50 protein-coding genes and 2 tRNA genes (1 of these 52 running past the window's edge) are annotated in these 57671 nt (G+C 44.7%); 39 read left to right on the top strand and 13 right to left on the bottom strand.

Annotated elements, in window-relative coordinates; genetic code table 11:
• The 4 genes from EO93_RS12130 to EO93_RS12115 form a co-directional block, all read left to right on the top strand.
• Window positions 1–1673, top strand: the 3' portion of a protein-coding gene (locus tag EO93_RS12130; RefSeq protein ID WP_048162878.1) for a type II secretion system F family protein. It extends 319 nt beyond the left edge of the window; 1673 of the gene's 1992 nt are visible here — the last part of the coding sequence; its start codon lies beyond the left edge, outside the window; the stop codon is at window positions 1671–1673.
• Window positions 1674–1690: 17 nt separating this feature from the next.
• Entirely contained in the window at window positions 1691–2731 is a 1041-nt protein-coding gene (locus EO93_RS16965; RefSeq protein ID WP_235283020.1) for a type IV pilin N-terminal domain-containing protein, read from the top strand.
• Window positions 2732–2841: 110 nt separating this feature from the next.
• Window positions 2842–3294, top strand: coding sequence for a type IV pilin N-terminal domain-containing protein (locus EO93_RS12120; RefSeq protein WP_048135359.1), 453 nt, complete (start codon window positions 2842–2844; stop codon window positions 3292–3294).
• A gap of 313 nt (window positions 3295–3607) precedes the next feature.
• Window positions 3608–4429: a hypothetical protein gene (locus tag EO93_RS12115; RefSeq protein ID WP_235284242.1), complete on the top strand. Its 822-nt coding sequence runs from the start codon at window positions 3608–3610 to the stop codon at window positions 4427–4429.
• Window positions 4430–5261: 832 nt separating this feature from the next.
• Here the strand turns inward: EO93_RS12115 and EO93_RS12105 are convergent.
• Window positions 5262–5714 (bottom strand): type IV pilin, encoded by a 453-nt coding sequence (locus EO93_RS12105; RefSeq protein ID WP_048162729.1) that lies wholly within the window; start codon window positions 5712–5714, stop codon window positions 5262–5264.
• A gap of 301 nt (window positions 5715–6015) precedes the next feature.
• Here EO93_RS12105 and EO93_RS12100 point away from each other — a divergent pair, with 301 nt between their 5' ends.
• From EO93_RS12100 to fdhD, 5 genes are all read left to right on the top strand, one after another.
• Window positions 6016–6498, top strand: coding sequence for a type IV pilin N-terminal domain-containing protein (locus EO93_RS12100; RefSeq protein WP_048162876.1), 483 nt, complete (start codon window positions 6016–6018; stop codon window positions 6496–6498).
• Between the two features lie 112 nt (window positions 6499–6610).
• Entirely contained in the window at window positions 6611–7594 is a 984-nt protein-coding gene (locus tag EO93_RS12095) for a type IV pilin N-terminal domain-containing protein (RefSeq protein WP_255350227.1), read from the top strand.
• A 38-nt stretch (window positions 7595–7632) separates the two neighbouring features.
• Window positions 7633–8577, top strand: a complete 945-nt coding sequence (locus tag EO93_RS12090) for a hypothetical protein (protein ID WP_048162727.1) — start codon at window positions 7633–7635, stop codon at window positions 8575–8577.
• A 9-nt stretch (window positions 8578–8586) separates the two neighbouring features.
• Complete coding sequence (locus EO93_RS12085) at window positions 8587–10032, top strand: hypothetical protein (protein WP_235284240.1); 1446 nt, start codon at window positions 8587–8589, stop codon at window positions 10030–10032.
• Between the two features lie 65 nt (window positions 10033–10097).
• Window positions 10098–10841 carry a formate dehydrogenase accessory sulfurtransferase FdhD gene (fdhD, locus tag EO93_RS12080; protein ID WP_048162726.1) on the top strand — a complete coding sequence of 248 codons (744 nt, stop codon included), beginning with the start codon at window positions 10098–10100 and terminating at the stop codon, window positions 10839–10841.
• Between the two features lie 134 nt (window positions 10842–10975).
• On the opposite strand, the gene hisB is transcribed toward fdhD, so the two are convergent.
• The 3 genes from hisB to hisG all read right to left on the bottom strand — a co-directional run bounded on the left by hisB (window position 10976) and on the right by hisG (window position 13401).
• Window positions 10976–11551: an imidazoleglycerol-phosphate dehydratase HisB gene (hisB, locus tag EO93_RS12075; RefSeq protein WP_048135366.1), complete on the bottom strand. Its 576-nt coding sequence runs from the start codon at window positions 11549–11551 to the stop codon at window positions 10976–10978.
• A gap of 153 nt (window positions 11552–11704) precedes the next feature.
• Window positions 11705–12442: a 1-(5-phosphoribosyl)-5-[(5-phosphoribosylamino)methylideneamino]imidazole-4-carboxamide isomerase gene (gene hisA, locus EO93_RS12070; protein WP_048162725.1), complete on the bottom strand. Its 738-nt coding sequence runs from the start codon at window positions 12440–12442 to the stop codon at window positions 11705–11707.
• An 89-nt stretch (window positions 12443–12531) separates the two neighbouring features.
• Window positions 12532–13401, bottom strand: coding sequence for an ATP phosphoribosyltransferase (gene hisG / locus EO93_RS12065; RefSeq protein WP_048135369.1), 870 nt, complete (start codon window positions 13399–13401; stop codon window positions 12532–12534).
• Window positions 13402–13905: 504 nt separating this feature from the next.
• On the opposite strand from hisG, the gene EO93_RS12060 reads away from it, so the two are divergent.
• Entirely contained in the window at window positions 13906–15102 is a 1197-nt protein-coding gene (locus tag EO93_RS12060) for a methionine adenosyltransferase (protein ID WP_048135371.1), read from the top strand.
• Between the two features lie 325 nt (window positions 15103–15427).
• Here EO93_RS12060 and EO93_RS12055 read toward each other — a convergent pair whose 3' ends face one another.
• Window positions 15428–15766: a protease inhibitor I42 family protein gene (locus EO93_RS12055; protein WP_048135373.1), complete on the bottom strand. Its 339-nt coding sequence runs from the start codon at window positions 15764–15766 to the stop codon at window positions 15428–15430.
• A gap of 222 nt (window positions 15767–15988) precedes the next feature.
• Between EO93_RS12055 and EO93_RS12050 the strand changes: the two genes are divergently transcribed.
• The 8 genes from EO93_RS12050 (at window position 15989) to EO93_RS12010 (ending at window position 22485) form a co-directional block, all read left to right on the top strand.
• Window positions 15989–16101, top strand: a tRNA-Tyr gene (locus tag EO93_RS12050).
• Window positions 16102–16212: 111 nt separating this feature from the next.
• Window positions 16213–16285, top strand: a tRNA-Asp gene (locus EO93_RS12045).
• Window positions 16286–16666: 381 nt separating this feature from the next.
• The gene (locus EO93_RS12040; protein WP_048162724.1) at window positions 16667–17344 is read left to right on the top strand and encodes a hypothetical protein; all 678 of its coding nucleotides are present in this window, start codon (window positions 16667–16669) and stop codon (window positions 17342–17344) included.
• A gap of 147 nt (window positions 17345–17491) precedes the next feature.
• Window positions 17492–18673, top strand: coding sequence for a Xaa-Pro peptidase family protein (locus tag EO93_RS12035; RefSeq protein WP_048162723.1), 1182 nt, complete (start codon window positions 17492–17494; stop codon window positions 18671–18673).
• A 261-nt stretch (window positions 18674–18934) separates the two neighbouring features.
• Entirely contained in the window at window positions 18935–19825 is an 891-nt protein-coding gene (gene map, locus EO93_RS12030; RefSeq protein WP_048134908.1) for a type II methionyl aminopeptidase, read from the top strand.
• A gap of 65 nt (window positions 19826–19890) precedes the next feature.
• Window positions 19891–20712, top strand: coding sequence for a hypothetical protein (locus EO93_RS12025; protein ID WP_048162722.1), 822 nt, complete (start codon window positions 19891–19893; stop codon window positions 20710–20712).
• An 84-nt stretch (window positions 20713–20796) separates the two neighbouring features.
• Window positions 20797–21084 carry a YunC family protein gene (locus EO93_RS12020; RefSeq protein WP_048134917.1) on the top strand — a complete coding sequence of 96 codons (288 nt, stop codon included), beginning with the start codon at window positions 20797–20799 and terminating at the stop codon, window positions 21082–21084.
• A gap of 336 nt (window positions 21085–21420) precedes the next feature.
• Window positions 21421–22485 carry a TRM11 family methyltransferase gene (locus EO93_RS12010; protein WP_048162720.1) on the top strand — a complete coding sequence of 355 codons (1065 nt, stop codon included), beginning with the start codon at window positions 21421–21423 and terminating at the stop codon, window positions 22483–22485.
• 115 nt (window positions 22486–22600) lie between these two features.
• On the opposite strand, the gene truA is transcribed toward EO93_RS12010, so the two are convergent.
• Window positions 22601–23410, bottom strand: a complete 810-nt coding sequence (gene truA / locus EO93_RS12005) for a tRNA pseudouridine(38-40) synthase TruA (protein ID WP_048140040.1) — start codon at window positions 23408–23410, stop codon at window positions 22601–22603.
• Window positions 23411–23421: 11 nt separating this feature from the next.
• Window positions 23422–24372, bottom strand: coding sequence for a transcriptional regulator (locus EO93_RS12000; RefSeq protein ID WP_048162719.1), 951 nt, complete (start codon window positions 24370–24372; stop codon window positions 23422–23424).
• Window positions 24373–24572: 200 nt separating this feature from the next.
• Here EO93_RS12000 and EO93_RS11995 point away from each other — a divergent pair, with 200 nt between their 5' ends.
• The 6 genes from EO93_RS11995 to EO93_RS11970 all read left to right on the top strand — a co-directional run bounded on the left by EO93_RS11995 (window position 24573) and on the right by EO93_RS11970 (window position 31804).
• The gene (locus tag EO93_RS11995) at window positions 24573–25643 is read left to right on the top strand and encodes a formate--phosphoribosylaminoimidazolecarboxamide ligase (protein ID WP_048162718.1); all 1071 of its coding nucleotides are present in this window, start codon (window positions 24573–24575) and stop codon (window positions 25641–25643) included.
• 531 nt (window positions 25644–26174) lie between these two features.
• Window positions 26175–27467 carry an ATP-binding protein gene (locus EO93_RS11990; protein ID WP_048162717.1) on the top strand — a complete coding sequence of 431 codons (1293 nt, stop codon included), beginning with the start codon at window positions 26175–26177 and terminating at the stop codon, window positions 27465–27467.
• A 566-nt stretch (window positions 27468–28033) separates the two neighbouring features.
• The gene (locus EO93_RS11985; protein ID WP_048134901.1) at window positions 28034–28522 is read left to right on the top strand and encodes a 3-isopropylmalate dehydratase small subunit; all 489 of its coding nucleotides are present in this window, start codon (window positions 28034–28036) and stop codon (window positions 28520–28522) included.
• 95 nt (window positions 28523–28617) lie between these two features.
• The gene (locus EO93_RS11980) at window positions 28618–29745 is read left to right on the top strand and encodes an isocitrate/isopropylmalate dehydrogenase family protein (protein WP_048134900.1); all 1128 of its coding nucleotides are present in this window, start codon (window positions 28618–28620) and stop codon (window positions 29743–29745) included.
• Between the two features lie 294 nt (window positions 29746–30039).
• A complete protein-coding gene (locus tag EO93_RS11975; RefSeq protein WP_048162716.1) occupies window positions 30040–30342 on the top strand; it encodes a hypothetical protein in 303 nt (100 codons plus the stop codon).
• A gap of 421 nt (window positions 30343–30763) precedes the next feature.
• Window positions 30764–31804, top strand: coding sequence for a methyltransferase domain-containing protein (locus tag EO93_RS11970; protein ID WP_048162874.1), 1041 nt, complete (start codon window positions 30764–30766; stop codon window positions 31802–31804).
• 484 nt (window positions 31805–32288) lie between these two features.
• On the opposite strand, the gene alaS is transcribed toward EO93_RS11970, so the two are convergent.
• Window positions 32289–35066, bottom strand: coding sequence for an alanine--tRNA ligase (alaS, locus tag EO93_RS11965; RefSeq protein ID WP_048134898.1), 2778 nt, complete (start codon window positions 35064–35066; stop codon window positions 32289–32291).
• A gap of 616 nt (window positions 35067–35682) precedes the next feature.
• Window positions 35683–35943 (bottom strand): YhbY family RNA-binding protein, encoded by a 261-nt coding sequence (locus EO93_RS11960; RefSeq protein WP_048134897.1) that lies wholly within the window; start codon window positions 35941–35943, stop codon window positions 35683–35685.
• A gap of 389 nt (window positions 35944–36332) precedes the next feature.
• Between EO93_RS11960 and EO93_RS11955 the strand changes: the two genes are divergently transcribed.
• The 4 genes from EO93_RS11955 (at window position 36333) to EO93_RS11945 (ending at window position 39958) form a co-directional block, all read left to right on the top strand.
• Window positions 36333–37130 (top strand): winged helix-turn-helix domain-containing protein, encoded by a 798-nt coding sequence (locus EO93_RS11955; protein ID WP_048162715.1) that lies wholly within the window; start codon window positions 36333–36335, stop codon window positions 37128–37130.
• 271 nt (window positions 37131–37401) lie between these two features.
• Complete coding sequence (gene feoB, locus EO93_RS11950) at window positions 37402–39537, top strand: ferrous iron transport protein B (RefSeq protein ID WP_052735454.1); 2136 nt, start codon at window positions 37402–37404, stop codon at window positions 39535–39537.
• Window positions 39534–39698 carry a hypothetical protein gene (locus tag EO93_RS18000; protein WP_200895042.1) on the top strand — a complete coding sequence of 55 codons (165 nt, stop codon included), beginning with the start codon at window positions 39534–39536 and terminating at the stop codon, window positions 39696–39698. Before feoB ends, EO93_RS18000 begins: the two co-directional genes overlap by 4 nt.
• Window positions 39695–39958, top strand: coding sequence for a FeoA family protein (locus tag EO93_RS11945; protein ID WP_048162714.1), 264 nt, complete (start codon window positions 39695–39697; stop codon window positions 39956–39958). Before EO93_RS18000 ends, EO93_RS11945 begins: the two co-directional genes overlap by 4 nt.
• Before the next feature lie 138 nt (window positions 39959–40096).
• On the opposite strand, the gene EO93_RS11940 is transcribed toward EO93_RS11945, so the two are convergent.
• Window positions 40097–40636 carry a molybdenum cofactor biosynthesis protein B gene (locus EO93_RS11940; protein WP_048162870.1) on the bottom strand — a complete coding sequence of 180 codons (540 nt, stop codon included), beginning with the start codon at window positions 40634–40636 and terminating at the stop codon, window positions 40097–40099.
• A 245-nt stretch (window positions 40637–40881) separates the two neighbouring features.
• Here EO93_RS11940 and EO93_RS11935 point away from each other — a divergent pair, with 245 nt between their 5' ends.
• From EO93_RS11935 to EO93_RS11910, 6 genes are all read left to right on the top strand, one after another.
• Window positions 40882–42039: a DUF1786 domain-containing protein gene (locus tag EO93_RS11935; protein ID WP_048134894.1), complete on the top strand. Its 1158-nt coding sequence runs from the start codon at window positions 40882–40884 to the stop codon at window positions 42037–42039.
• Window positions 42040–42320: 281 nt separating this feature from the next.
• Window positions 42321–42842 carry a 50S ribosomal protein L16 gene (locus EO93_RS11930; protein WP_048134893.1) on the top strand — a complete coding sequence of 174 codons (522 nt, stop codon included), beginning with the start codon at window positions 42321–42323 and terminating at the stop codon, window positions 42840–42842.
• Window positions 42843–42879: 37 nt separating this feature from the next.
• On the top strand, window positions 42880–43488 hold the full coding sequence (locus tag EO93_RS11925) for a translation initiation factor IF-2 subunit beta (RefSeq protein WP_048134892.1): 609 nt from the start codon (window positions 42880–42882) through the stop codon (window positions 43486–43488).
• Between the two features lie 326 nt (window positions 43489–43814).
• Window positions 43815–45029 (top strand): radical SAM protein, encoded by a 1215-nt coding sequence (locus EO93_RS11920; RefSeq protein WP_048162713.1) that lies wholly within the window; start codon window positions 43815–43817, stop codon window positions 45027–45029.
• Window positions 45030–45287: 258 nt separating this feature from the next.
• Complete coding sequence (locus EO93_RS11915; protein ID WP_200898114.1) at window positions 45288–46601, top strand: tryptophan--tRNA ligase; 1314 nt, start codon at window positions 45288–45290, stop codon at window positions 46599–46601.
• Window positions 46602–46679: 78 nt separating this feature from the next.
• The gene (locus EO93_RS11910) at window positions 46680–48158 is read left to right on the top strand and encodes a phenylalanine--tRNA ligase subunit alpha (RefSeq protein WP_048162711.1); all 1479 of its coding nucleotides are present in this window, start codon (window positions 46680–46682) and stop codon (window positions 48156–48158) included.
• Window positions 48159–48406: 248 nt separating this feature from the next.
• On the opposite strand, the gene EO93_RS11905 is transcribed toward EO93_RS11910, so the two are convergent.
• On the bottom strand, window positions 48407–49243 hold the full coding sequence (locus tag EO93_RS11905; RefSeq protein ID WP_235284239.1) for an SAM-dependent methyltransferase: 837 nt from the start codon (window positions 49241–49243) through the stop codon (window positions 48407–48409).
• Window positions 49244–49403: 160 nt separating this feature from the next.
• Between EO93_RS11905 and EO93_RS17800 the strand changes: the two genes are divergently transcribed.
• The 3 genes from EO93_RS17800 to EO93_RS11890 all read left to right on the top strand — a co-directional run bounded on the left by EO93_RS17800 (window position 49404) and on the right by EO93_RS11890 (window position 51390).
• A complete protein-coding gene (locus EO93_RS17800; protein ID WP_162197445.1) occupies window positions 49404–49574 on the top strand; it encodes a hypothetical protein in 171 nt (56 codons plus the stop codon).
• A 61-nt stretch (window positions 49575–49635) separates the two neighbouring features.
• Entirely contained in the window at window positions 49636–50982 is a 1347-nt protein-coding gene (locus EO93_RS11895; RefSeq protein WP_048162868.1) for an MFS transporter, read from the top strand.
• Between the two features lie 189 nt (window positions 50983–51171).
• Window positions 51172–51390, top strand: a complete 219-nt coding sequence (locus EO93_RS11890) for a PLDc N-terminal domain-containing protein (protein ID WP_048134886.1) — start codon at window positions 51172–51174, stop codon at window positions 51388–51390.
• A gap of 131 nt (window positions 51391–51521) precedes the next feature.
• On the opposite strand, the gene EO93_RS11885 is transcribed toward EO93_RS11890, so the two are convergent.
• Entirely contained in the window at window positions 51522–52058 is a 537-nt protein-coding gene (locus EO93_RS11885) for a cytochrome c (RefSeq protein ID WP_235284238.1), read from the bottom strand.
• Between the two features lie 329 nt (window positions 52059–52387).
• Window positions 52388–54748 carry a heavy metal translocating P-type ATPase gene (locus EO93_RS11880; RefSeq protein WP_235284237.1) on the bottom strand — a complete coding sequence of 787 codons (2361 nt, stop codon included), beginning with the start codon at window positions 54746–54748 and terminating at the stop codon, window positions 52388–52390.
• A gap of 545 nt (window positions 54749–55293) precedes the next feature.
• On the opposite strand from EO93_RS11880, the gene EO93_RS18210 reads away from it, so the two are divergent.
• Both EO93_RS18210 and tnpB read left to right on the top strand, forming a co-directional pair.
• Window positions 55294–55728 (top strand): hypothetical protein, encoded by a 435-nt coding sequence (locus tag EO93_RS18210; protein WP_048162708.1) that lies wholly within the window; start codon window positions 55294–55296, stop codon window positions 55726–55728.
• 722 nt (window positions 55729–56450) lie between these two features.
• Window positions 56451–57566, top strand: a complete 1116-nt coding sequence (tnpB, locus tag EO93_RS11870; protein WP_048134183.1) for an IS200/IS605 family element RNA-guided endonuclease TnpB — start codon at window positions 56451–56453, stop codon at window positions 57564–57566.
• The last annotated feature ends 105 nt before the right edge of the window (window positions 57567–57671 follow it).

The raw sequence follows: 57671 nt of genomic DNA, 5'->3' as shown, positions 1-57671 counted from the left end.
TTATAAGTTTTCTTACAGTCTTTGGTGTGGCATACATATATCCTTATTTTCAGGCAGATATCCGGAACGCCTGTATAGATAAGTCCATGCTGCCGGCGGTAACTTACATGTACGCCCTGACAAGGGGCGGAATGTCAATCTATGATGTTTTCAGGTCTCTGAGTAAGTATACCCATATATTTGGCACAAGCGCGGAAGAAATCTCCTACATTGTGCGGGATATGGACTACCTGGGAAAGGATTTTATAAGTGCCCTTAAGGAAGCAAAGGAACGCACCCCCTCGGACCGTTTCAAGGATTTTATTGACGGCTTGATCCTTGTTTCAAGCAGCGGGATCATAACCGAATACATAAGAAATAAGTCCGAGCAGTACCAGGATATGGCGGAACTGGCAAACCGTAACCTGTTAAAGAGGCTGGATGTCCTTGCAGAAGTCTATGTGACCGTGCTTGTCGCAGGCCCATTATTCATAATGACAACCCTTGTAGTGCTGCAGTTTTTCCGGCCGGCTTCAGCTCAGATCCTTTACATGCTTATTTACGTGATAATACCTCTTTCAAGTCTGCTTTTTGTGGTGCTCCTTGATACCGTGGGAGAACTCTCCATGAGCCCGGAAAAGTCCGGTACATCCGGTTTTTCCATGAACCTTTCCGATATTCCAGAGATAGACTCCGGACTCAGCGTCGAAGAAGAGAAAGAAAGGAATAAAAAATTCCAGTTATACAGACAACTTTACAATATCAGAGACCTGGTGTTCAACCCTTACAGGACTATCCGGGAGGAACCCAGATACACATTTTTCTTTGGGGTTCCTTTTGGACTTTACTATCTTGCCCATCTGCCGGAGACGATTAAGGATAAACTAAGTTTTAACTTCCACTTTAATCCGAATTTTTCCCATATCAGCGACACCAGCATCCAGATAATTACCGGAATTGATGATTACATTATTATCTTTATTGTCATTGCCCTGATCCCCTTTATCATCTTTTATGAGATAAGGGCCTGGAGGATGCGTAAGATTGATGAGAGAATGCCTGATTTACTGAGGAACCTTTCAAGCATGAACGAATCTGGAATCTTGCTTTCAAATTCCTTAAAAATAATGGCAGAATCCAAGATGGGTATCCTTAGCAAGGAACTTAAAAAATTGAAGGAAGACCTCGCCTGGGGAACTTCTACTTCAAGAGCCCTCATGAAGCTGGAAAACAGCATCCGGACCGCTACATCAACCAGGGTTCTCCATACTCTTATAAAAGCAAACGAATCTACAAGCGACCTTAAAAGTGTGCTCTCCATTACCGCAGAACAGGTAAAGGGTGATGAGAGGCTGAAAAAAGAGCGCTCTTCGGAAATGGTGGTCTACGTCGTCACCATCTACGTAGCCTTTTTCGTCTTCCTTTTCATCGTTTACGTCCTGGCTGTGTACTTCTTCCCGGAAAGTGCATCATTCAAGAGTTCGTCTCAGGGAATAGGGGGATACGGAGGGATAGGAAACGGCTACTTCAACATCGAAGAGTACACGATGCTCATGTACCACTCAGCTCTTGTCCAGGCTTTTGCTTCCGGACTTATTGCCGGAAAAATGGGGCAGGGTTCAGTATACATGGGCCTGAAGTACAGTGTAAGTATGATGATAATTACCTACGCGGTCTTTACATTCATGGTATAAAGGGAAAGGGGATTTCGGTGCTTAACCGAACTGAAAAAAAGATGACATCTGACGAGCAGGCGGTTTCGGAAGTAATGGGGGTGGTCCTTCTCGTAGGCATAGTAGTAATCATGCTTAGCGTATTGGGTGTTTCTGTTTTTGCACAGGATGGACCTGATGATGTCCCCCATACGAATGTCCAGGAAATTATGGACATTTCCACTGACACGATCTACCTGAAACACAATGGAGGAGAACCCATAAGCACTGAGGATGCCGAGATAATAGTAAATATTAACGGCAGGAAGTATGTGTACACATCCTCACAAATTTACGAAAACCTGGGAAACAGCAGTGTCTGGAAAATTGGGGATACTATTGAAATCAATACGATGAGCACATGGAAGGTTAACCTACAAAATAACGACAAAGTGGAATTAGTTCTGATCGACACCCCATCAAATGAGTTGATCCAGAAAAGCAGACTTACGACAAGGTTTCAAAATGAGCCAAAATTCACAATTACACTCACCCCGATGGGAGAAATAACGGATACATCCTCATCAGCAAAAGATGAATCAAAGAAAGGATATGGAGAGAATTGGCAGGTAAATTCTAAAGATAGTAGTGCAGATGAATATAAAAAAGCCAACGAAAACAAAAACTGCACAACTTATTATCTCCCGAAAGATGTGATAGACACCAGTATATATCAAGAATTAGATTTCGGGATCAAGCCAATGGCCTACGGGGTCAGACCGGGGGATACTTTCTGTAACGTGACCCTTGAGATCGTTTACTATACGCATGATAACTCCCCATCCGATAATATTAAACTCAAATTCTATGACACCGACGAGCATGGGCATGGGGAATGGGTATACTACAAAGAAAGTCTTCCGACACACACTTCTGACTTTGAATCCGAATATATAAACCTGACATATTGCATCAATACCCCTGCCGACCTCGCTAATTTTAAGGTACGAATTGAAGCCTCAACAACAGCAGCTGCAAGCTCAGAGAAAGAGTTAAACATCGATTACATGGGGTTATGGGTAGAAGAAGATAACATATAAAGTGAGTAAAATTCAGGATAGAATTTTGAGACCGGATTTAATCAGGACTTTGAAAAAAGAGACTTATTACTATTTAAAAAAATGAAAAAACAGTGGATGGTGAGATCGGCTTGTCAGACGTAAAAAAACTCATTGAAAACTCCAGTGCTGTTTCGGATGTCCTGGGGGAGGTGCTGATGACGACAATAGCAGTTATCCTTCTCAGTTCAATTGCCGTGTCCATTTTTTCATACAACGGACCGGCTGACGTCCCCCACACACAGGTGAAAGAATGGATGGATGCACAGACCGATACAATCTACCTGGAACACAACGGAGGAGAGTTTATCGATACTGAATCTCTTGAAATAGCGGTAAACATCAATGGAAGTCGGCACACTTACTCCTCGTCCCAGATATATACGAATCTGGGAAACCGGAGCATATGGGAGCTGGGAGACGAAATAGAGATTAACACATTGGGAGAATGGGGAATCGACATCAAAGAAGGAGATGAAATAAATGTGTACCTTATCGATACTCCTTCAAGAGAAGTTATCCAGAACTTGCAGCTATCTCCCTGAGAAAAACTCAAAAAATGGGATGATGAGAGCCTTTCAAAGCATGATTCAATCGAGGCTTATTAAACCGACCCATCCAACTGTATAAATAACACCATATCCCGGGCAATTTTCAAGATGAAGCTGGTGATTACAGAAACTGGAAATTCCGGAAATGACCTTAATGTAGACTACACGGCGTTGTATGTAAATTAAAAAATAAACGGGAGAAGGGGAAAAAATGAAAACGAGAAGTTTTGAAGCATTTAAAAAGTCCGAATAGGGGATAGCAGCCGCTGTTGCCGCAGCCCTGCTGCTCGGGATTATAGTTGCCAGTATGACGACAATTCAGCTCCACTACGTTCCCATCTGGAAAGAGGATGCAGAATACGCTCACATGTCCGACGTCTGGCAGGATATGACCAGGTTCAAGTCTAACGTTGACATTCTGGCAGCAGGGCTCGAGATGAACCCTAATGCCAGGATCGTGCTGAACAACCCTGTCCAGCTGGGAGGGGCTGATGTGCCGTTTCTAGGAGGCATGAAAACAGGCGGGACCCTTGCCGTAAACAACGACGTTTCAGGCATGTTGATAGTCGTGGCTGATGATCAGGTGGGATACAACAGCAATAATACTCTAGCTTATACCGGCACGGTCTCATACCGGCCTACTAACATCCATTACGTGGACGAAACTTACTGCTATGAAAATGGAGCCCTGATCGTCGCCAGAGACAACAGGTCCATGATGAAACTTTCCCCGGGAATTGTGCTAGAAAATGGAACCGGCATCTCCTCCGTGAACCTTTCAGTACGGGCTGTGACCCTCGAAGGAAAACGCGGTGTAATGGCCAGCAACACCATAGAGGACATAAGGCTGACTTCCGAAGACTTCGGGCCCGTCTATCCCCTTAATAATGCAAACGAAACTGTAAAAGCTAACGTCACATCCGTGAACCTTACAATCTACACAGAAAACACGGAAGCCTGGGAAAAGTATTTTGAAGATTTAGCCAGAGAGAGTACCCTCCAGAAAGGCACGGACTACGACCTCAGCACCGACCCCCACATGGTCACCTTTTCCCTCCCCCCGAAAAATAATAGAACTATCAATTTTAAAGCCTATAATGCCATGATAAAAATCGAATCCGGGATTTAATAAGTTGTGAACATACGTAAAAATTGTCAGGTAAAAAATGAAAATTATTATTTTTATTTTTAGAATGTTTTTTGTAAACGTTATATATTGAAGATCCAATTTTATATATCATTCGCTAGAAGTTACTGAGAGAAGAAGAATTTGTGGATAAATATATAATTTAAGTAAACGTGCAAAAAATTAATGAATAGTTTAGACGAGGAACTACTTAGGAGTATAAAAAAAACACTCACTTATTAACAAAATATATGCGCGATTTTAATTTTATTTTGATATAATTATTTTAACCCCGCCATTTGTTCTCTGCAAAAGAAGTTTAGAATACTGTTGCACCAGAAAAAGTGCCCATGGTGCTCAGGAAAATGATTTTGAAACGGCAGCTACGCAGGATTAAACTTATTATTATCACAATCGAAGATCTGAGATCCCACGAAGAACCAAAAATAATCTTCATACATTCTGCGGCAGTCTGTAATTCTGAAAACAAAGATTTTCGGCCATCACAATATGATGTTTCACAATAGTTTCCCGCCGCATCAAGTCATAAGTTAGTTGTCTTTTTTCCTGCATAACTATTAGACATGCACATAGTATCCATTTCAACCTCAGTGACCTCACTGTAAAATTTCCATTCAGCTTTTGAGCCGCCAGGAAATAATTAGACATACAAAAACGATACCTAGAGAGTTGTTTTGTGAGAATACCTGCGGCAAGTAAAATAGATTGACAAAACTTAAAAGCCTGATGGGGCACAAAAGGAAGCTTAATCCAGAAAAGTAACAAAAAGAAAAGAGAAAGGATAGCACCTGAAGAAGGTGCTTTCCATTTGAGTTTAGAACCTTATAGTCTTGTCGCAGATCAGCTGTTTGGTCTGGACGTCAATGACCTTTACTTTTACAGGAACTCCTGACGTGACTGATATCGACGAGGCACTAGGACCCTCTATTTTTAAAGTACTTACAGCCCCAACTTCAATAGTATTAAGACTAGAAGCATTCACTTCTTTAGAAGTCCCATCGATTTCAACGAGCACTTTTGTAGTGGTATTTAATGCAAAATTTATTGGATCCCCACCAAGGTGTTCGAATTTCAAGGTGCCAGTAGTACCACTGAGGTTAAATGCCTTAATATCTATGTTCGCCTGCGGTGCTGATTTTGCAGGTCCCTGCCCAAAGACAGATGAACCGATTGCGGCGGCGAGGATGACGGTGATTGCAACCATCAGCACGACACCGATTACCGGGGACACTGCCCTGTCGTTCCTAAATATTTTTTTGAGATCCATATGTTACTCCCTCCTGAATTAAAGACATCCAGACAGGACAACCTGTCTGAATTTTAACACTTTAACACACATATTTACAATTACTACTTTTTATAACTGCACTCAAAGATATTCTTCATTCGTATATAAATTTTTGCTGGGACTATCTGATATTATTTAGTAATTATGTTACTTATTTTTTATAATAGTTACCCGGAGAACTCAAAGGAAGAAAAGAATTATTTTAAGACAGTCAGGTTAATATTCAATCACCAACATTATAGGAAGTTAGGCAAGAAATTTATAGAAGGTGATTTTTATCGTGGAGGGTAAAAAATACAGGGCACTTGGGCAGGACTGCCAGGCAGTTTCAGAGGTAATAGGGCAGGTGCTCATGGTAGCTGTAGTTGTACTGGCTTTTTCTTCAATCGCTCTTACAGTGTTTTCAGATGGAGGAGCAATGAATCCACCTCATACGCCAAAAACTGACCTGCAGGAAAGCATTGACATTGACACTAATACTGTGCAAATTTTCCACATCGGTGGAGAGGCAATTGACCTCAAATACATCAAGATAATACTCAACGTTGACGGGCAACAGGCTGAGTTCAATATGTCTGACTCTAATGTTACAGTCTTTGACCCCAAAGGCAACAAGCTGAACTCTGACGACGTCTTTGTGCTCGGAGATTACATCGTAATCGACCCCAGCAGTAAAATAAATATCACAGGTGTAAATGCCACCATCGACCTCTACTTCGTACACACGGAATCCAGACAGGTGATTAAGAAAGCAATACTCTGAAGAGAGTTAGGAGATTGTTAAAAATTTCTTGCTATTTTTAAGAGGTCATTTAATAGACAAATTAATATCCAATAAATAACAATGCATGAGACAGTGTAGAATTTTGTAGAGGGTGACTTTTATCGCGGAGGGGAATAAAAAGTGTAGGGGACTTACCCGGGACTGCCGGGCAGTCTCAGAGGTAATGGGGGCGGTGTTAATGATAGCTATTGTTGTGCTGGCTTTTTCTGCAGTCGCTCTTACAGTGTTTTCAGATGAGGGATCAATGGACCCCCCACATACTCCACATACCAACCTACAGGAAAATATCGACAGGTCAAAAGACAAAGTGCAGATCTTCCACAGCGGGGGAGAGCCAATTGATCTTGAAGACATCAAGATAATACTCAACGTTGACGGGGAACAGGCAGAATTCGACATGTCTGAATTCCAAGTCCTTGACCCAGATGGCAACCTGTCCTCTGACGATGTATTTGAGCTCAAGGATTGCATTGTAATCGACACCAGCAGTAAGGTTAATATTGAAGAAGCAGATGCCATCGATCTCTACTTCGTGCACACCGCGTCCAGTCAGGTGATTCAGAAGACAATTCTCTGGAGAGACTACGGAGAGCTGCCCGATTGGATAACCCCTTATCCTTATGGAAGTGTGTATGATAGTTTAAAGAAAGACCATTGGTGGGATCCAGAAGTAGTTCATCAAATCGGCGACGGGTACTACACAGAGAATGACTTTCCAAAAAATATAACTATCTACGAAAGTTTTACTTTTGGCAGTTTGGAAGAGCTGGGCCTTTCGGAAGACACATCATTTTCCAAAGTTATCCTGAAAATCGTTTATAGAATACACGACCAGAGTGCGAAACTGGTACTGGAAATCAATAATGTCCCGGAGATCGTGTATGAGCTCCCCAAAAAGGGAAATGAATCCGTCACCAGTGAGTTTGTAGAAAAAGAATTCGACATAACTCAATTTATCAAAAATTCCACGGATCTGGAAAATATCGAAGTAAAGATATCGACCACACCGAATGCAGCTGAGCCAGCTGATAAAGAGGGCTGGATTGATTTCATAGGTATCCATCTGGAGTATTAACTCATGAAGTAGGGAATCCAGAGAAGGGGTTTAAGCATATGAAAGAGAACATTTCAAAAAATTCACAGGAAAGCAAGCCCTTTTTTTTCCGTTCGGAATCTGCATCTTCAACGGTTGTAGGGGCAGTTTTGCTACTGGCAATCATAGTTAGCGTATTCTCGGTAGTCAGGATTGGATACATCCCGGAATGGAAGAACGATGCAGAGTATTCCCATATGAACGATGTCTGGGAGGACATGGCAGATCTAAAATCAAAAATTGACTTAATGACCATAGTCCTGGCATCAGACCCAGATTCCTCGAACACTATTACTATGAACGTACCTTTCCATATGGGAGGGGGAGATGTCCCGCTTATCGGGACTATAAAGTCCAGCGGGACTCTTTCGGTAGTAAACAAGGAAGAATGTAAAATGAAGGTAACCGCAGTATCCGAATCGGGGAATTGGAGCAATACAACCCAATACGGTACTGTAAGCTACTCTTCACAAAACAGGTATTATGTGGATCAGGACTTTACTTACGAAGGAGGAGCTTTGATCCTTTCCCAGGGGGAAAGGTCTTCGATGATGCTTTACCCTTCGATTCGCTTCTCCAGAGCGCCGGCAAATGGATATGATGTGTCGATACACTTTGTGGAGATCGCTAAAAGTATAAATTCACCAGCCGATGTCATATCCTCGAATACAGGATGCTTTCTGCGCCTCACTGGCAAAGAGTTTAAACCCCTCTATGACAGCGATAAGGACAGTTTAGGCAACATCAGCTCCTTCACTTTGACGATTAATACTGACCACCCTGATGCCTGGTACCTGTATCTCAATGAAACAATAACAGATGCAAGGATAACTGGTTATACTACACTTACCCAAAACGAAAACAATGTGAATTTAACTTTCATCTCTGGGCCAGGTGGAAAGGGTTTGAACAGGCTCTATGTGAGTAAGACAAAAGTAAAGGTAGAACCGGGAATAGGAATCTAAGCTGATATAGTGAACCAGGAAACAAGGGGAAAGGAAGAAATGTCTCGGAAAAACCTATTGAAATCCGAATCCGCAGCCGCAATTGCGATTGCGGCTGTACTGCTTTTGGGACTTGCATTCACTATAATCTCCGTGGTCAAACTAAATTATGCTCCGGAATGGAAAACTAATGCGGAAAGAGACTATAGTTATGATGCATGGAGCAATATGGAGGACGTGAAAACCAGGGCAGACATATTCACCCGGTTCATGAGTTCGGATATCAATTATCCATATGGTCTTTCCGCAACTGTTCCTTTCAGCATGGGAGGGGGAGATGTCCCGGTATTCGAACCCTCCAAATCTAATAGTAAGCTTGCAGTAAATACTGAAGAATGTACGATGAGTATAACTTTCGGCAATCATACCCTTGACCCAGTTCACTGTGGGGGTGTCACCTATTATTCAGAAAACAAGCAATACCCCGATCAGGTTTTCAGGTACGAGAACGGGGCCCTTATCCTTGCACAGGGTGAGAATTCCCAGATGAAACACGATCCTTTATTCAATATAACTGAAGATATGGGTAATTATACAGTTACTTTTAATGCCATCAACCTTACAGGGGGACCCGAATCTGTCTCTTCCAGCACCCTCACTGCCCTAAGTCTTACAGGATGCTTGATAGACCCTGTTCTGAATACTGACGTGTACATGAAAGCGAACGAGACTATAAACACTTTTAACCTAAGCATTTCCACCCACTATGTAGATGCTTGGGCCACTTACTTCAACAATACGGCAAAAGATGCAGGACTCGAATACGATACTGATTACAAGATCACTTATCCAGATTCCAGCTGCGTGTGCCTCTCTGTCCTTCCCACCGGCAATAAAACCTACAATATTTACGTCAATCAAACCGTACTCTGTGCGGAACTTGGAAGAAGAGGAGGAGCCTTGCCTGGTGGAGCCTTGCCTAGCGGAAGCGGAAATGTGATGGAACTGGGTACCTGGTATACGTTTGAATTATCAGATAATGAGACAGAGATTCTTCCGCTGAAGGATTATAAACCGGGATTCGTTTTCCCCACAGAAGTGGGGAACGTATATCTTAAAGACTATGATGATAAAAGTTATGAACCTAATGAAGTTAAATACCCTATGGAGACTCCTTTCGAAGACACCTTCAGGTTTAGTTCATTTACGAGATTCAGCACCAAACCCAAATCGGCAACTATTAGGATGATTTATAAACTCGACTATACTTCCCCATCAGTAACTATGAATGTAGCAGGAAACAAACCTGAACATGGTGTCCTCATTGGTGATAATAATGGTAAAGAGTATTATTTGTATAACGAAACAACTTCAATAAATATAACTGATCCTTCGGACCTTACATATTATTTAAATATAAATCCTCACAATGGAAAAAATTTCCATATCGATTACCTCGCAGTGCGCTTAGACTGACGGAAAAGAAAAAGGCATATGGAGACTATATCCGCTTATACAGAAAAAGCGGAATCCAGATCCATATGCCTGAGAGATACACCACTCCTTACCCTGCCAGAAGAATCCATTCCGACGGCAGGACCGAAGACACTAAAGTATTGCTTGCAAGGGAAGTCACTGTTAAACTTTTTCTGAATGGGAAACCTTTTACGACCCTTTTTTCCTCTCCTTTTGAGCTAAAAGAGCTCGCAGTCGGGCACCTGATAACAGAGGGAGCTATCAGTTACGAAGAGATTGCAGGGGTTGAGGTGGAAGGTAATGAGGTCCATATCCTGACTCAAAAGGAAAGCCGAACCCCGCGAGATGAGGCATCCAGGGCACATATTTTCGTAGATTCGGATGCTGTTTTTGATCCCGAAGCCCTTTTTACAGGCACAGATCATCTAGAATCTGAGACATACAAGCTAACCAGAGGAACCCATCTTGCAGCCCTTATAGACAGAAAAGGAAAGCTTGCAGCGCAGATTGTCGATATCGGGAGGCACAACGCCGTGGACAAGGTAGTAGGAACCGCATTCCTCAAGGGGCTTGACCTGTCACAGCTCTATATGCTCTCCACCGGCAGGCAGCCTGCCTACATGATTACAAAAGCCGCACGTGCAGGAATTCCCCTTGTCGCCACCAAAGCCATGCCCTTTGACTCCGGAGTCGAGGCTGCAAAAACAGCGAACATGTGCCTCGTGGGACAGCTAAGGCCAGAATCAATGCTGGTATTTGCAAATGAGTGGCGGGTCAAAACGAACAAATCAAAAAGTGAAACGAGTTAAAAGTTAAGAAAATTGCCGCCAAACTAAGCTATAAGATAGTCCTCTTGAGCGTAGCGAAAAGGACAGCGTACTCCCGAGGCGCAATTCGGGTGGCGCAACTCGGGTGGCGCAACTCGGGTGGCGCAACTCGGGTGTTAGAGAGTTCCTTTCGTGCTTTTTACCTCGTTGCCTTCGATTTTTACAGCCCGTTTCATGGCATAGGCAAAAGCCTTGAAGAGAGCCTCGATCTTGTGATGGTCGTTATCTCCGTAGACACTGGCGTGTATGGTAATTTTCGCATTTGAGGCGAGGGTCTCGAAGAAGTGCCGCACCAGCTGGGTACTGAACTGCCCTACCTGCGGGGCAACAAAATCGGCTTTCAGGACAAGATAGCTGCGCCCGCCGACATCCAGGGCAACTTCGGCAAGAGCTTCATCCATTGGGATTCTGGCTTCCCCGAAACGGGCGATTCCTGCCATATCCCCGAGAGCTTCGGCAAGAGCCTTTCCAAGGACTATTCCCGTATCCTCAATGAGGTGATGCTCATCCACATAAAGGTCGCCTTCGGCACGCACTTTAAGGTCAAACTCGGCATGCCTTGCAAAAGAAGTAAGCATATGATCAAAAAATCCAATCCCTGTACTGACATCTGCAATGCCATTACCATCAAGGTTAAGCTCAAGCTGGATATCGGTTTCCTTTGTCTTACGGGAGATTCTGCCGGTTCTCATACACCCTCACATTCTTTTTAAAATAATTAAATACTTTGTATGTAGCTGCTTACCTGTTCCTTGCTTGTCCCTGATATTCTGTTTGCTCCGGAAAAAATAAGGAAAATGGGCTGATGAATAAGGCCTCTTAAGAAGTCAAAACAAGCAGCCTGATCAGTCACCGAGGACAGCCTTAATCGCATCTTCAAGAGTGAACCTGCCCATGTAAAGGGCACTGCCTACCACAACCCCTGCGGCTCCTGTCTTCTTCAGGACCTGAAGGTCTTCCAGAGAGCTTACCCCTCCGGATGCAATTACAGGGATGCTGACCGATTCTACAAGTTCCCTTGTCGGAACAGGGTTTACTCCCTGCATCAGGCCTTCGGAATCGATATTAGTAAAAAGAAGACTTCCAGCCCCAAGCTCTTCAAACTTCCTGCCCATTTCGACAGGAGTTTGCGCGCACTCCTCAGTCCAGCCTTTGATCGAGATTTTCCCGTTCTTTGCATCCAGCGCAACGTTTACACATGAATTTCCAAAGGCACTGGAAAGCTGTTTTACAAGTTCAGGATTCTGGAGGGCGGCGGTTCCGAGAATTACCCTTGAAACCCCAAGCTCAAGAAGGGAAGCTGCATCTTCAAAGCTCCTGATGCCTCCTCCAACCTGGATACTCACGCCTTTCTCCCGGCATATCCGGACTATCTTTTCGATAATGGGAGCGTTTTTTCGGTCCCCTTCTATTGCGCCGTCAAGGTCTACCAGATGAAGGGTCTTTGCCCCTTTTCCGACCCAGTCAAGGGCAACTGCGAGAGGGTCCTCAAGGGATACGAGCTCACTGCCAGGCACACCCTGCACCAGCTGAACGCACTTTCCTCCTCTCATATCCACTGCAGGAATCACTTCAAAAGCCATAGAAAACCACATCTCCGGCATATCTGCAAGAAAACCATCTTCTTTTTCGGTTATTTTTATGTCTGTAATTATTCCAGGTAATTTTCCTTTCAGGGCATGATCCTTTCGATGGGGACGACAAGTATATCCCTTGCACCGACCTTCCTGAGCTTGTTTACCAGGGTAAAGATCAGGTCTGCGTCCACAACTGAATGAACAGCAAGGAACGATTCTGCAGAAGATTTGCTGGACTCAACCTTCATGACTGTTGGACCCGACATTCCCGGAAGAACCTCTTTTACTGCTTGAAGGGAAGCTTCGGGAACGTTCATCATCAAATATCGCTTATTCTTTGCATTGAGCACACTTTCGAGTGCAGTTTTTATATCCAGAATTTTGTCCTTTTCCCTGAGGCTTTTTTTGTTAGCGATCAGATGAACAGTTGAAGAAAAGACTGTGTCGATAGCTTTCAGGTGGTTTATCAGGAGAGTTGTCCCTGAGCTTGAAATGTCTACAATGGCGTCCGCAATTCCCACATGAGGAGTCATTTCGCAGGCCCCGCTGACCTTTATAACTTCAACGTTAACTCCAAGGTTTTTGAAGTACTGGCGCGTGATCTCCGGAAACTCGGTTGCCACTTTTTTGCCTTCAAGATCCTGGGCTTTCTGGAAAGTGGAGTCCTCAGGGACCGCCAGAACAAGGCTTGCTCTCCCGAATTTAAGGTCCAGAAGAGCCTCAACATCTGCCCCTCTTTCCGTAATCAGGTCCATTCCGGTAATACCTACATCTGCAGCTCCGTCCTGTACATACTCAGGTATATCAGCAGCCCTGGCAAAGAGAATATGAATATCAGGGTCCGTAGTTTTTGCAAAGAGTATTCGGCTTTCGGCTCCTCCGCTAATGGGAAGCCCTGCATCTTTAAAAAGAGACATTGTGGGTTCGTGAAGGCGCCCTTTATTGGGTATTGCAATGCGAATCATCTGCTCTGTCCTCTAATAAGTGATCTAAGTGATCTAAATGATCTAAGTAATCTGCCGGGAAGCTTACCCCGGGTATGCTCATTCCGTATAAAACATTTATTCAGAATACTCTTGTATAATATAGACTTCACGGTGAGGCTCAATGTAAATCTTTTTTCCAGAAACCCTGTGATAAGGATAATTCGGTTCACATTGAGAGAAATTTTTACACAAAGGAAATAAACTAATTTTGTGATGTTAAAGCTGAAAGACAGCCTATATAAAGCGAATATTACTACTGGTAATGAATACATGGGAACTATTATATAGCCGTAGTAATTTAATAGAAACAGACTATCGAGTCATATAAATAATATTATAAATGTTGTAATTACATTAGTATTTAATTTGAAAATTACCATTAAGGAAGTAGATTGCTCAAGCCAACAGACTAAAGATTAATAAAGCGATAATATTGACATTTAGTAATAAAAGTATCCATCATTTTGAAAAAAGAGGATCCAAATGGCCCGAAATATAAAAGTAGAAGAGCTTTTGCAAACCCCGATCGAAAAGCAGCGGATAGAGCTTGTAGAACGCAAAGGAATAGGGCACCCTGACAGCATATCGGACGGACTTGCCGAAGCCGTAAGCCGAGCGCTATGCAGGGAATACATAACCAAATGTGGAACTGTACTCCACCACAACACTGATGAAACCCAGATTGTAGCCGGAAGATCCAGCCCGAGATTCGGAGGCGGAGAGGTACTGCAGCCCATATATATGCTCCTTGTGGGCAGAGCCACTAAAGAGTTCGAAGGCACCGAGCTTGCCACCGAGTCCGTAGCCCTCCAGGCTGCTCGCAAGTACCTGAAAAATACCCTGGTGAACATGGATCTTGAGAGAGACGTGATCATGGACTGCAAACTCGGGACAGGGTCTTCAGACCTCAGAGATGTCTTCAAGAGAGACAGGGTACCGGTTGCAAATGATACCTCTTTCGGAGTTGGGCATGCCCCATTTTCTGAACTTGAAAATATTGTCTACAATACAGAGAGGCAGCTCCTTACCGATCTGAAGTCCCGCATGCCTGCAATAGGAGAAGACATGAAGGTTATGGGGCTCAGGGATGGGGAAGATATAACCCTTACTATATGCAGCGGCATGATAGGGAGGTATATTGACGATCTGGACAGCTACATAAGCATGACTGAAGAAATGAAGACCTATGTGGAAGAGCTTGCAACACACTATACTGAGCGGGACGTGAAGGTCCAGATTAACACAGGCGATAACCTGAAAACGAGCTGTATCTTCCTTACAGTCACCGGAACCTCAGCTGAAATGGGAGATGATGGTTCTGTAGGGCGCGGAAACCGCTGCAATGGGTTGATCACACCTAACAGGCCTATGAGTATGGAGGCAACCAGTGGAAAGAACCCGATTAACCATATCGGAAAAATCTACAACCTCCTCTCGACACAGATGGCCCGGGATATAGTAAAGCAGGTTCCTGACGTACATGACGTCAATATAAGGCTGCTCTCCCAGATCGGAAAGCCCATTGACCAGCCGCTTGTGGCAAGCGCTCAGATCATTCCAAAAGAAGGCACCTCCTTTGCAACGGTCAAATCGGAAGCTGAAGTTGTAATTGACGACTGGCTTTCCAATGTGACAAAAATCACAGAAATGGTTATCAAGGGAGAACTGAACACCTTCTAATAAAACCAGAAATATCTGAGGCAAGAAAATATCGAGGGGGACCTTCGGGTTCTTTTCACATCTTTTTTACTGTACCTGTCTTAACAGTCAATCCATCAACAGTCAATCCATCAACAGTTCACGATCTTAAAATGGGATTTTTAAACAGGACTTGCCGTGCAGATAGGATTTTTCAGGAGTATTTCAACCTTTCAGGTATTTTGCCGAACTCAAGTATTTTAAGAATCCTCAACTGGTAAGACTATATTTTCAGCCATCCGAGGCAGTTTTTTAATATTCTCAGGGAGCCTCCGAAAAATAAAAATATTTTAATTCAAGGAAATTTTTATATAACCTTAACAATTAGTTTGAACTTCTCCTCGCCCCCAAAGCGGAAAATAGTATAACTGCCTTCAATTTCCCAGGTGCCTGGTTTTACAGCCTCGTATTCCCATTCATGAACCCCTGGAACAGTCTTTGTATCCGGGACATCCGGAGTGAACTGTTCCCGGAGCAGTCTGAGCCCCTCCTCGGCTTCCATCTTCCATACAGTTTCGGCAACAGGGTTATCCTTACTGTACAGGTGCTCTCCGGGTTGATCCCTGAGTTTTACCACAAAAGTGTCTCCAAGGTTGATGCTGACCGTATCAAAACTATTGGCGTTCGTAAAGATTTGGGTGACCATATTCCCTACCCCTTCCATATTGTGAAATCGGTTCATTTTCTTACTGTAATTATGCTTTATGTTCGCTGTAATATACAAAAGTATTTTTGATAAATATGAAAAATGATATAAATGTCAGCAATTATCACCTGCACCAGCGAAAAACATAAATACCATCACCATATATGGAGATGGTGCACTGAGGCAGTGTAGCACAATGCAACACTGGATCAGTATCATCGTCCCGCCTTAACTCAGTGGTAGAGTGCGCGGCTGTAGTTCGGTTCGTGCGGGAAATACCCGTACATCTCTGCGCAGGCACCGCGATGTCCCCGGTTCGAGTCTGGGAGGCGGGACCTGGAACTTAATCCAGAACAGACTCAAGTCAACGGGAACATTTATATATAAGAGAGACATTTAAGGTTTGCTCGCAGCGCGGGCAAAACAGCAACTAAAACGACCGAAGTGTCCGGATAGTGTAGAGGCCTATCATGGAGCCCTGTCGAGGCTCCGACTCGGGTTCGAATCCCGGTCCGGGCGCTTCTTTATTTTTTTAATTAGATTGTTTTTACATAATTTGTTTTAATATACTTTTTCCAAACCTGCTTTTCATAATGTGTAATTTTGATCAGTCGATCCAGCTTTTATTTTAATCAATTCTGAAATTCCTGACCTTGGGGACCTTACTTCTACCTGTTTTACTTCTACATGTCATTCTCCTGCTATGACCCTCCTGATTTCTCTGAACCCTTTTAACTTCTACCTTTTATCTCCGGATCTGGCCCTCACGATTTCTTAGAATCCTTTTAACTTCCACATTCACGGTCAGAACCATGATCTGAAGCACTGGAAACTTTTCCCGAAAAAAACATGTAAAGAAAGAAGAATAAAGGAATAAAGCTGACGCAGGAGGTTACAAAAATGGGAATTGGGCCCCATACTCCGGATTGTTCCGAAGAAAGCGCCGGCAGAGATAGCGATCTCTGCAAGAAGATGAAGAGTACCAGAGAAAAAATGGAAGAGGAGACTCTCATTTTTATCGAAGCCACCAAAAGTTTCGCCCTGGAATGGATTCAAAGGGAAATAGAAGCAAACGTGCCTCCTCTGAAAAGCGAAGATTACTCAGGGAAAGCAGAAACTGGCAAAAAAAAGGTTAATGAACTGTCACGCCTTGAGGACTTGCCCTTCCGCATACAGGATATTGTCGAAGAGCACATCAACCGCGATGAGTACTGGGTTCACAGGAACCAGCTACTTCAGACAGACATATCCCGCGACTACCTTGAGTTTAAAAAAGATAGAATAAAGAGGGACCTGACATCAAACATTCGAATGATTCTGGGCTGCGCAGCAGAGATTTTCGCCGACGTGAAAGATAAAAATCCCGAAGATAAAGTGTGGGTAAGAGAGCGGGGAAAACGAAAATACATATGCATTCTCAGGTTTTCGGACGAGATGACAGCTTCCCTTAACCGCTATTTCACGATGCTTGAGGAGCTTTTAGTTCTTGGAAACGAGATGAATAAGGAGTTAAAAAAGGAAGTAGATCGCGGGGAAGGGAAAAACAAACTTGAAAAAAGCCCTGAAAAAGATACCTAAAAAACAAGCTAAACGACATTAAAACAGGGCTGTATTCGGATTAGATCAGGATTAGATTTGTTACCAGGCCAGATTTGCATTCACACCAGATACACAGGCCTGCTTGGACGATAACAACTTTATCTACAAACGCAAGAATTACCTTGCATGACAGAGCCAGACTTCAGCATAAAAAAAGCCCTTGAGGAAGCAGGAACAGATGCTTACCTGATGACAGGGGGTATTCATAATGCCGATATTTACTATGCAACCCGCTTCCTGGCATCGGACGATTTCATTTATCTGCAAACAGGAGCCGGGAAAGAAGTTCTTTTCATTTCAGAAATGGAGCGCGGAAGGGCTGAAATCGAGTCAAGGGTTTCGATTATAAAAACCACTCAGGACTTTGGCTACCGTGAGAAAATCAAGGAGAAAAAGGATGCATCTATTGCCTATGCAGCCTGCATATCCGAACTGCTTCTTGAAGAAAAAGTAAAAAAAGTTGCAGTTTCCTACGATTTTCCGGTTTTTTATTCAAACTATCTTACAGAAGCAGGATTTACCGTAGTGCCTATAAAAAGCCCTTTCAGGAAAATGAGGAGCTTGAAGAGACCGGAAGAGATTGAAGCCATAAGGTACGCCCAGATGGCAGGGGAAATGGCTATGAAGGCAGCAATTGCCCTGATAGCAGGAGCAGAAGAAAGGGACGGCATTCTCTACCTTGAAGGGCAGGTACTTACCGGGGCTAAAGTGAATTCAGTCATTAACCATACTCTGCTGGATTTTGGGTGCGAAGCCGAAGAGACAATTGTCTCCTGCGGAGAGAATACTGCAAACCCTCACGGAACTACGGATGGGCCTCTCAGGGCAAATGCTCCGATCATCCTGGACATTTTCCCAAGGAGTAAAAAGAAGCGCTATTTTGCAGATATGACGCGTACCGTGATCAGGGGTGAGGCTTCGGAAAAACTAAAGGCAATGTATGAAACTGTACTTGCAGCCCAACAAAAAGCTCTGGAAATGGTTAAACCCGGAGTCAAGGCAGCTGAAATACACAGTGCCGTCTGTGACCTTTTTGAAGCGCGAGGCTATCATACTTACAGAAGCGGGGCAAAAGCCGGATTCACTCACTCTACAGGCCACGGAGTCGGGCTTGACATCCATGAACTTCCCGGCGTAGGAGAAAACGGTGTGCTTCTGGAAGCAGGTAATGTGATAACAATCGAGCCCGGACTGTACTATCCCGGAATTGGGGGAATCCGGCTTGAGGATATGGTGCTGGTAACCGAAACAGGATGTGAAAACCTTACAGGATTAGAAAAGAAATTTGTATTAAAATCATTTATATAAATTAAGCAACCAGATTGTAATCAGAATTTGCCTTATATAGCCCGGAAATACAGGAAATAAGCAGTATTACAGAAAATAAGTAGTATTACAGGAAATAAGCAGTAATACAGCAGAAATCGACCAAAATAAGGGGTTATAACTCAGGTTTGCACAGATAGGATTTCATAGCCAGGACTAATGGCAGAATATTGCTATAATAAGGCTTACAGCCAGTATATAGCCTGGATACGTTTATGAGAAATTAGTCAGTTTGAGGTCAACATGACAGATAATGTATACAACAAAGAAGATATCCTTGAAAAGTACAGAGAAGCAGGCAGGATTCTGAAGATTGTCAGGACCGAAGCCGTAGATATGGTGAGAGTCGGAAACAGCCTGCTTGAAGTTGCTGAATTTGTGGAAAAGAAAACCATAGAGCTTGGAGGCAGGCCTGCCTTCCCCTGCAATATCTCAAGAAACCAGGAAGCTGCCCATGCAACTCCCAAAGCAGGAGATAAGGATGTCTTCGGAAAAGATATAGTGAAGCTGGACCTCGGAGTCCATGTTGACGGGTACATAGCAGACTCGGCAGTAACTGTGGACCTTTCAGGCAATTCAGATCTCGTAAAAGCTTCAGAAGAAGCCCTTGCAGCAGCTATTGACCTCATGAAGCCAGGGGTCGGCACAGGGGAAGTAGGGGCTGCAATAGAGGAGAGTATCCGCAGCTACGGCTTAAATCCTATTATGAACCTCACAGGCCATGGGCTTTCTCAGTATGAGGCCCATGACAACCCCTCAGTGCCCAACAAACACGTAGAAGGTGGAGTTGTCCTGAAGGAAGGTGATGTACTTGCAATCGAACCTTTTGCAACTAACGGAACAGGCTTTGTACACGACGGCAGCTGGGCAGAGATATACAGCCTTATAAGGAAAAAGCCTGTACGCCTGCCAGCAATCAGAAACGTCCTGAAACAGGTAGAAGAATACAGGGAACTCCCCTTTGCAAAGCGCTGGCTCAATTCAGACAAACTTGAATTTTCATTGATCCAGCTTGAAAAAGCCGGAATTATCCACTCTTATCCCGTACTTATTGAAAGTGCCGGAGGGCTTGTGTCCCAGGCAGAACATACGGTAATAATAACCCAGGACGGGTGTGAAGTCACAACAAAATAAGTCCTGGAAAAGAAAAAACAGAATAACGAATAAGATGAAGAACGAATAAAAAAGAGTTGACAGCCTTGAAACTGCATCACCTCCTTTTAGCCAGTCTTTTACTGGCAACTTTCCTCATCCCTGCCCTTCTTGCAGAACCCTGCTCTGCTGCTTTTATTCCAGGAAACAATATCACACTGGAAAGGGACGGGATTACGTGGAATTACGACGAGAAAACTACAGATAACGAAGCTATTTTTTTAAGGAATCTCATAGACAGAGAAAAGGGCAACAATGACAATTTTGTTAATGCCTGGGAAATCCTGAAAATGGAGGTTCTTTTAAGGGACAAAATGGAGAAAGCCATAAAAGAAGAACCTGATGTAAGGCTCAACTCGACTTCGGATACTGTTGAGTTAAGAGACGTTGAGTTCTGGATCTCAAAAGAAGCCCTCGGAAGGACTGATAAAACCTCGTCAATTACAAACCGCGCCAGTGTAACCTATAGTTTCAAAGAAGAAGCAGGCCCCGGAACAGACATATGGCTTATGGGCACTCCGAACTCAAAGGTTACGATTACTCTCCCGCAGGGCCTTGATGCAGAATTAACGGAAGGTCTTGAGAACAAAAGCCTTGAATTTGAAAATAACCGTACATTACTGAGAGGGAACTTCGGCCCTGAAAAAAACATTACACTATGGCTTTCGGAAAATGAAAGCCTTAAAGCCGAAATGCTGGCTATGGAAATGAATAGGGATAAGAGTACGGAGAATAAGAGTGTAGAGAACGAAAACGGAGCAGGGGAAAACAAGACCCTGACTGCTGGAGAAAAAGCTGAAGTCAGTCAACCCTCCGGGTTTTTCAAAAATATCCTCAAAAAAATAAATCGGAGCCTGAACGGAGCCTGAACGGAGCCTGAACGGAGCCTGACCGACGCCAGAACCGGACCCGAGCCCAAAAGTTAATCTGGCTTGAAGCTTATTCAGAAAAACATGCTCATTGAACAGATTCCACTTGAAAACGGGTGCGCACTTGGCCTCCGATTTGAGATGCAGAAGTATCCTCTGCTGGTTATAAGGGCAGAGAAGGGTTTTCTGATGTGCGGCTATCTTAATGTCAGTGCCGCTGAGACCCTTGGGGATACGGCAGCAAAAGTGAAAGGTGTGCAGAGTTTTGAAGATATGCTCAAAGCCACTGTTGTCGAGGTAACAAAGTTTGCCGGAGAGCTTGGAATTGAGATAGGAATGACTGGCAGGGAAGCCCTTGAAAAAATGTTTTGAAAGATATTTTGAAAGATATTTTGAAGGATATTTTGAAGGATATTTTGAAGGATAGAACCTGCTTCACAGGCAGACCTCTTGAATGTAATCTCTTACACGCGGATCTATCATATATTGATCTCTTACAGGCTGCCCCCTGTTCAGGAAACTTTTTTCTTAAAACACGAATGAAAAAACAAACTTAAATAAAAACACAGGCTTAACACAATTTTAAATATATGATATTTTATATTTTGTCCCCTAATCTGCAAGAAATTATTTTGAATTTCGTTAGACTATTTCACTCTGCCTGAAGATCATTTTGAACTATATTAATCAACTTATTTCTGATCATCAATGTTATACGCTTTTGAACTCTCTGGAGAGCACGAAGAACTGCCAGCTGCCGAAATCCTTGCCTGCCTCAAAATTGAGAGGCTTGATTTCCGGCCCCATGCAAGAGTAGACCAGTGTCTTGTAGTGGATATCGCAGGCAGAGAAAAGGATGTTGAAAGAGCCCTTAAAGGTCCTGTAACTGAAAGACTGGCAATGACCCACCATATACTGAAAGTTGTAGGAATTACCGAAAACAACCCTGATGCGGTCATGAAGCTTGCTGAAGCCTTTGAACCTGGAGAATATATCAGGGAAGGAGAAAGTTTTGTTGTCAGGGCAAAAAGGATCAAACACCACGTTGACTTTCCGTGCGAGTCCCTTGAGCAGAAAATTGGAGGATTCATCTACAGGAAAGGGTTCAGGGCAAACCTGAAGAGCCCTGATGTAGAATTCCGGCTCATCCTGAGTGAAAAAGCTGTACTTGGGACTCTACTGTCCTCGGTTGACAGGAGCGCATATGAAGCCAGGACCCCCCAGAACAAGCCTTTTTTCCACCCTGGCGTACTTATGCCAAGAGTTGCCCGCGCCCTTACAAACCTTTCCGGGATAAAGCCGGGTGAGCTCCTCCTTGACCCTTTCTGCGGCACTGCAGGCATACTTGTAGAAGCCGGGCTTGTGGGTGCAAGGGTCATAGGAATAGATGCCCAGGAAAAACTTGTCCTCGGGGCTCACATGAACCTGGAAGCCTATGAACTGGATTACATCCTGATGGAAGGAGATGCCTGCAGGATCCCGCTAAAGGACTCTACAATCGATACCGTCGTCACTGACCCGCCCTACGGAAGGTCGGCAGCAATCCTTGCCGGATCCTTAGAAGAGCTATATTCCGGCGCCCTTGAAGAAATCCACCGCGTCTTAAAACCCGGAGGCATCGCGATTGTTGTCTCGGACAAGGCCTCATTAGAATACGGAGAGAAGGCAGGACTTAAGGTTCTTGAGATTTATGTACAGAGAGTACACAGGAGTCTCACACGGATAATAACTATTTTCCAGAAGGATGTGAACTACTCCTCCCTGTCGGCTTGAGAGCCGCCGAGGAAGGAGTCCTCACGCCTTATTGAGATAGAATAAAGTAAGGTAAAAGTTGTTTGAAAATAGAAGGGAAGATAGAAAGGTGACTTTTCACCTTTAAATATATTTGTCACTCATGGGAAATCAGTTCTTCCAGCACCTCAGCCATTACCCTGTACCTGAGAATGCGTTTGCGGTTCTGCTCACCTGCCCGCTTGATTGAGTAATTATCTTCAATCCATTCTATATTTCCCCCATAGTTTACTCCCATAAGGGTTAATCCATAGGGAGGGGCCGGTTCAATTCCTTCTTCATAAATCTCGGGATTTAGCATCTGGAGCAACCAGTCATTATCACGCACCCCTTTTCCGATCATTGAGAGGGCGGTCACTATTTTTCGGACCATGTTCCAGAGAAAACTATTGCCAACTACTTCAATCGTTGTAAGTTCCCCATCTACACGGGCATTGATTCTCTCCAGAGTACGAACAGTACTTTTTTCTCCGTCTGATCGGGAAAAATTTTCAAAATCATGGGTTCCGAGCAGCAGTTTTGAAGCTTCCCTGATCTTTGAAATATCGAACTCTTCACCGCTCATCACGTAGCGGTAGTGCCTGGAAACCGCACTCCTCCTGGCGTCAAAGTCGCAGGGGACTTCCGCATGAGCCCATGCCCATATGGTTGGAGGAAGTTCGGAGTTGACGACTCTGGGAATTGCCAGGTTCGGTTTATCCGTATCAAAAGCGATGACCTGTCCAAAGGCATGAACTCCTGCATCAGTCCTGCCCGCACAAGTATAATTAGCAGATTTGGGGCTTTCTATAATCCTGAGGTTCCGAAGAGCCTTGAAGAGTTCTTTCTCCACGGTCTCGACATTCGGCTGGATCTGGGATCCATGAAACTCGGTGCCTATGTATGCAAGCTTTAAAGCGACTCTCATACGATCCCTGATTACTTGGTTTTTTTCTTATAATAGACTTCTCTTAAAATCACCAAAAATATTACAAAGATGCACCCGAAAAGGAACCAGACCCCCGGGTGAAGAGAAAGGGAATCATAAAGCCCATGGATTCCTCCGAAGTGTGTGAGCCCTTCGGAAGGGACGGCAGGCAGTTCCGGAGTTGAGTCCAGAGTCTCCGGGACAGAGACTTCCGCAACCGCTTCTTCCTGGAGAACTTCCGCCCCCGAAGACAGATTTTCTGCGCTCCCGCCATCCATTACCTGCTGTCCAGCAAAAGGCTCAGGGCTTGCGTTCATTGCCGCCTCTTCTGACACTGCCTGGTCAAAAGTAGACTCATAACCCTCTGCTTTAGGGCTCAAGCTTTCGTTTTCAACGTCCCCCATAATCATTGCTTCTGGATAAGCCACATTTGCAGGCCCCGTGATCCCCCTCCGCAAAGGAGCAGTGGCATCGATGATATTTTTTGCTCGCAGGTAGACTGAGAGATACTCTATTCCTGCAGCTGCAAAGAAAGCTGCCCCTATTACTCCCATGTATTTCTGCAGCAAACTTATAATGGAAAGTTTGTCCATAGAATTTCTTGAAGGGACGAGGACAATCAGCTTTTCCACTGATTCATAGATCTTGACCTGCCTACCCTTCTGGCTCCATTTTATCTGTTTGACTTTAATCAGATCGGATTCAGCCAGAGAATCGAGGTTATATTTGACCGTAGTAAGGGGGAGGTTCAACTCTTCTGCAATATTGGTTGCAGACATGCTTTTCTTTCCGAGAAGTTCAAGGATCTTCACGGATGTTTCGTTGGAGAGGATCTGGGTAAGTTTTCTTGAGTCACCGTTTACAGGGAGAACAAGCACCCTGTTATCCTGCTCCCCGGATCCAGGCCCCTGGGGAGGCTCGCCGGTTTCAGATAAACCTTCTCTGTCTTCAAGCCCGTTCATGCGTATTTCCTGAGTTAATAAACCTTATTATCAGTATTTTTAAATTATACTCTATACTGTACTTTGCACCGATCTTGATATAAAGTTTTATTTTCCGCGGGTTATTATAGATCCACTACTATATTTATATATAGAATCCTTCCCTTAACCTTAAATATAACATTGTATATTCTAATCTAAATTTTCCGCTGGTAGCAATTATGATCACAAAACAGCAGATTCTTGAATTTCTGAAAAATTACGATTTAAAAGACATTACTATTGCAACCGTCTGTTCTCACTCAAGCCTTCAAATTTTTGATGGAGCTAGAAAAGAAGGTTTCAGAACTCTTGGGATCTGCGTTGGCAAACCGCCCAAATTCTATGAGGCATTTCCCAAAGCAAAACCCGACGAGTACCTTATTGTCGACAGTTATGCAGATATCATGAATAAGGCCGAGGAGCTCAGAAAAAGAAACACCATCATTATCCCGCACGGTTCATTTGTTGCTTACCTGGGCACGGAGAATTTTGCAGAGATGGCTGTGCCTACCTTCGGGAACAGGGCTGTACTGGAGTGGGAGTCGGACCGGAATAAAGAACGGGAATGGCTCCTTGGAGCAGGCATCCACATGCCCGGAAAAATAGATGATCCTCACGATATCGACGGGCCTGTGATGGTTAAGTACGACGGAGCAAGAGGAGGAAAAGGCTTCTTCGTTGCAAAAACCTACGAGGAATTCGAGGAACTCGTTGACCACACGCAGAAACACACTATCCAGGAGTTCATTACAGGAACTCGCTATTACCTGCATTACTTCTACTCCCCGATCAGAAACGAAGGATATACCTTAAGCGAAGGAAGCCTTGAACTTCTTAGCATGGACCGCAGGGTAGAATCCAATGCCGATGAGATCTTCAGGCTTGGCTCTCCCAGAGAACTTATAGAAGCAGGTATCCGCCCGACATATGTGGTTACAGGAAACGTACCCCTCGTCGCAAGGGAGTCCCTCTTGCCTCTGATCTTCTCTCTTGGAGAAAGAGTGGTTGAAGAATCCCTTGGCCTTTTCGGCGGGATGATAGGGGCTTTCTGCCTTGAAACGGTGTTTACGGACGAGCTTGAAATTAAGGTATTTGAGATTTCAGCCAGGATTGTTGCAGGAACAAACCTTTACGTTTCAGGTTCCCCTTACGCAGACCTGATCCAGGAAGACCTCTCGACCGGACGTAGAATAGCTCAGGAAATCAAAAAGGCAGCCCAGACAAACCAGCTGGATAAGATAATAACCTGAAGCTACTGAAGTATTCTGAAGTTACTGAAGTATTTTGAAGTTACTGAGATCTTCAGAAACTTTCAAATAATTCAATTTTTCATTAGATATTCAGGGTTGGAATGGTCTTTCAATCCCTGATTACCCCTTTTTCTCAAATAGAAGATTTTTTGGTTCATCACTATTTCAAGTGGGTAATTTATATTCACTTCCTGAATCCGGAGATACAACACAGATAATATTTGAAAAAATTTATAGTGGGAAATCACATTCAAGATAAATGTTTATCTTTCTAGTGTCGCATCAGCAGTAAACTGTCGTATAAAATCAATTACAGCTGTTTGGAATCATTCAATCCTTGAGGATTGACGCAACACTAGTGTGGTCGCTTCCCAACTGAACAATTATTTTCCATCCATACAAAACAGCGAAGAGCCTTAAAAAGGATCCTCAAAACGAGATCCAAGCCTGAAAAACTTAAAGATAGAGACTTTTATTTTACCCAATCTAAACAAATTATTTTAAGTAGTTATCAGTCCGATACTATCAAGGATGCCTGAAGGGGAAAATAAAGAGTTCAGACCTGCTTTTGGAGGAAAATTCAGCGGGACATTGCGTATTCTTGGTAACGAAGAAAATGATGGAGAAGGGCTCCTGTTTCTTGGAAACTATATGGCACTTGACCATTCGAGGGGAGCTGCCGTTTATCTGGATGCCCTTAAACCTCATGCTGTTTTGATCTGTGGGAAAAGAGGGTACGGGAAATCCTATACGATGGGGTGCATGCTGGAAGAACTTGCCCTTCTCCCTCCCGCCATCAAGGGAAAACTTGCGTCCCTTATTATCGATACCATGGGAATTTTCTGGACAATGAGTTATCCGAATACTTCCGAGGCAGGAAGACTAAAAAACTGGGACATTGTACCCACAGGACTCGAAACCGAGGTTTTCGTGCCGGCAGGAAAGGTAGAAGCCTATAAGAGGCGAAACATAGAGGTAAAGCCTTTTTCGATTTCAATCCGGGAGCTCTCCGGAAGCCAGTGGTGCAGGGTCCTCAAGATTGAAGAGGTTTCTCCTCTTGGAATTATGCTCGTAAGGACTATTGAATCCCTCCGGGAAAAAGGCGAACCATATTCTTTTGAAGACGTTATCAGTGAGATCTTCCTGGATACGCGTTCGGATTCAGCATCTAAAGGGGCTGCTGAAAACTATTTCAGGGCTGTGAAGTCCTGGGGTCTGTTTTCAAAGGAAGGGACGCCTCTATCAGAACTAATATCAGGGGGCAGGACAACAGTCCTTGATGTAAGCGCCCTTGAAAACGAAAACGTTTGTGCTGCGGCAGTATCGATTCTTGCAGGCAGGCTTTATGCTGAGAGGCTTGAGGCAAGAAGGGCCTATGAAAAAAAGCAGATGGGAGAAAAATCGGAAGGAGAAGAGTTCCCCATGGTCTGGTTTTTCATAGATGAAGCTCATATTTTCGTCCCCGCGGGGAGGGAAAGCCTTGCTTCGGAGGTGCTTATTAACCGCTGCCTCAGGCAGGGCAGGCAGCCCGGCCTCTCCCTGGTACTGGCAACCCAGAGACCCGCAAGCCTTCACCCTGATGTTGTCTCACAGAGCGACCTTCTTATCTGCCACCGCCTCACCTCAAGTGATGATATTCTTGCCCTTGAAACTTCCCGGCCCCTTTATATGCAGGAAAGCCTCAGGGCATACCTGAAGAAAATGGGGAGTGAAAGGGGAGCTGCATTGATAGTAGATGACCACTCGGAATCTGTCCATATGGTGCGCATCCGCCCGAGGAGGAGCTGGCACGGAGGAGGAGAGCCAAGTGCTCTTGAGCCCTGAAGAGAGGAAAAAGAAGAAACAACAGCTCAAAACCCAGAGCAATTTGCTTAAGGCAGAGTATTTGTTTACTAAAGTTTTCCGGGCAAAACTAACCGTAAAACGGTAGAAATTGTTAACCATATTTATAACCTGTCAGAAAATAATTTAAATATTACCTGTGATACTTCAACCCTGTCAATAACCCCCACTAAAGTGGGAGGCTTGTTTCGGCAAGCCTTGATTGACCAGCCTAAGTCTTAATTGACTCCGTTGGATATGTCATGATACATTTGGATGCTTCCTCAGTCCACTTCCATATCGTGTAACATCAAAAGTCCTGAGAGGTAGGGGCGGTGTGTTACACACAACAAGCATGTCCAACATTGGCGAGAGGAGACGGTTTTCCAAAACCGTGTAACCTGCAAAGGGAATTCGTTTCCAAAGCAGAGTAGAGAGATCCAACAAAGTGGAAGGAATACCTGGAAGTGGAAGGAATACCTCCCGCCACTGAAGTAACGGGCATCCTACCTTAGAGATCGTGAACATTTAATCAACAGCGTTTAATTACAGCAAATTACGGTGATTTCATGAAAGGAAGAGCCTGGAAATTCGGAAATGACGTGGATACGGATGCAGTAATTCCCGGAAGGTACCTGATTTTCAATACCCCGGGAGAGCTTGCTAAGTATACATTTGAAGGCGTACGCCCTGATTTTGCAAAAAATGTTCATGAAAATGACATCGTGGTCGCAGGAAGCAATTTCGGCTGCGGATCCTCGCGTGAACACGCCCCTCTTGCCCTTAAAGGGTCAAAGGTATCCTGTGTGATCGCAAAGTCTTTTGCAAGGATCTTTTTCAGGAATGCTATCAATATCGGAGTCCCTGTCCTTGAATGCCCGGACACGGACAAGATCGACGACGGAGATGAACTTGAAGTAGACCTTGCAACAGGGGTCATTCAAAACAAAACAAAAGGAGAGACCTACCAGGCAACCCCCCTCCCGGATTTCGTCCGCGAGATCGTAGATGGGGGAGGGCTTATAGAGTATGCCCGGAAACTGGTCTCTGAGCGCTGAAAAACAGGAAACCTGTCCAAAGACAGACCTGATCCACGTTTGACATCTCGTAGTAAAAAGGCAGTTTTGCCTGTAAATTTGAAAGGAGTACAAACATGACGCAGTATAAGATTCCGGTCCTCCCCGGAGATGGGATAGGCCCAGAAATCATCGCTGAAGGCAGAAAAGTAATTGATGCCGCAGGCGAGAGATTCGGTTTTGATGTAGAATGGATTGAATACCCGCATGGAGCAGATCACTACCTGGAAACGGGAGAGCTGATTTCGGAAGAGACCTTAAAGGAATTATCCGGCTACCCTGCCCTTTACCTTGGTTCCATCGGAGACCCGAGGATTGCCCCCGGGGTTCTTGAAAAGGGAATCTTATTAACTGCGCGCTTTTACTTTGACCAGTATGTCAACCTGCGCCCGATAAAACTCCTCGAAGGAGTCTGGACCCCAATCAAGGATAAGACCTCAAAAGACATCGACTTTGTCGTGGTCAGGGAAAACACCGAGGACTTTTACGTAGGAATCGGCGGCAGGGCAAAAAAAGGAGAGAGTAAAGACCTCCTTGAAGTCAAAAGGACACTCTACTCTGCAAAATTCGGCCTTGATATCGAGACCGACAGCGAGGAAATTGGGTACCAGATCGGCCTTATCTCCAAAGAAGGTACAAAAAGAGTTATCGAGTACGCCTTTGACCTTGCAGAAAAACAGAAAAAACACGTCTCATCTGTTGATAAGGCAAACGTTCTTTCCGACATCTACGGCCTATGGAGAGAAGAGTTCAGCGCGGTTGCTGAAAAGCACCCAGGCGTTACCACGGACTTCAACTTCGTTGACGCCATTACAATGTGGTTTGTGAAAAACCCGGAATGGTTCGATGTGGTAGTAACCCCGAACATGTTCGGAGATATCATCACCGACCTCGGCGCCATGATCCAGGGCGGCCTCGGCCTTGCCCCGGGCGGAAACATCAACCCGAACGGCACAAGCATGTTTGAGCCAATCCACGGTTCAGCCCCAAAATACAAAGGCCTGAACAAAGTCAACCCGATTGCCACAATCTGGGCAGGCGCAATGCTCATAGAACAGCTTGGAGAAAAGGAAGCTGCAGACAACATAGTCAGTGCAATCCAGAGAAATATCCTGGACAGCAAAGTCAAAACCTACGACATGGGCGGCAAGAGCACCACCTCAGATGTCGGGGACGACATTGCAAGGATAATAAAGGGAGAATAATTCAAATCTCCCTTCATTACATTTTCTTTTCTAATTAACGTAGAATTCATTTTCTTTTCTAATTAACGTAGAATTGCCGGAATTTTCCGACTCTTTTTGAGAATCAGAACCATTTTTGGTCAAATATTATATCTTGGCCTGAGGAGAAAATTATCAATTTGTTAAAAAACCCGTAGAGAGGCATTTCCCACTGAAAAAAGGATTGAAACAATAGACAAAAGAGATATATAAAACAGGATATATAATAGTCTATGAATTTTAGATAGATTGGCATTTCTTGCCATGGGGGGAAACATGGATAAAAAAGATGATCGGACAATGATTGGAGTCTGTCCAAACTGCGGAAAGCCGTTCAGGATAGAGTCAACAGGCGGCGGAGAAGAGTGGCGCTACTGTGCAGAGGTGTGTGTAGATCCTGTAGCAGTACCGGCAGGAGCAAGGTTGCAGCCAGATAAAGCTACATTACGCTTCATAGACGGCAATATGAACGAGTATATGCGAGATGAATATATCAAAGTTCATGGCATTGATCCTTTGCCAATATGGAAAGCGATCGAGAAATGGCGTGAAGAACAGATAGAGAAGTGGAAAATGTAAGTTTAACATTTACTGATTAGAAACTATTTTTATCTTTTTTTAATTTTCTAACCCCATATTTATGGCCCAGGATCAGTTGGAAACAGAAAGGGATCAGTTGGAAACAGAAAGGGATCAGTTGAAAACAGAAAGGGATCAGTTGAAAACAGAAAGTCAACTACCCGCTAAATCTAAAATTTAACGGGTTTTCTGCTAAGGTATTATGAATGCTAAATAGGTCATCAATTTTCAGGAAAGCACTGTGATCCGGTCCTTCTGCCGATAGAGCCAGGAAAAAATACAGAGATAATTGAAATCTCCAGGTGTATCTAATTCGAGAGCAATCTCCACTAAAACAAGGTTCGGAACTCGGGAAGTAATACAACCTTCCTTTTCAGTTGCCTTTAAATCCCATAAAACTCCTACTACTCCTCTGATCGACGTGGCACGGAGAAAACAATTTGAAAAACCCCTGCACGGGGATAAGGAAAGCGTGCGCTTTGCAACCCCTGAGCCTATTGCCCGCTACAGGGCGCAGCGCCTGAGATGTAAGACTCTTGCTGATATCAGCTGCGGGATAGGAGGGCAAACCGTCTTTTTTGCGCAGCAGTGTGAGTTTGTATATGCAGTGGAAATCGACCCCGCGAAAATCGAGTATGCAAAACAGAACTGCGAGATGTACGGGCTTAACAATGTGAAATTCATCTGCGGGGATGCCCTTGACCCGAAAGTTATAGAGCAGATCCCGGCAGTAGATGTCGTTTTTTCGGACCCGTTCCGCCCGGCAGAAGAGGATGAGAGGCATGTCTCAAGCCTTGAGCCCGGAATCCCGAATGTGATTTCGGCTTATGGGGAAAAGACAAAAAATTTCGCCTTCGAAGCTCCACCCCAGATGCCGCCGGAAAGGATTCCTTTTGACTGCGAAAAAGAGTATATTTCCCTGGAAGGGCAGCTCAACCGCCTGACTCTCTACTTCGGCGGATTAAAACAGTATGATCGGCTTGCTGTGGCTCTTCCTGCAGGCGAAGGGCTGGTCTCAAAGAATATGCCGCTTCCGCAGATAAGGGAAACGGAAAAGATGAAACTCTGCGCCTATGAACCAGAACCCTCTGTTGTTGCAGCAGGGCTGCTGCCTGAACTTGTGGAATCCATGATGCAGATGGCAGGACCCATTGTAGGGGCTTTCGAGCTATTCAGGGTTGACAAAAAGAGGCTTTTGATGACCTCTGATGCCCTGATAAAGCAGTCCATGATCAAACATCACTACCTGGTCCTGAAGGTCACCCCCTTTGAGCCCAGGGAAATCAATAAGTTCCTGAAAGACAGGAACGTTGGAAGTGTCGTGCTTCGGGCAGGCGTAAAACCCGAAGACTACTGGGAAGTCAGAAACGAAGTCGAAAAAGGCCTTGAAGGGAAGAAAACCATACACCTCTTTGTAAAAGACGGGATTGCAATTCTCTGTGAAGTGCTTTTTAAGGTATGAATTAACCACCGAAAACACGAAAGGACACGGAAAGACCTTATCTATACTCTTTTACTCCATACTTTCCGTGCCTTCCGTTGTCATAAAAGCTGGACTGAAGGAAGGGGAATGTTCACGTTAGAATCTCTAATTTAATCGTCCACTGGTAAGCGGGTGATATTTTGAGACCCGATTAACCATTGCGACTGAAGCAGTTCACTTTAATTTGCTCAAAGCCCACCGCCTCCAGCAGCGCCAGGGCGCAAGAACGGAAAGACTGGGAGCCATTATGGTTGCTCCGTAATAGTCTCAACCTATTAACTACGGATCACCTGTAATTGGAAAAATTCTAAAAAAAGACATCAGGATAAAAAGATCTGAAAGAGAGAAATCCAGAAACTAAAAAAGTAAAAAGAACCGGGCTTTAAAAACCCGGTATCGGCATTGATTTTTCGGCTCAATCGGGTTTGATTGAGCCATTCAACCTGAGAGGTCCATTCGGTTTTCAGGCTTGCTTGCAGGCATCTTTCACAAGCTCAAGCCCTCTGGCAAGAGCGTCCTGTATCCTTGTGGGATCAGTTCCGCCGCCCATTGCAAAGGAAGGCTTTCCGCCTCCGCCTCCGCCGACAATCTTTGACATCTCACGGATAAGGCCACCGGCATTGATTCCGGATTTCAGGGCTTTTTCTCCGACAGATGCTACAAGCTTGACGCCTTCGACATCGCTTGCGAGAAGGGCAACTACATTTTCATGTTTCAGAAGTTCCGTAGCTATCTTCTGGAGTTCAAGAGAATCTGCTCCCGCAACAGATTCGGCAACAACCCTGAAATCTGCAACCTCAGAAGCATCCCCGAGCATCCTGTAAACCCTGGACCGGGCAAGTTCTTCTTTGAGCCTTTCGTTTTCTTTCTTGAGGTCTTTCCATTCCCCGAAGAAACGATCCACACTTACCGGGAGGTGTTCCGGAGGCACGCTCAGGGTCTTTGCGGAATCAACAAGGAGAGATTCCATTTTTTGCATGGCGCGAACTGCTGCATCTCCGGCTGAAAACTCGATCCTCTCTACTCCGTCCTGAATCCTCTCTGTCTTCAGGATTTTGATAGGCCCGATGATGCCAGTACTCAGGCAGTGGGTCCCACCGCAGGCTTCCACATCGTCTCCTACCTTTACAATCCTGATCTTCTCTCCTGGAGGCACTCCGCCCTGGTAGAGTCCAAAGCCGTATTCCTGCTCGGCTTCAGTCCTCATCATCCATTCCGTAACCACACGTTTGTTTTCCATAACCGTGCGGTTAGCCAGAAGCTCGATCTGCCTGATTTCCTGAGGAGAGATGTGTCTGTAATGGGAAAGGTCAAGCCTGGAGTGGTCCTCAAACTTCTGGGCACCAGCCTGCCAGATGTGTTTTCCGAGAACCTTTCTGGCCGCATCATTTACAATATGGGTTGCTGTGTGGTGCCTTGCAAGGGTCATCCTGCGCTTTTCATCGACCTTTCCAGTGATAATATCGCCTTTGGTGATCTCAAGTCCCCTGTCAGGAATATCAACTGTGTGTACGATTACACCGTCATAGACCTGAACATCCACAACCCTGTAAACGGTATCTCCACCAGTGACGGTCCCGAGATCTGCAGGCTGCCCTCCACCTTCCGCATAGAAGAATGTGTTGTCCATCACGATATGGTTATCAAACACATCAAGGACGACTGCCTCGAACTCCAGACGGGTGGGTTCGTCATAGAAGCGGCGTTTGGTCTTAGGAAGGTGCTTGAGCCTTTCTGCAAAAGGAATCACCTGTTCTTCCTTTTCTTCAGCTTTGTTGTGCAATTCACCAATAATGGAATAGAAATTGTCAGGGAACTCCACTCCGACCCCGATCTCGGCTGCAACTTCTTTTGCCATCTCTGGCGGTATTCCGTGTGAGTCGTAGAGTTCGGTTAACTGGGAGAGAGGAATTTTTTCTCCGGTCTTCTTGAAATGGGATGCCGATTTATGGATGATCCTGCGTCCCCGCTCCATGGTAGCGTTGAACTTTTCCTCTTCTGATTCCAGGATATCCTTAATGACAGGGAAGTTATTCCTGAACTCAGGGTACTCGGGCATGTTCTTTATGTGCATGTCCACGATTTCGGCGAGTGGAATCCTGATATCAAGGTCTTTCATCATGCGCAGCGTCCTTCTCAGGACGAGGCGTGCCAGATAACCTGCTTTGACATTGGAGGGAATGATTCCGTCCCCGAGCATGAAGGTGAGACAGCGCGTGTGGTCAGTGATCGCATAGACCTTTTCGACAGGTTCCATGATAGCAGAGAGTTTTTCCACTGTCATCCCAATGCTAGAGGCCACTTTTTTCCTGAGTTCCAGCAGGTTTGCCTTTTCACTGACATCCATAAACCCTGCAAGCCGTGCGTTCTGCGCCAGGATGTTTGCATACTCAGGGTTATTCAGTTCATGTTCAAGCCCTGCGAGCCCCATGAGTTCGTTTACTATGCCAGGGAAAAGAGCATCATAAATAGTAGGTGAACCCCTTGAAGCCCAGACAAACCGCTCAAGACCATATCCGGTATCCACGATGTAGTTGTCCATCTTTGAATAGGTCTCGCCCTTGATCAGGACATCTCCTTTTTTGTCGGTCTTCAGGTCCATGAAAACAAGGGTGGCAAGCTCGAGCCCATGCACAATGACTTCTACACAGGGCCCGGCATTGCCTCCGCCTGCCCAGGGCTCTTCTTTGTAGGTTACAGCAAAGGGGTCTACCTTGAGAGAGTTCAGGAGCTCATCGCAGAGTTCCAGGGTATGCTCCTTCCAGTAAATTTCATTGTCCCTTTTGTTGAAAGCGTGGTGCGCCATCATTTCAAAAGTTGTCAGGTGGCGTCCACTCCTGCCCACCGAATCCAGGTCGTTTAACCTGATACACGGCTGGGAAATCGTAAGGGGGTTTGCAGGAGGTGGAACCTGTCCTGAAGTTACAAAGGGCTGGAAGTCTGCAATTGAAGCAATGGTAAGGTAAATATCGTCTCTCCAGCGAGCGACCACAGGATAGCGATCAATCCTTGTATGCCCTCTTGCTTCAAAGAAGGAAAGGTAGTATTCGCGCATCTCTGAAAGATCGAATTCCCTGGAAAAGACAGGGCTTCCTATAAAGGAATAGGGATCACAGGGCGCATCTCCGCAAGTATTTCTTTCAGGGTCACGTGTCCAGAAGAATTTGCCACATTTCTGGCACTGCTTCCGGACGAAACCGTTGTTTTTGAAAAAGTCAAGTTGATACTCATCTTCAAGCATGATAATCTCTCCGGATGGTAGGGTGCGATCTGCCCCGCTGTATCTGAAAATAAAAGGAAAGCAGAAGTATCCCAGCTCAACCGTCTCAGGGGGTTTCAGGCACTTTAGTGCTTATATGATGATCTTATACTGATCTTAAATGATGATCTTAATGCGTTTATCCATTAATTTTGACGTACAGCGGCATGGAAATAAACCTCAAATGATGAGGCTATGTGGGCTTGTGTACGAATAAACTTTTACAGCTAATTGTTTTTTAATATAAGTAACTTACATAATACTGATGAAATGTACATAATACTGATGAAATATATAATAATGTTACATAATATTTTGTATTTAAACGAGCCCACACTTACGAACCTTAACTATTAGGGGCACTTCTACAGAAAAACTTTGTTCTTCAGTGTGAAAGATAAGAAAGTGTTCTTTGCCTCCTGAGGCAAACTTCTTGTCTGTAAAGCTACCCGAAAAAAAGACATCGTAGGGAGAAGGTTAAAGGAGGCATACTTCGGCTACTTAAGTACCCTTAATTATAATACTGTTACTCAAAAGCTTCAACTTAAACAACGCTAATCAAGTAACGCTAATCAAGTATGCCTGCTCCCTAAAATCATTACCTGTACAGCACAACTGTCCTGCCGCGTACGTCAATCAGTGTGGATCTTGTAGCTGCGGCAATCTCAGCTGCGATCGTTTTCAAATCTTTTCCTTCTTCTGCGCTCTTGAGTACCCTGACCTTTACAAGCCTGTTAACTTTCAACTTATTGTTCAGTTCTTCGATCAAAGTTTCAGTGACCCCATTCTTTCCAATATTAAGAATAGGACTGATCTTGCTTGCATCGGATTTCAGCTGGTATAGTTTTTCTTTCTCCATTGCCCTTCCTCACATCGCTAATGATAAAACTCGCCTGCTAATTATAAAAAGCTCACATCATCAATGTGATAAGAAATGCACAACATCGATGAAATAATTCCTTCTACCTTGAAGCTAGTTTACCCTTGAGTATGATTTCACCCATTCTCACCGGCATCTATATCAAAGTTTCCCGGTGAGCCCAATTTCGGGGATCAGCTGGTTTCCAGTTCTTTTATAAATTACTTATTTCACCCGTATGTGGGCTTTTTGCGTTGATAGATACCGAACATGGACAGGGATTTCACATAATTTCGACATCTTTATTATCGGCTTGATATTCATTAACGCTATAGAGAACCAAAAACGGAGCATAAAACCCCTCTTCCACTTCAGGGAGGCGACTGTAAATGAACCCAAACTTGCTTGATTTGATCCTGTTTTCAGAGAAGAGAAAAGCTTTTCTCCTGCTGTTGAAGGAAGGACCAAAGAATGCTCAGGAGATTCTTGAAAGGCTTCAGGTTCCAAGAACCGCTCTCCTTCCCCAGATAAAAAAGCTGAAAGAACAGAACCTTGTAATCCACGAAGAAGGAGTTTATCGCCTCAGCCTGATAGGAGAGATTGTTATAGAGAAAATGCAGCCTCTTCTGGATACCCTGGAGATTTTTGAGAAAAATGAAGAATTCTGGGCAGACAGAAAACTCTCACCTATTCCCCCCCATATTATGAAACGGATCAGCGAACTTGGAAATTATAGCCTGATAGAACCGGACCTGAGCCATACTTTTGATATTAACCCGGAATTCATGAAATATGTTTCTAACTCGAATCATATCCTTATGTTTTTCTCCTATTTTCATCCCCAATTCCCTGCCTTCTTCCTGGATCTTACCAGAAGAGGCACTGAGATTTCCCTTGTCCTGAGCGAATCTGTGTACTTACGGCTTACAGAGGATTTCAAAAAAGAAGGAGAAGAGCTTCTCAGAATGAAGAATGCAAGTCTCTTTATAATGGACAAAAAAGAAGTGGAGATCCCTGCAGTCGTTGCATCTTCTGATAAAATAATGATTCTGGGGCTGTTTAATGAAAGCGGAAGATTTGACCGCCAGTATGTAATAAGCTTCGAACCCGGGGCAATAGAATGGGGAAAAGACCTGTTCGAATACTTCAGAGACATGAGCAGAGAGATAAAAATTAAAGACAAATAAGAACCTGTAAAAACGTAATCTCGGGTCAAAGGCTATTTTTTAGAGCCATCTGAGATTGAAACCTTTTTAGAGGAACTATTTTTAAATTAATATGTTTAAGTGAGACTTTTTTAATTAATGTTTTTAGACGAGGCTGTTTTTAATTAAGGCTCCCCTATAAAAATCCGGAGGTATTTCATTAACCTTAAATATTAGGTATGCCTAAATATGGCAAAAGTCAAAATTTAGGCGTACCTAAAAATAAATATGACGCATAAATGAGAGTTAAAGCATGAAACTGCCACTTATCTGTCCTGAGAAGAAGTGCTGCCGGGGGAAAAAAGAATGCACTCCTGGTAAAGGGCTGCCCAAAATCGTACTTGTAGGAAGCCCTAACGTGGGCAAAAGCAGCCTTTTTAATGCCCTTTCCGGAAGTTATACTGTGGTCTCAAACTATCCGGGGACCTCAGTTGAGGTCAGCCGGGGAAAAAGCAAGATAGGAGACATGGAGTACGAAATTATCGATACTCCCGGAATGTATTCCCTGCTCCCTGTAAGCGAGGAAGAGAGAGTATCTCAGCGCCTGCTCTTTGACGAGAAAACCTTTGTCTGCCTGCATGTGGTGGATGCCAGGAATCTCAGGCGCATGCTCTCATTTACACTCCAGCTCCTTGAAGCCAGGCTCCCCCTTATCCTTGTCCTGAACATGATGGACGAAGCTGAGGAAAGGGGAATAGAAATTGACATACATGGACTCAGCCGGTCCCTCGGAATCCCTGTGGTAGGCACGGTTTCAAGTGAGGGGAAAGGAATTGAAGAACTCAAAGCTGCAATTGCGGAATATTCTCATGAAAAACTTACTCATGAGAAAACCACGCCGGAAATCGATTACGGACCTGAAGTAGAGCCGTACATCTCGGAAATAGAAGGCTTGCTGGAAACTGCAGAAGAAACAGGGATATCAAAAAGGTCCCTTGCTCTCCTGCTACTTCAGGGAGACAGGACGGCACTTGACTCTGTGTCCAGCCACGTTGAGGCATACAGGCATAAAAGTGAGAAAAGCGAGGCCGGTAAAAATGATTTTGAGGAGCTTCAGAATGAGCAGTTTCAGAAACTTGCAGAAACAGCCTCAGTAAAAGCAGGGGTCCCTCTGTCCTACCTGTTCACCCTCAAGAGGCAGGAGCCTGTAAACGAAATCGTAGAGCAGGTAATGGGAGTGCAGGGAAAGGAGAAAAAAGCAGCACAGAAAACAAAAACCGAAAAGAAGAAAAGGGAAACGAAAAAAGTCCTCCTTGCAGAAAACATCGATAGCGTGCTAACCCATCCTTTGCTTGGCATCCCGGTGCTCCTCCTTGTCCTGTACTTCGGGCTTTACCGTTTCGTAGGAGTCTTTGCAGCAGGCACTCTTGTCGACTTCCTGGAAAACAGGGTATTCGGAGAGCACATAAACCCCCTGGTAACCACCTGGTTCACATCCCTTGTGCCCTACCCTGCCCTGCAGGACCTCTTTGTAGGGGAGTACGGGATATTTACGCAGGCTGTAACCTATGCAATTGCCCTTATCCTGCCGATAGTGGGAGCCTTTTTCCTCGTATTCTCAGTTATCGAAGATACGGGATACCTCCCGAGGCTGGGCCTGCTCCTGGACGGGATGTTCAAAAAAATAGGGCTCAGCGGAAGGGCAGTAATTCCGATGGTGCTTGGTTTTGGCTGCTCAACTATGGCTACGATGGTCACGCGGACTCTTGAGACAAAAAGGGAAAGGCTGATTTCAACCATTCTGCTCGCCCTTGCCATCCCCTGCTCGGCCCAGCTTGGCATTATTCTTTCCATTCTTTCCGGAAACCCAAATGGGCTGATTGTCTGGGCTGGCGTAATAGTGCTTGAGTTTGCTTTCATAGGATACCTGGCTGCCAGACTTCTGCCGGGAGAAGCTCCGACCTTCATACTGGAAATGCCTCCCCTCAGGATACCGCGGCTTTCAAACATAGCCGTGAAGACCTATTCAAGGATGCACTGGTACTTCCTGGAAGTCCTGCCCCTCTTTGTCCTGGCAAGCGTGCTGATCTGGATAGGAAGGCTGACAGGTCTTTTTGCCCTTGCCCTGAAAGCTATGGAATACCCGACCGTCTGGATCGGCCTGCCTTCTGATGCTGCTGATATTTTTCTCTTCGGTTTTTTCAGGAGGGACTTCGGGGCAGCAGGGCTCTACGGAATGCATGAAGCCGGGTTACTGACAGGCGTGCAGCTTGTAGTTGCGGCAGTCACTCTGACCCTCTTTATGCCCTGCATTGCCCAGTTCATGATGACAATAAAGGAGAGAGGATTTAGAACGGCCCTTGCAATCTCCGGCTTCATTTTCCCCTCTGCCTTCCTCGCAGGCTTTATTGTAAACACCCTGCTAACCGCGCTGGGGGTGAGCCTGTGAACTGCCCCCTGTGCGGAAGCGAATTTGAAAAGGCAAATGAAACGAAATGTACCGGCTGCGGAAAACTGCACAACTGCAACAAGCAGTGCTGCCCTTCCTGCGGGTACGAACTTGTAAAAGAAGCAAAGATAATACAGCTCATAAGGAGACTCTTTAAATGATAGCAGAAAATTCACAGATCTCTCTGAATCCCACCCTTAAAACTACCACACTTTCATCAATGGAGCCTAAAAAAGCGGGAAAGATCTCCCATCTGGAAACGAAAAACCAGGGGATTTTGCAGAAACTGATAGCAATGGGCATCCTGCCCGGCATGCCTGTTACCCTGCTCAGGCGCTCTCCCTCTTACTTCTTTGAGGTAGACCAGACCCGGTATGCCGTGGACAGGGAAGTTGCAAACCATATCTTTGTCAGTTACTGAGCCGGTACAGGGTCAGAAGAATCACAGTAAATACAGAAGAATAGAAGAAATTGATCTGCAGACTTCAGGAACAGAACTTCTCAATTCTTCTGTAAAAAGGCGCAGCTCGGAAAAAGAAACCGGGAAAAAAGGAGGGATTTATTCCCTTACGTGCCTGACAATGTGCCCGGCTTCGGGAATGATAATTTTAGAAAGGGCCAGTTTTACGGCATTTGGGGACCCCGGGAGACAGAACACTGCCTTTCCTTTAATCACGCCTGCTGCGGCTCGGGTCAGGATTACGGAAGTGCCTATTTCTTCAAGGCTTTTATACCTGAAAAGTTCCCCGAAGCCAGGGATTTCCTTCTCAAAAAGAGGGGCTACGGACTCTATAGTAAGGTCTTTTGGAGCAAGCCCTGTGCCTCCGCTTGTTACGACAATATCCGCAGAGCTGTCAAGGGCGTCAGAAACGGCATCAAGAAGTGTATTTTTTTCATCTGGCACAAGCCTGTAGAAAGAGACGTTGTTGCCTGCGGCCTCAAGAAGTTCTTTCATAGCTTTTCCCGAAAGGTCTTCCGCCTTGTCGGGAGAAACTGAGTCTCCGTATTTTTCGTACCTTGAGGTAGAAATTGTAATTATGGCAAAAGAAAAAGATTTTTTAGAGTATTTTTTGTGAATTTCCGGTATGGATTCTTGCATGAAAACAGCACTCTCCAATATATTCAGATTATTCTCTTTTTCTGGGGACCCTGTTCAGTTCCCACATTATGTTTCCACATTATGATTTCACATTATGATTTCACATTATGTTTCCACATTATGTTTCCACATTATGATTTCACATTATGTTTCCACATTATGTCTATTCATCCTGTTATTCCGTATCCTGTTATGTTTACTTGCCTGCCCATATTTTAATAACTTACCAGCCCAATGCTCAGGTTATGCATATACTTGCGGCGGATATAGGAACAGGTACGCAGGATATTCTGCTCTTTGATTCGGAAAAAGAGGTTGAAAACAGCCTGATAATGGTCATGCCCGCTCCCACACAGGTTACTGCGGAAAGAGTGCGGAGAGTAACAAAGGCAGGAAAGGCGCTTGTACTTACCGGAACCATAATGGGAGGAGGGCCCTCGGCATGGGCTGTCCGCACTCACCTGAAAGCAGGTCTTCCGGTGTATGCCACTGAAGAAGCTGCTCTGACCATTCATGATAACCTTGAGAGAGTGAAGGCTTTCGGAGTCCGGATTGTCTCGGAGGAAGAGGCAAAAAAACTTGCAGGTTCAGGGGAGGCGCTGGAAATTGTTATGCAGGACTTTGACCCCTGCGCCGTTTCATGCGCACTTTCAAATTTTGAAGTCAGGATGCCGGAAAATTATGCAGTGGCAGTACAGGACCATGGAAACGCCCCGGATAAGAGCAACAGAGTCTACAGGTTTGAACTTTTAAAAGAACTTATAGATGAAGGAGGAAAACTCGAAAACTTTGTGTACCGGCCCGAAGAAATCCCGCAGGCTTTTACCCGCATGAAAGCCCAGGCAGATTCACTTCTTAAAGCCACGACAGCCCTTAAAACGCGGGCAATTTTCATGGATACGGGATCTGCAGCCATATTCGGGGCTCTTACTGACCCTGTAGCCGTCCAACCTTCCATAGTGGTCAATATAGGAAACGGACATACTCTTGGGGCTCTTGTAAATGAAAACAGGATCACAGCTATTTTTGAGCATCATAGTTCCAGCATGGACCCGGAAAAGCTCCAGGACTATGTTATCAGACTTGCCGGGGGGGCGCTTGGCTTTGAGGAAGTCTTTAATGACGGAGGGCATGGTGCATATATAAAGGAAGCCCCTGGCATTGAGCAGGTGCGCTCTATAATGGTTACAGGTCCGAAAAGGGAGATGCTTGAAAAGCTCCCGGGCTCAGAAGTCAGGCAGGAAATTTCAAAAAAGCTGCACTTTGCCGCACCCTTCGGGAGTATGATGCTTTCAGGCTGTTTCGGGCTTCTTACAGGATTTTTTGAGAAATATTCGGAACCATCATATAAACAACCGGAGGCTATCAATAAAACTTATAAACCACTAAGTAGTAGGGAATAAGTCACCTAAGCTCGGGATATATAAAATTTTAGGGACTGTAGAATTTCAAGCGTGAAATTCCCTATCGGAGAACATGGGGACGCAGAAGTTTCCTGCCAACCCGCAAGGGCAGATTTACAGATAAATGTAAATACAGGCAGGTAGCTCTATATGCACATATCTGATACTGAATGGTTTGCTAAACAGTTTCTTACAAACGCGATGCAAACATTTATATACGGAAACAAATCCGTTACAACAAATTTCTATTAAAATCATTATATTTCAGGAGAATCAATCTTATGGTACGAAAGCCAGGAAGTATGTACAGAAACGTGAGACAGCGCTCATTTACCAGAAAAAAATACATGGGCGGTGTTCCCGGAAGTCAGGTTATTCACTATGACATGGGAGATAAAGCAAATACCTCCTTCCCGATTAAAATTTCCCTGCTTGTAGAAGAAAAATGCCAGATCAGGCACGTTGCTCTTGAAGCAGCCCGTATTACAGCAAACAGGCACCTGAGTGGAGATGCCGGAAAGATGGGCTTTTACATGAAGCTCCGTGTTTACCCCCACGAAGTACTCAGGGAAAACAAACAGGCAACAGGCGCTGGTGCTGACCGTGTATCCAGTGGGATGCGCAGGGCTTTTGGAAAGAATGTCGGTACTGCAGCAAGGGTAAACGCAATGCAGAAGATCTTTACAGTGGCAGTTGAGAAGCAGAACTTCCAGGCTGCAAAGAAAGCTCTCTGGCACGCTGGACAGAAGCTGCCCACACCCTGCAGAATCGTTATCGATGAAGGCGCAGAACTGGTACAGTAACCGGTAAATCCTTAAAGATTACAAAGGAGTCTAAAGAATGTATGATTACGAAGAGCTTTTGGATCGTGCAATGGCAAAGATGCCGGACACCGAGACTACTGATGCTCGATTCGTAATCCCTGAACCCAAACTCTTTTCCGAAGGTAAAACCACAATTCTGGATAACTTTGGAAACATTGCAGACATCCTTAACCGGGACCCTGACCACCTGATGAAATATCTCACCAGGGAACTGGGGACTGCAGGGAAGATAGAAGGCACACGTGCAGTCTTCCAGGGCAGGTTTACGAGAGCTCAGATTACAGATAATATTCAGGCATATGTTGACGAATACGTTATGTGTTCGGAATGTGAACGCCCTGATACCCAGCTTGTAAGGGTGGACAGAGTGCTTATCCTGAAATGTTCTGCTTGTGGGGCTCACAGACCTGTCAAAAAGAGAAAGGTAAGCAACGTGGTTGTCAGGGATGCTATCGAAGAAGGCGGAACCTACGAACTCCGGATAGATGCCGTTGGGTCCAAAGGTGACGGGATAGCAAAAATCGATAAGTACACAGTCTTCGTGCCCGGAGCCGCAAAAGGCGATGTGGTCAAAGTAAAAATAAAGAAAATCAGCGGAAACCTTGCCTTCTCAGAAAGGGCATAAGGTTTAAGCTTTTTTTTTAAATACTTTAAGAGGCTGTCCAGGCTGACTACTAATTAATTTCAGTCATCGCGTCGGACAGCCGAAGTCCTCATTTTCAAGACTGATATTCAACATAATTTCGTGTTCAGTATTACATTCAGGCACTGCCTATTTTTAAAGATTTAATGGTTCTATGAGGCTGGTTTGAAGTATATTTTTTGAAAAAAAACGCCTCCGTTTAGCCCGGTAAACCAGGAATGATTTAAACGAGCGGTTTAAACCAGAGACGATTTTAAATATTTTCCAGTCAAATCAGGAACCCGTAAGAAAATCACCTGTGAGGAAAAATGACTCCTGAAAAAAAGACTGTACTGGACCCTCCTGTAAAGGACAGAAATATAGAACTTTTCTCCATGCCAGGGCTGTCTGTGAACCTTCAGCAGTATGAAGGGAAAGCCCTGAAACTTACAGCAAGCGGGACCCTGAAAGCAGCCTGCGGCCCTATACTGAAAAAGATGAATTCACGCCTTCAGGAGGAGAAAGCGGCTCTTATACAGGAGGACAGGGTTGTTCCTTCAGCATGGCTGCCTCCCATCCCAGGCCCCGTTTTCAAGCGCCTCATTTTTGCAGAAATTCAGATAGCTCTGGGAAAATATATTCCTGAAACCGTCTCCATTGAGCTCACCCGCCAGACCAGTTCAAGGTACCCGCCAGGAACAGCCGCTAACGAACTGGATACAGGCACAATTAAAAGAATAATAGACGAAGCCCTGGAACTTGGGACCCTCATTATCACTTTTACTGAGAATGACCCCCTGCTGAAGGAAGATGTCTTCGAGCTTATCGAGTATGTGGACAAAAACCGCGCGATAGTGAACTGTTCCACCTGGGGCACGGATTTTTCAAAAGAAACTGCCCTTAAACTGAAAGAAGCCGGACTTCATTCCCTCATGGTTGGCGTTTATTCAACTAATCCCGAAAAACACGATGCTGCCCGAAACTCCCCAGGAGCGTACGACTGGGCGATCTCTGCCATAAAACTGGCTCTGGAAGCCGGGCTTCTGGTTGTTATGACAACTCACGCCTCCCCGTCAAACATGCAGGAACTTCCTGCCCTCTATGCCCTTGCATCGGAACTCGGGGTACATGAGTTTTCAGTCTGGGAATCAATGCCAAAAAACAGAGACGACCCTGTGATTACAGACCGGGACCGGAGAATAATCCTTGAAATGTACCACAGGATTAACTCGGATCCGAAAGGCCCTCGCATGTTTTCAAACACTTATTTCGAAGGGCAGATGATGGGTGCAATGGCAGGCCGGCGCTGGATGCATGTAACCGCCGATGGTGATGTAAAACCAAGCCCTTACCCTCCTTTCAGATTCGGGAATGTAAAAGAAGTACCCTTAAAAGAGATCTGGCAGAGGATCAGGAGCTATCCGTATTTCCAGCGGCAGAAAAATTTGAGCCCCATGCATGACCCCGAGTTTATGGAATTCGTTGACAAGATCCCTGAAGAGGCAAAACTGCCCTATCCTTTTGAAGAGATTTGCGAGAAATAACCGGGGCATATAAACAGAATTGCTCAGAATTTACTGGCAGCCGGATGAGAATATTAAAGGAACAAAAGCAGATAGATACCAGGTAGATGACAGTATCCAGGGCTGCCAGAAGATAAACATTTACATATGAGCAGGTATTTTTAAAGAGCAATTTAGCCGGAGCGGGGTTTACACCCTTATTTACGTCACCCTTATTTATGTAGCAAGAAAAAGCTGCCTTCGGCAATTTTCCGGAAAAGGCAGCCCATGAGGGACTTTATGAATACTAAACTTGACCCATGGAGTTCAAGCGAGATCACTGACTATTCCAAGTTATTCGAAGAATTCGGGATTTCTCCTTTTGAAAACGTACTTCCGGAAATCCCTTCCCCGCATATGTACATGCGGAGGAAAGTTATCTTCGGGCACCGTGATTACGAACAGATTGCAGAGGCCATGCGGACAGGTGCCCCATTTTCAGTCATGGACGGCTTTATGCCCTCCGGAAAGGTCCACCTTGGGCACAAGATGGTCATGGACCAGATAGTCTGGCACCAGGAAATGGGAGCTTCCGCCTTTGTCGGGATTGCAGACAGAGAAGCTTTTTCAGTCCGCGGCTTTTCCTGGCAGAAGTGCAGGGAAATCGGGGTAGAAGAATACATATTAAGCCTGATTGCCTTCGGATTCAAACCCGACGGCCTTATCTATTTCCAGTCAGGCTGTGGAAGCGTCAAAGACCTGGCATTTGAACTCGGGGTCAAGGTTAATTTCTCGGAACTGAGCGCCATCTACGGTTTTTCAGGAGAGACAGGCCTCTCCCATATGATAAGCGCAGCAACCCAGGCTGCAGATATCCTCCAGCCCCAGTTAGAAGAATTTGGGGGACCAAAACCCATTGTAGTACCAGCGGGCCCGGACCAGGACCCTCACCTCCGCCTTACAAGGGGGCTTGCCGGCAAGATGAACATGTTCAGGGTAGAGGAACGGGCAGACGTAAAGACAGAAAGGAAATACCTGAGCGTCAGGGGAAAAGGAGCCCCGAAAGAGGCCCTTCAGGAGCTCAAGAAACGCATTCCCGGGAAAGTAAAACTCTATGAAGAGCACATTGACGTACTCGAATATCCCGATCTTGCAGGACTTGAAAAGCTTGTCAGGGACGTAGCAGTCGAGTTCGGAGGCTACGCTTTCATTCCTCCTGCATCCACCTATCACCGCTTCATGAGCGGGCTTCAGGGCGGAAAGATGTCCAGCAGCATTCCTGAAAGCCAGATTGCCCTTACGGACGACCCGGAGGAAGGGGCAAAAAAGGTAAAGAAGGCAAAGACCGGAGGCTGTGTAACCCTGGAAGAGCAGAAAAAGCTTGGCGGAAAGCCCGAAGAGTGTTCTGTCTTCGAACTGATGCTTTTCCATCTGCTTGATGATGACAAAGAACTGCTGGAAATCAGGCAGGAATGTGTCTCAGGAACAAGGATGTGCGGCTCATGCAAACAGCTTGCAGCCGAAAAGATGCATGATTTCCTTAAAGACCATCAGGAAAAGCGGGAACTTGCCAGGGAACAGCTTGACGAGTACAGAATTATTTACAAAAATTAAATTAAAAATATACTTATTAAATTCTTATAACCTATCAAATTCTTAATCATTTCAGGAAGATCAGGACGTGGTTACAATATGAGTGCTCAGGATAACCTCACAATCAACGAGAAAAAAGTCTTGCTCGCCCTTGAGGAACTGGGGTCGGCAGCCCCCGATAAACTGGAAGAGAAGTCCGGGCTTCAGGTGGATGCGGCAATGCAGGCAGCCTTCATGCTCCAGGAAAAAGAACTTGCATCCATTTCCGAAAAAGTGCTCGAACGCTACTCCCTTACAAAGGAAGGAGAAAAATATACAAAAACAGGACTTCCGGAGCGCCAGATAATTGACGCCCTGAAAAATCCTACCTCCCTTGAAGAACTGAGGAGCCGTTTTTCCCCTCAGACCATGGGAATTGCAACCGGCTGGCTCGTAAAAAAAGGGTGGGCGAAGGTTGAAAACGGGATGATGGTGCCTTCGGGAAAAGCTCCTGCTGGCAAAGATGAAGAAGCCCTTACATCTTTCGCAGGCAAGATAAAGACTCTCGAAGAGCTTGCAGCCGATGAAGGGACTGTAAAGGACCTGCTCAAGCGCAAAATTGTCATAAAACAAGAAGAGAAGTTCAGGACTGTATCCATAACAGGTGCAGGAAGAGCCCTTGCAGCGCAGGGTATTGTCCTTGAAGAAGAAATTGCCCAGATCACATCCGAACTGCTGAAGAGTGGAGCCTGGAAAGGGAAAAAGTTCAGACCTTACAGGCTTGACATTACTCCAAAGCCCCTCTACGGAGCAAAAATCCACCCTTACAGGCGCCTGATTGAACAGATGCGCCAGATCTTCCTGGAAATGGGCTTTACAGAGATCAAAGGCGGCATCATCCAGAGCTCTTTCTGGAACTTCGACGCCCTCTTCCAGCCCCAGGACCATCCGGCCAGGGATATGCAGGATACCTTCCACCTTGGCAGTACCTGCCAGCTTCCGGCTGAATATCCAGAGAAAGTGGCAGCAATGCACGAGAACGGAGGGGACATTGACTCCTGCGGCTGGGGAGGAATCTGGGACAGGGAACTTGCCGGGCGCAATGTGCTCAGGACCCATACCACTTCAGTAACCATAAAGTACCTCGCAGACCATCCCGAACCGCCTGTAAAAGCCTTCTGTATTGACAGGGCTTACCGCAGGGAGACAATTGACCCGACCCATACCCCTGAATTCGAGCAGCTTGAAGGCGTGGTTATGGACAAGGACATGTCTTTTGCAGACCTGCTTGGCCTCCTGGCAGAGTTCTACCACAGGATGGGGTTCGAAGAAATCCGCTTCCGCCCCGGCTATTTCCCCTATACCGAACCGAGTGTGGAACCTGAGGTCTACGTGGAAGGCCTCGGCTGGGTTGAACTCGGAGGCGCAGGCGTCTTCAGGAAAGAAGTTACAGAACCTTTCGGGATCAAAGAACCCGTCCTTGCCTGGGGGCTCGGGGTAAGCCGGCTCGCCATGCTGAAACTTGGGCTTAAAGACCTGAGGCTCCTCTACCAGTCCGATATTGACTGGCTCAGGAAAAGCGAAGTATGCAAGATCTGAAAACTTAAAGCTAATTTCAAGCTTTAAAAACTTAAGTGACTCATGGGCTGTAAAAACTGCCTGTCCCAGCCCGCAGGCAACTTCTTTTTTTCACATTTATGATCTCACGTTATCAGACGGTTGACATTTTGAGATTCAATTTTACCGGCGCGACCGGAGATTGCTCATCAATTTGCTCAAAACAGGTTGGCTAAACCGTTCCGTGGAGTGAGAAGAAGTTAGTTGTGCATACGCGCAATAGGACTCGATTAGACTTTCTCCGCGTAGATTATCCTTTCAACCGGTGTAGAAGCAAGTTCCCGACCTGACGGCCTGATATACCACTCGGCAAGCTCCTCGTAACCGACATGCTCGACTACCTGCCAGCCGTACCCCTCAAGAAAAACCGGCCACTCTTCCGGGTTCATCCCGAAAAGCCAGATCTTATCCCTTACGTACTTTTTGTAGATATTCTCCCAGCCGTACATGACCCGGCCATCGAGAAAGTCTTTGCGAATATATGTGAAAACCAGAAGGCTGCCATGCTCGGCTTTAGCCAGAAAATCAAAAGTCGCTCTAATTCCGGTTTCAGTCAGATACTGCGTGACAGCCTCCCAGATGAAAAATGTCCGCCTGTCCTCGGAGTAACCATAAGACGCAAGAACAGGGCCCAGCTCTTCTCGATCGAAATCGATCGGCACAAGCCTTACATGGGACGGGACTGCTCCGAATAACTTACACAGCCTGGTCTGCTTGGACTTAATGTTTTCAGGCTGATCGACCTCCCAGACTGGCATGTTAGATAGAGCTAACCGGTATGCCCGGGTGTCAAAGCCAGCACCCAGATTCACGACCGCATTAACCTTATTGACCGACTCGATCAGCTTCTCGTCTATGTACCTTTTTCTGCACAGCATACCACCCCAGAGACCGGGAGTGTCATTCCTGGTAACTCGGATCATCCAGGTTCTGAACAAATTAAACCGCATCAGCCATACAAGAGATCTCATGCCTAACGGAAGTATTCGATAGGCAAGGTCATCTTCGATGATGCGTTGCTCCACAGGAAAATACTGTTCAATAGCAACCAGTGCTGTTGGACTCACGCCTGTTTTAGCTGCAGCTTTTGTCATAATGCTTCTCTATTTACTTTAGTGCAGCATATACGTTTAATTTTGTTACCATCGGATTTCATAGAAATATTAAGTAAATATGGAGCCTTATTTTTGGCATAAAACTTCAAAACAGAAAAACTGGAACGGGGTTATGAACGTAAAAAGTATCTCAAATGCCCGAAGTGCGGGAAGCGGGACTGGGCTGAGATCCTCAGGATTAAAAAATAAATTGTTCTCAGGGAGTAAACTGTTATCTGAAAAGCAACCTTTATTTGATAAGCCTGAAATATCGTTTGAAAAAGGGAGAGGGGAAGATTCCTGAAGATTCAAAGGAAAAGGCTTCCGGAAATAAGCCGGTAAATATGAAAACCAGCCCGGAAAATATGGAAACAGGTCAGGAAAACAGGAGTCAGGAAAATAGTCCCGACCCTCCGACAGGAGAGAATGTTCATCTTCTCCCCCTCCTTACAGTCAATTTCATAGGTACACTCGGGTTCAGTATCGTTCTCCCCTTCCTTGTATTTCTCGTGAGCCGGCTTGGAGGCAATGCCTTCATTTACGGGCTTGCAAGTTCCATGTACCCTGCTTTCCAGCTCATAGGCGCCCCTATTCTCGGCAGGTGGTCTGACATTTACGGGCGTAAAAAGATCCTGCTTTTAAGCCAGCTTGGAACTCTGCTTTCCTGGATTATCTTTCTCGGAGCTCTTTTTCTTCCGGTTGTAACCCTTTTTAAAGTTGACTCCGAAATCCTGGGAGCTTTTACCTTCACTCTGCCCCTTGCAGTGCTCTTCTTTGCCCGGGCTCTTGACGGGCTGACGGGGGGAAATGTGTCCGTAGCCAATGCCTATCTGGCAGACATTACCGAAGAAAAAGACAGGAACCGGAATTTCGGAAAAATGTCGATTTCCTCAAACCTCGGGTTCATAGTGGGCCCTGCCCTTGCCGGGCTTTTGAGCATAACAGCATACGGAGAAGCGGCTCCTGTACTGGGAGCAGTAGTAATATCACTTATAGGGACCGCACTTATCGTATTATATATCCCTGAAAACAAAGAGTGTTCTCTTGAAGGACCTGCCGATGCTGAGGACATACGAAAAGTCTTTGGCTACGAGATAAAGGAATGCAGGACTACGCGGGAAACCGGGAAGCCTTCCTTTCGGGAAGTTTTAAAGCTTCCGAATATCCCTTATATGCTCGGCCTTTACTTTCTCATCTTTCTCGGCTTCAATATATTCTACACCGCTTTTCCACTGCATGCAATCGCAGCCCTTGACTGGGGCATCGCAAAAATGGGGGTCTACTTTACGGTCCTGAGCGGCCTTCTGATAATTGTGCAGGGTTCTATACTCCCAAAGCTTTCAAAAAGATATTCAGATGCCTCACTTATAATATTCGGAAGCCTGATGCTCGGCACGAACTTTCTGCTGCTTATCCCCGGAAACCTCTTCCTGACCTATCTTGCAACAGGGTTTTTCGCACTGGGTGACGGGCTTATGTGGCCTTCTTTCCTTTCCCTTTTATCAAAAATTGCAGGGAAGAACTACCAGGGAACTATACAGGGGTTTGCCAGCAGTTTCGGGGGGCTTGCAAGCATAACCGGGCTGATCCTCGGCGGGCTTTTATATGAACTGCTTGCAGGAAGAGCTTTTTTACTCGCAGGTATGGTAATTTATACCGTATTTTTACTCAATTTCAGGCTCAGGCAATTTGAAAAAGAGCTGAAGTACTGAGAAAATAATTTGAAACCATAGAACGATGGAATGAAAAAAAGCGAAAAACCAAACTGTTTAAGTAAATAGGGCTGTATATTGAAAATAGAAAAGGGCTGAAAAAATCCAGACTAATAAAATCCAGACTAATAAAACCCTGGAATAATAAAAACTTCGGACTAATAAAAAACCAAAACAGGAAACAGTAAAATGTACGGTAATTCCCTTATTCTCATTATATTCGGATTTATGTTTCTTCTTTCTTTCATCCTCTGGGCCTGGACCCTTGTTGACTGCCTGCGAAAAGAAACGGATAAAGGGAATACGCGCCTGATCTGGGTCATTGTTATAGTTTTTACGTATATTGTAGGTGCTTTTCTTTACTATCTTATCAGGCAACCTAAAAGAGTCAAAGAACTCGGCAGATAATTCCAGAAAGAATCAAGGTGGTTCCTGAGTGGTTGTTTAAAAGCATGAAAGTCTATTTGAAGGCCTTTAAAGACCTTATTTGAATGATTGGGCCTCAAAATGTCCGGAGAAAAAGGAGAGGGAATTTACCCTCAAAGTGTTTTAAGGTATTCAACAACATCGCCCACATCTTTATCGGTCATCTTCCACCTGGGCATGGTAAGGTCAAGAGGCTCACCTGAAGGATCAATTCCCTCCCTGATTGCCCTTTTGATGGTCTCTTCCGTGTATGGAGGATGTTCTTCCTCTTCTTCGTGATCTTCAGAAACAAGGCTTTCATACCTGATATCCGGAGGGACCTCAAAACCCATCATTACCGGATAGCCTCCTCTACCGTCAGTCCCATGGCAGTCAACGCAGCTCCCTCCGTGAACGTACAGCCAGTGAGGACCATACTCGGTCTCGATAAGCCCACCGCTTTCGTTAAATCCGGTATAATAGATTACCTCCCCATTTGACTCAAAATCACTTCTGTTATAGGAAGTAGAAATCCTTCCCGGATACATTCCACTACCGGGATACATTTCGCCGCCTGGATACATACCTCTTCCGGGATATGAAGTCCAGTTTTCCGAATAAATATCAGACCGGCCGTAGAAACCGTCCCCGGCACGATAAAGACCTCCCATGGCCCAAAACATAAAAATAAGGACAAATATTCCTGCAACTACCAGAACCAGCAGAATAATCAGGAACGGATTGCTTTTGCTTTCCCCGTCTGCGATGCTTTTACCCCCTTAAAATCAGACATGAGTTTATCTGTGAAAATAATCAGTCAAAATGATCAGTCAAAATGATCAGTCAAAATGACCAGTCAAAATGATCAGGCTTCCTGTTCACTGTTTATTATTTTCTTCTTTTTCCCCTTACATGCTTTAAGACGAATCTGACTCCTGCAGAAACCAGTGCTGCCAGAGCCAGCATTTTCATCAAACCACGAATTATTCCAAACATAAAATTACCCCATCTTTAAAGCTCTTGCATTTATAGCTACGATCACGGTACTCAAGCTCATGAGAACCGCACCCACGGCAGGGCTCAGTAAGATACCGTATCCATAGAGTACTCCTGCTGCGAGCGGAATTGCAAAAACATTATACCCGGTTGCCCAGAGCAGGTTCTGGTACATCTTGGAGTAAGTTTTTCTGGAAAGCTCAATAATGTACAGCACATCTCCGGGATCGTTTTTAACCAGCACGATATCGGCGGTTTCGATTGCAACGTCCGTGCCTGCCCCGATAGCGATTCCCACATCTGCCTGGGCAAGGGCAGGGGCGTCATTGACCCCATCTCCGACCATTCCGGTAACGTACTGCTTCTGGACTTCCATGACCTTTGCTGCCTTTTCGTGAGGAAGGACTTCCGCAAAGTAGTCGTCAAGCTCCAGTTCCCGCGCTACCCAGGCAGCAACATAACGGTTGTCCCCGGTAAGCATCAGGCATTTTATGCCCATTCCTTTGAGCTTTGAGATTGCTTCCCTTGACTCTTTCCTGATAATATCGGCAAGTGCAAGGGCTCCGAGCACTTTCTCTCCTTCAAGCAGAAATACAACGGTTTTTCCCTGCTCCTTAATTTCTTCAATTTTCTCAGATTCAATTTTCCCGTCATTCAGGCTGATTCCTTTTTCTTCAAGGTAGCCCGGGCTTACTAACAGGAATTTCTTGCCATCAATTATGCCCTCTATTCCTTTTCCCGGAATGGAACTGAACTTTTCGACCTGAGAAGGCTCGATTCCTTTTTCCCTGGCGCTCTCAAGGATTCCTCTTGCAATCGGGTGTTCCGAACTTGCTTCAAGGGAAGCTGCGAGGCTGAGGATCTTTTTTTCATTCTTTTTGTCATTCTTTTTGTCATTCTTTTTGTCATTCTTTTTGTCATTCTTTTTGTCATCTTCACCTGAGAGAGAAACTAAATCCGTTACTCCAAACCGGCCTTCAGTGAGGGTACCAGTTTTATCAAAGATTACAGCTTCAAGGCTGCGGGCTTTTTCAAACGCCTGCCGGTCCCTGATCAGAAGCCCGGATTTTGCGGCAATAGATGTTGAAACTGCAACCACCAGAGGAATTGCAAGCCCAAGGGCATGCGGGCAGGTAATAACCATTACAGTAACTGCCCTCTCCAAAGCAAAAACAAGTTCCTGACCGGAGAAGCTCCAGAGAATAAATGTGAGAGCTCCCGCAGTCAGGGCTATGATCGTAAGGTACATAGCAGCCCTGTTTGCCAGGTCCTGAGTTTTTGATTTGCTCTCCTGGGCTGTTCTGACAAGTTCGACAACCTGGTTGAGATAGGTGTCCTTTCCTGTTTTTTTGACCTCCACAACAAAAGCTGCCTCCCCGTTAATCGAACCGCCTATGACCCCATTTCCCGGCTTTTTCGTGACAGGTTTTGACTCCCCGGTGAGCATGGATTCGTTGACACTGCTCATCCCCTCAGTAACGGTTCCATCAACAGGAATCTTTTCCCCTGGCTTGACCAGCACCCAATCTCCAATTTTTAACTGGTCAACGCTCACGTCAACAGTTTCGCCGTTTTTCTTCAGGTGGGCAACCGACGGCATTATTTTAACCAGCTCTTCAAAGGCTCTTGAAGCCCCCATTACCGAACGCATCTCCAGCCAGTGCCCGAGCAGCATAACATCGATAAGGGTCACCAGTTCCCAGAAAAAGACTCCGCCGGGAAGCCCGAAGACCACAGCAGAGCTGTAAAAATAAGCCACACTGATAGCAACGGCTATGAGGGTCATCATTCCCGGAGATTTCTCTGCAAGCTCGTCTTTTATCCCCTTGAGAAAGGGGTACCCGCCGTAGAAATAAACGACCGATGACAGCAAAAAGGTAAGAATATCCGCACCGGGGACGCGAAGCTCAAAGCCAAAAAAACCCTGAATCATGGGAGAGAGCAGCAAAACCGGGAAGGTCAGTATAAAAGAGACAATGAACCTTTTTCTGAAATCTGCAAGCATATGAGCATGATGATCATCATGACCTTTTCCCCCGGACATTTCATGTCCCTCATGCTTCATTCCTTCGTGCTGGTCATGACCTTGAGGTTGAGGTTTCATTCCTTCAGGATGCCCATGTTTCATCTCTTCGTGCTGCTCATGGGTTTGGGTTTGGGTTTTCTCTCCGGCATGCCCTATTTTATCTTCCGGATGGCCCTCATGAATCATATTTTCAGCAGGCTTATTCCCATTTTCGTCGTGAAATTCATGGGAATTTCCTGACATTTCCCTTCCAGAGTTATGTTCTTTATTGGAAAGAGAAGGCTCATTTACCTGAATATTAGAACTATCAGTGTCCAGTCCATTCCCTTCAGCCTGCATATCCCCAATGCCCCCGAATTTTAAAATTATTTAAGATATTATAATCTCTAATATATTTGAAAATAAAGGAATCAAATATCCTGAGTCGAAAAATAATAGAATTGATTTCAAAAAGGTATATGGAAATAAAAGAAAACATAAAAATGTAATAAAAGAAAACTTTAGTGATTTTGTTTACTCTTAATACCCCGACGCACAGTGAATATCAAAAAATAGAGCATAATGAAGCAAACGACCCCGAGGAAGACGGTAGACCAGAAAGCTACATTCGCAGGAATATAACTAATGGCCCCAAAGTCTTCAAACAACGTCGACATATTATAATATAGATACACAAATCTGATAAATATATCTGATCACCTTATAAAAGAAAAAGAAAGACGAGAGAGTTCATTAAGGCAGGTAAAAATATAAAAATACAGCATATGATACACCGAAATCAGGAGTCATACATGACCTATTTTTCCAGAAACTTCTGAGACTTATTTTCACTTTATGGCCTGCTGCACACTAAGGATGAGCAGATAGAAAAACTAAACGAGAATATGCACAAACAAGCTGTTCATATTCAGAGCTTGATCCAGGAGAACAGCAGGTTAAACATTAAGCTGCTTCTGGAGATCCGAAAACAAAAAAACCATGGTGAAAGTTCTGGTGAGATCACAGAAATTGAAGATGTAGTGAAAATATTTAAAAATGTGCGGGTCATTTATCTTAAGGGACAGCGCATGTTGGATCAACAAAAAGAAATGGAGTGCAAACTATTTGAAATATATAATAAAAATCTAGATCGCTTTTTTTCGACACAATTCCATAATCCAGTGATTTCGCTTAGTTTTTTCTGTAGTTATTTTATACCTTTTGCAATTTGTGTTTCCATTAAGGGTTTCACAATCTCCGTTTTATACCATCTTACATTTTCTGAGTGGATTAAAAAAGAAAATGCGTGCATAAAAAGAATACAACCTCGCGAAGGATGAATCAGCTTCGAGAGGCTGAAAATAAAGAAGTAAAAATATATCAGGCAATTCAGTTAAAATTAATGGAGATTTGTAATTTCGGAGGATTTCTACAGAGCTTAAAAATTATATATGCACCTGGTTTCTTTAATGACTTTACCACTACTATCTTTTTCTAAGAATCTCATGATTTCTTTGTCGTGAGAAACCATTGTATCACAGTATGGGCATGGTTCTGCATTTTTGTACAGTACAGCGTGCAGAAATGTTTCTGCCTCTTCAAACTGAACAATTTGTGAGCGGAACCATTTTCTACAATTTGTACACCTGACTTCACAGCTTTTTGTCTCGTTCATTTTTCCATCATCTTTTGAGTTAATTTCACATTGTACGGAATATTATTAAACATATATATAAAGCAACGTGGCCGAAATTATTCCCGTATTCGTATAAAAAATATAGGCTTGCGCAATATATTTATAATGATTAAAAAAACAAAGGACTGATGCATAATATATACAATGTATCAAAGAAAAAAAAGATCAGGGAAAATCAAAGAGAAATCAGCCAGAGTTTAACTTGGGAGCGCAGAGGCACAGCGTGAAGTCCCCTTCCTCGGAGGCATCAGCCGACAGGTGGGGGATGAAAGCGCAGCCTCGCACAGTAGTAAATATAACTTTATAACTTAATAAACTACATTTTAGCGAAATGTACATATGTCTTTAAAACGTATAAACTATAGTATGTTAAAAGCCTATAAGTACCGAATCTACCCAGACAAAAACCAAGAAGAATTTATAAATCTTCATTTTGGTGCATGTAGATTCGTCTATAATTGGGCTTTAGAACAGAAAATTAAAACTTATCAGCAAACTAAGAAATCAATATCAAGGTTTGACTTACAAAAGATTTTAGTTCACGAAGTAAAACCTTCTAATGAATGGCTGAAAAAAGCTAATTCTCAGGCTCTACTTGCTTGTTTAGTAAACGTAGAATCCGCTTTCACTAAGTTCTTTAGAGAAAAATCTGGATTCCCTAACTTCAAATCAAAGAAAAATCCAGTTCAATCTTATCAAATGCCACAGCATTATACAGTAGATTTTGAAAGAAATGTTATCAAGCTTCCAAAAATGGGTGAAGTTGAAGCAGTTCTTCATAGAAGGTTTGAAGGTACTATGAAGACTGCAACCATTTCAAGGTCATGTACTAGAAAATACTTCATATCTATTCTTGTAGATAATGGAGTAGAACTTCCTGATAAACAAGAAATATCAGAATCTAACACTGTAGGCATTGATGTAGGTATCAAAGATTTTGCAGTTCTTTCTACAGGTGAAAAAGTTGAGAATCCGAAATACCTTAAAAATTCTCTAAAACGAATGAAATGTTTGCAGAAAAGAGTTTCAAAGAAAGTAAAAGGTTCTAATAACCGTACTAAAGCAAGACATCATCTTTCAAAAATCCATGAAACTATTAGCAATCAGAGGAATAATTTCCAACACCAACTCTCTTCTAAACTTATCTGCGAGAACCAAGCTATATCGTTGGAAACTCTGAATGTTAAAGGCATGGTCAAGAATCACTGTCTGGCTCAATCTATTTCAGATGCAGGTTGGAGCAGTTTTGTAACCAAATTAGAATATAAAGCTGATTGGTTAGGTAAGACTATTCTAAGAATCGGTAGATTTGAGCCTTCTTCAAAGATATGTAATGTTTGTGGTTATCACAATTCTAATCTTACCTTGAAAGTTAGAGAATGGGTATGTCCTGATTGCAAAACACAACATGATAGAGATATAAATGCTGCAATCAATATCAAAAAATTCTCTCTTCAAGAACAAAATCTTATAGTTATCTGACACCTACGGAACGTAGGGGATGGGCTTGTGGACTTGCGAACAGTAGTTCGGGGGATGAAGCAAGAAGCCCCTTCCTCGCCATCAGGCAGGGAGGGGGTAGTTCAC

It is taken from the genome of Methanosarcina sp. 1.H.A.2.2 (assembly GCF_000979975.1).
Taxonomy (GTDB): domain Archaea; phylum Halobacteriota; class Methanosarcinia; order Methanosarcinales; family Methanosarcinaceae; genus Methanosarcina.
Note: the sequence above shows the minus strand (reverse complement) of the source record. Positions and strands in the feature narration are given on the sequence as shown.

Coding starts and splice junctions, on each gene's coding strand:
- EO93_RS11980 (WP_048134900.1), top strand. CDS start 28,618: ATGACGCAGTATAAGATTCCGGTCCTCCCCGGAGATGGGATAGGCCCA.
- EO93_RS11935 (WP_048134894.1), top strand. CDS start 40,882: ATGCATATACTTGCGGCGGATATAGGAACAGGTACGCAGGATATTCTG.
- EO93_RS17800 (WP_162197445.1), top strand. CDS start 49,404: ATGAACGTAAAAAGTATCTCAAATGCCCGAAGTGCGGGAAGCGGGACT.
- EO93_RS12040 (WP_048162724.1), top strand. CDS start 16,667: ATGGGAATTGGGCCCCATACTCCGGATTGTTCCGAAGAAAGCGCCGGC.
- EO93_RS11990 (WP_048162717.1), top strand. CDS start 26,175: ATGCCTGAAGGGGAAAATAAAGAGTTCAGACCTGCTTTTGGAGGAAAA.
- EO93_RS12060 (WP_048135371.1), top strand. CDS start 13,906: ATGGCCCGAAATATAAAAGTAGAAGAGCTTTTGCAAACCCCGATCGAA.
- EO93_RS12020 (WP_048134917.1), top strand. CDS start 20,797: ATGCTCATTGAACAGATTCCACTTGAAAACGGGTGCGCACTTGGCCTC.
- EO93_RS12035 (WP_048162723.1), top strand. CDS start 17,492: ATGACAGAGCCAGACTTCAGCATAAAAAAAGCCCTTGAGGAAGCAGGA.
- tnpB (WP_048134183.1), top strand. CDS start 56,451: ATGTTAAAAGCCTATAAGTACCGAATCTACCCAGACAAAAACCAAGAA.
- EO93_RS11955 (WP_048162715.1), top strand. CDS start 36,333: ATGAACCCAAACTTGCTTGATTTGATCCTGTTTTCAGAGAAGAGAAAA.
- EO93_RS11925 (WP_048134892.1), top strand. CDS start 42,880: ATGTATGATTACGAAGAGCTTTTGGATCGTGCAATGGCAAAGATGCCG.
- EO93_RS11960 (WP_048134897.1), bottom strand. CDS start 35,943: ATGGAGAAAGAAAAACTATACCAGCTGAAATCCGATGCAAGCAAGATC.
- EO93_RS11940 (WP_048162870.1), bottom strand. CDS start 40,636: ATGCAAGAATCCATACCGGAAATTCACAAAAAATACTCTAAAAAATCT.
- EO93_RS12115 (WP_235284242.1), top strand. CDS start 3,608: ATGACGACAATTCAGCTCCACTACGTTCCCATCTGGAAAGAGGATGCA.
- EO93_RS11920 (WP_048162713.1), top strand. CDS start 43,815: ATGACTCCTGAAAAAAAGACTGTACTGGACCCTCCTGTAAAGGACAGA.
- hisG (WP_048135369.1), bottom strand. CDS start 13,401: ATGATTCGCATTGCAATACCCAATAAAGGGCGCCTTCACGAACCCACA.
- EO93_RS12010 (WP_048162720.1), top strand. CDS start 21,421: ATGTTATACGCTTTTGAACTCTCTGGAGAGCACGAAGAACTGCCAGCT.
- EO93_RS11890 (WP_048134886.1), top strand. CDS start 51,172: ATGTACGGTAATTCCCTTATTCTCATTATATTCGGATTTATGTTTCTT.
- EO93_RS12055 (WP_048135373.1), bottom strand. CDS start 15,766: ATGGTCACCCAAATCTTTACGAACGCCAATAGTTTTGATACGGTCAGC.
- fdhD (WP_048162726.1), top strand. CDS start 10,098: ATGCCTGAGAGATACACCACTCCTTACCCTGCCAGAAGAATCCATTCC.
- map (WP_048134908.1), top strand. CDS start 18,935: ATGACAGATAATGTATACAACAAAGAAGATATCCTTGAAAAGTACAGA.
- EO93_RS12090 (WP_048162727.1), top strand. CDS start 7,633: ATGAAAGAGAACATTTCAAAAAATTCACAGGAAAGCAAGCCCTTTTTT.
- EO93_RS11975 (WP_048162716.1), top strand. CDS start 30,040: ATGGATAAAAAAGATGATCGGACAATGATTGGAGTCTGTCCAAACTGC.
- feoB (WP_052735454.1), top strand. CDS start 37,402: ATGAAACTGCCACTTATCTGTCCTGAGAAGAAGTGCTGCCGGGGGAAA.
- EO93_RS11885 (WP_235284238.1), bottom strand. CDS start 52,058: ATGGGAGGTCTTTATCGTGCCGGGGACGGTTTCTACGGCCGGTCTGAT.
- EO93_RS11985 (WP_048134901.1), top strand. CDS start 28,034: ATGAAAGGAAGAGCCTGGAAATTCGGAAATGACGTGGATACGGATGCA.
- EO93_RS11880 (WP_235284237.1), bottom strand. CDS start 54,748: ATGCAGGCTGAAGGGAATGGACTGGACACTGATAGTTCTAATATTCAG.
- alaS (WP_048134898.1), bottom strand. CDS start 35,066: ATGCTTGAAGATGAGTATCAACTTGACTTTTTCAAAAACAACGGTTTC.
- EO93_RS11915 (WP_200898114.1), top strand. CDS start 45,288: ATGAATACTAAACTTGACCCATGGAGTTCAAGCGAGATCACTGACTAT.
- hisB (WP_048135366.1), bottom strand. CDS start 11,551: ATGAGAACCGGCAGAATCTCCCGTAAGACAAAGGAAACCGATATCCAG.
- truA (WP_048140040.1), bottom strand. CDS start 23,410: ATGAGAGTCGCTTTAAAGCTTGCATACATAGGCACCGAGTTTCATGGA.
- EO93_RS11895 (WP_048162868.1), top strand. CDS start 49,636: ATGGAAACAGGTCAGGAAAACAGGAGTCAGGAAAATAGTCCCGACCCT.
- EO93_RS11945 (WP_048162714.1), top strand. CDS start 39,695: ATGATAGCAGAAAATTCACAGATCTCTCTGAATCCCACCCTTAAAACT.
- EO93_RS11995 (WP_048162718.1), top strand. CDS start 24,573: ATGATCACAAAACAGCAGATTCTTGAATTTCTGAAAAATTACGATTTA.
- EO93_RS12105 (WP_048162729.1), bottom strand. CDS start 5,714: ATGGATCTCAAAAAAATATTTAGGAACGACAGGGCAGTGTCCCCGGTA.
- EO93_RS11930 (WP_048134893.1), top strand. CDS start 42,321: ATGGTACGAAAGCCAGGAAGTATGTACAGAAACGTGAGACAGCGCTCA.
- EO93_RS11910 (WP_048162711.1), top strand. CDS start 46,680: ATGAGTGCTCAGGATAACCTCACAATCAACGAGAAAAAAGTCTTGCTC.
- EO93_RS12000 (WP_048162719.1), bottom strand. CDS start 24,372: ATGAACGGGCTTGAAGACAGAGAAGGTTTATCTGAAACCGGCGAGCCT.
- EO93_RS18210 (WP_048162708.1), top strand. CDS start 55,294: ATGCACAAACAAGCTGTTCATATTCAGAGCTTGATCCAGGAGAACAGC.
- hisA (WP_048162725.1), bottom strand. CDS start 12,442: ATGGCTTTTGAAGTGATTCCTGCAGTGGATATGAGAGGAGGAAAGTGC.